This is a genomic window from Pseudomonas sp. CFBP 8772 (genome assembly GCF_014841665.1).
Taxonomy (GTDB): domain Bacteria; phylum Pseudomonadota; class Gammaproteobacteria; order Pseudomonadales; family Pseudomonadaceae; genus Aquipseudomonas; species Aquipseudomonas graminis_B.
In genome coordinates, this window is the sequence record NZ_JACYUI010000020.1 from 1 (window position 1) to 51,699 (window position 51,699).

41 protein-coding genes and 1 pseudogene are annotated in these 51,699 nt (G+C 62.0%); 22 read left to right on the forward strand and 20 right to left on the reverse strand.

Annotated features, from left to right (window positions below; translation table 11 throughout):
* The first annotated feature begins 444 nt into the window (after positions 1 to 444).
* The 3 genes from IFT99_RS25010 to IFT99_RS25020 all read left to right on the forward strand — a co-directional run bounded on the left by IFT99_RS25010 (position 445) and on the right by IFT99_RS25020 (position 1,618).
* The gene (locus tag IFT99_RS25010; protein ID WP_192135890.1) at positions 445 to 903 is read left to right on the forward strand and encodes a hypothetical protein; all 459 of its coding nucleotides are present in this window, start codon (positions 445 to 447) and stop codon (positions 901 to 903) included.
* A gap of 6 nt (positions 904 to 909) precedes the next feature.
* The gene (locus IFT99_RS25015) at positions 910 to 1,266 is read left to right on the forward strand and encodes a hypothetical protein (protein WP_192135892.1); all 357 of its coding nucleotides are present in this window, start codon (positions 910 to 912) and stop codon (positions 1,264 to 1,266) included.
* 103 nt (positions 1,267 to 1,369) lie between these two features.
* Positions 1,370 to 1,618, forward strand: coding sequence for a hypothetical protein (locus IFT99_RS25020; protein WP_192135894.1), 249 nt, complete (start codon positions 1,370 to 1,372; stop codon positions 1,616 to 1,618).
* Positions 1,619 to 1,716: 98 nt separating this feature from the next.
* Here the strand turns inward: IFT99_RS25020 and IFT99_RS25025 are convergent, their stop codons facing one another.
* On the reverse strand, positions 1,717 to 4,119 hold the full coding sequence (locus IFT99_RS25025; RefSeq protein ID WP_192135896.1) for a glucose/quinate/shikimate family membrane-bound PQQ-dependent dehydrogenase: 2,403 nt from the start codon (positions 4,117 to 4,119) through the stop codon (positions 1,717 to 1,719).
* A gap of 513 nt (positions 4,120 to 4,632) precedes the next feature.
* On the opposite strand from IFT99_RS25025, the gene IFT99_RS25030 reads away from it, so the two are divergent.
* From IFT99_RS25030 to IFT99_RS25040, 3 genes are all read left to right on the forward strand, one after another.
* Complete coding sequence (locus IFT99_RS25030; protein WP_065987122.1) at positions 4,633 to 4,998, forward strand: hypothetical protein; 366 nt, start codon at positions 4,633 to 4,635, stop codon at positions 4,996 to 4,998.
* Between the two features lie 15 nt (positions 4,999 to 5,013).
* The gene (locus IFT99_RS25035; protein ID WP_065987123.1) at positions 5,014 to 5,769 is read left to right on the forward strand and encodes a bestrophin-like domain; all 756 of its coding nucleotides are present in this window, start codon (positions 5,014 to 5,016) and stop codon (positions 5,767 to 5,769) included.
* 170 nt (positions 5,770 to 5,939) lie between these two features.
* Positions 5,940 to 6,671, forward strand: coding sequence for a GNAT family N-acetyltransferase (locus IFT99_RS25040; RefSeq protein ID WP_192135898.1), 732 nt, complete (start codon positions 5,940 to 5,942; stop codon positions 6,669 to 6,671).
* Between the two features lie 22 nt (positions 6,672 to 6,693).
* On the opposite strand, the gene IFT99_RS25045 is transcribed toward IFT99_RS25040, so the two are convergent.
* Genes IFT99_RS25045 through IFT99_RS25055 form a run of 3 tightly spaced genes read right to left on the reverse strand, consistent with a single transcriptional unit; the run spans position 6,694 to position 9,079 of the window.
* Positions 6,694 to 7,293 carry a methyltransferase domain-containing protein gene (locus tag IFT99_RS25045; RefSeq protein WP_192135900.1) on the reverse strand — a complete coding sequence of 200 codons (600 nt, stop codon included), beginning with the start codon at positions 7,291 to 7,293 and terminating at the stop codon, positions 6,694 to 6,696.
* Complete coding sequence (locus IFT99_RS25050) at positions 7,290 to 8,051, reverse strand: PIG-L deacetylase family protein (protein WP_065987128.1); 762 nt, start codon at positions 8,049 to 8,051, stop codon at positions 7,290 to 7,292. Before IFT99_RS25050 ends, IFT99_RS25045 begins: the two co-directional genes overlap by 4 nt.
* Positions 8,048 to 9,079 (reverse strand): acyl-CoA dehydrogenase family protein, encoded by a 1,032-nt coding sequence (locus IFT99_RS25055; protein ID WP_192135903.1) that lies wholly within the window; start codon positions 9,077 to 9,079, stop codon positions 8,048 to 8,050. The genes IFT99_RS25050 and IFT99_RS25055 overlap by 4 nt, the downstream gene beginning before the upstream one ends.
* Positions 9,080 to 9,514: 435 nt before the next feature.
* Between IFT99_RS25055 and IFT99_RS25060 the strand changes: the two genes are divergently transcribed.
* On the forward strand, positions 9,515 to 10,123 hold the full coding sequence (locus tag IFT99_RS25060; RefSeq protein WP_192135905.1) for an SCO family protein: 609 nt from the start codon (positions 9,515 to 9,517) through the stop codon (positions 10,121 to 10,123).
* A complete protein-coding gene (locus IFT99_RS25065; RefSeq protein ID WP_192135907.1) occupies positions 10,123 to 10,614 on the forward strand; it encodes a copper chaperone PCu(A)C in 492 nt (163 codons plus the stop codon). Before IFT99_RS25060 ends, IFT99_RS25065 begins: the two co-directional genes overlap by 1 nt.
* 817 nt (positions 10,615 to 11,431) lie before the next feature.
* On the opposite strand, the gene IFT99_RS25070 is transcribed toward IFT99_RS25065, so the two are convergent.
* From IFT99_RS25070 to IFT99_RS25085, 4 genes are all read right to left on the reverse strand, one after another.
* Positions 11,432 to 12,721, reverse strand: a complete 1,290-nt coding sequence (locus tag IFT99_RS25070; RefSeq protein ID WP_197986123.1) for an Nramp family divalent metal transporter — start codon at positions 12,719 to 12,721, stop codon at positions 11,432 to 11,434.
* Positions 12,722 to 12,893: 172 nt separating this feature from the next.
* On the reverse strand, positions 12,894 to 13,559 hold the full coding sequence (locus IFT99_RS25075) for a glycosyltransferase (RefSeq protein WP_192135910.1): 666 nt from the start codon (positions 13,557 to 13,559) through the stop codon (positions 12,894 to 12,896).
* A 209-nt stretch (positions 13,560 to 13,768) separates the two neighbouring features.
* Positions 13,769 to 14,332 carry a type 1 glutamine amidotransferase domain-containing protein gene (locus tag IFT99_RS25080; protein ID WP_065987214.1) on the reverse strand — a complete coding sequence of 188 codons (564 nt, stop codon included), beginning with the start codon at positions 14,330 to 14,332 and terminating at the stop codon, positions 13,769 to 13,771.
* Positions 14,333 to 14,551: 219 nt separating this feature from the next.
* Positions 14,552 to 14,899, reverse strand: coding sequence for a hypothetical protein (locus IFT99_RS25085; RefSeq protein WP_065987139.1), 348 nt, complete (start codon positions 14,897 to 14,899; stop codon positions 14,552 to 14,554).
* Between the two features lie 300 nt (positions 14,900 to 15,199).
* Between IFT99_RS25085 and IFT99_RS25090 the strand changes: the two genes are divergently transcribed.
* From IFT99_RS25090 to IFT99_RS25105, 4 genes are all read left to right on the forward strand, one after another.
* A complete protein-coding gene (locus IFT99_RS25090) occupies positions 15,200 to 16,285 on the forward strand; it encodes a glycoside hydrolase family 3 N-terminal domain-containing protein (RefSeq protein WP_065987141.1) in 1,086 nt (361 codons plus the stop codon).
* 116 nt (positions 16,286 to 16,401) lie between these two features.
* Positions 16,402 to 17,166 (forward strand): trans-aconitate 2-methyltransferase, encoded by a 765-nt coding sequence (gene tam / locus IFT99_RS25095; RefSeq protein ID WP_192135912.1) that lies wholly within the window; start codon positions 16,402 to 16,404, stop codon positions 17,164 to 17,166.
* A gap of 71 nt (positions 17,167 to 17,237) precedes the next feature.
* The gene (locus IFT99_RS25100; RefSeq protein ID WP_192135914.1) at positions 17,238 to 17,741 is read left to right on the forward strand and encodes a cupin domain-containing protein; all 504 of its coding nucleotides are present in this window, start codon (positions 17,238 to 17,240) and stop codon (positions 17,739 to 17,741) included.
* A gap of 146 nt (positions 17,742 to 17,887) precedes the next feature.
* A complete protein-coding gene (locus IFT99_RS25105; RefSeq protein WP_065987149.1) occupies positions 17,888 to 18,673 on the forward strand; it encodes a sulfite exporter TauE/SafE family protein in 786 nt (261 codons plus the stop codon).
* Between the two features lie 187 nt (positions 18,674 to 18,860).
* Here the strand turns inward: IFT99_RS25105 and IFT99_RS25110 are convergent, their stop codons facing one another.
* Both IFT99_RS25110 and IFT99_RS25115 read right to left on the reverse strand, forming a co-directional pair.
* The gene (locus IFT99_RS25110) at positions 18,861 to 19,292 is read right to left on the reverse strand and encodes a potassium channel family protein (protein ID WP_192135916.1); all 432 of its coding nucleotides are present in this window, start codon (positions 19,290 to 19,292) and stop codon (positions 18,861 to 18,863) included.
* 14 nt (positions 19,293 to 19,306) lie between these two features.
* A complete protein-coding gene (locus IFT99_RS25115) occupies positions 19,307 to 20,056 on the reverse strand; it encodes a helix-turn-helix domain-containing protein (protein WP_192135918.1) in 750 nt (249 codons plus the stop codon).
* A 209-nt stretch (positions 20,057 to 20,265) separates the two neighbouring features.
* Between IFT99_RS25115 and IFT99_RS25120 the strand changes: the two genes are divergently transcribed.
* The 4 genes and pseudogenes from IFT99_RS25120 (at position 20,266) to adhP (ending at position 27,334) form a co-directional block, all read left to right on the forward strand.
* Positions 20,266 to 21,468, forward strand: a complete 1,203-nt coding sequence (locus IFT99_RS25120) for an acetate/propionate family kinase (protein ID WP_192135920.1) — start codon at positions 20,266 to 20,268, stop codon at positions 21,466 to 21,468.
* A gap of 59 nt (positions 21,469 to 21,527) precedes the next feature.
* Positions 21,528 to 24,029, forward strand: a complete 2,502-nt coding sequence (locus IFT99_RS25125; protein ID WP_192135923.1) for a phosphoketolase family protein — start codon at positions 21,528 to 21,530, stop codon at positions 24,027 to 24,029.
* Positions 24,030 to 24,065: 36 nt separating this feature from the next.
* Positions 24,066 to 26,248, forward strand: a pseudogene (locus IFT99_RS25130) (ornithine decarboxylase).
* A 54-nt stretch (positions 26,249 to 26,302) separates the two neighbouring features.
* Positions 26,303 to 27,334, forward strand: a complete 1,032-nt coding sequence (gene adhP, locus IFT99_RS25135) for an alcohol dehydrogenase AdhP (RefSeq protein WP_192135925.1) — start codon at positions 26,303 to 26,305, stop codon at positions 27,332 to 27,334.
* Between the two features lie 225 nt (positions 27,335 to 27,559).
* On the opposite strand, the gene IFT99_RS25140 is transcribed toward adhP, so the two are convergent.
* The 8 genes from IFT99_RS25140 to glgA all read right to left on the reverse strand — a co-directional run bounded on the left by IFT99_RS25140 (position 27,560) and on the right by glgA (position 40,286).
* Positions 27,560 to 27,865, reverse strand: a complete 306-nt coding sequence (locus IFT99_RS25140) for a DUF6482 family protein (protein ID WP_065987158.1) — start codon at positions 27,863 to 27,865, stop codon at positions 27,560 to 27,562.
* A 254-nt stretch (positions 27,866 to 28,119) separates the two neighbouring features.
* Positions 28,120 to 28,449: a hypothetical protein gene (locus IFT99_RS25145; RefSeq protein WP_192135927.1), complete on the reverse strand. Its 330-nt coding sequence runs from the start codon at positions 28,447 to 28,449 to the stop codon at positions 28,120 to 28,122.
* A gap of 685 nt (positions 28,450 to 29,134) precedes the next feature.
* On the reverse strand, positions 29,135 to 31,321 hold the full coding sequence (glgX, locus tag IFT99_RS25150; protein ID WP_192135929.1) for a glycogen debranching protein GlgX: 2,187 nt from the start codon (positions 31,319 to 31,321) through the stop codon (positions 29,135 to 29,137).
* A 200-nt stretch (positions 31,322 to 31,521) separates the two neighbouring features.
* The gene (locus IFT99_RS25155; protein WP_192135931.1) at positions 31,522 to 31,974 is read right to left on the reverse strand and encodes a DUF2934 domain-containing protein; all 453 of its coding nucleotides are present in this window, start codon (positions 31,972 to 31,974) and stop codon (positions 31,522 to 31,524) included.
* A gap of 16 nt (positions 31,975 to 31,990) precedes the next feature.
* Positions 31,991 to 34,777 carry a malto-oligosyltrehalose synthase gene (locus tag IFT99_RS25160; RefSeq protein WP_192135933.1) on the reverse strand — a complete coding sequence of 929 codons (2,787 nt, stop codon included), beginning with the start codon at positions 34,775 to 34,777 and terminating at the stop codon, positions 31,991 to 31,993.
* Entirely contained in the window at positions 34,774 to 36,858 is a 2,085-nt protein-coding gene (malQ, locus tag IFT99_RS25165) for a 4-alpha-glucanotransferase (RefSeq protein WP_192135935.1), read from the reverse strand. Before malQ ends, IFT99_RS25160 begins: the two co-directional genes overlap by 4 nt.
* Complete coding sequence (treZ, locus tag IFT99_RS25170) at positions 36,848 to 38,674, reverse strand: malto-oligosyltrehalose trehalohydrolase (protein WP_192135937.1); 1,827 nt, start codon at positions 38,672 to 38,674, stop codon at positions 36,848 to 36,850. Before treZ ends, malQ begins: the two co-directional genes overlap by 11 nt.
* A gap of 25 nt (positions 38,675 to 38,699) precedes the next feature.
* Positions 38,700 to 40,286, reverse strand: coding sequence for a glycogen synthase GlgA (glgA, locus tag IFT99_RS25175; RefSeq protein WP_065987170.1), 1,587 nt, complete (start codon positions 40,284 to 40,286; stop codon positions 38,700 to 38,702).
* A gap of 604 nt (positions 40,287 to 40,890) precedes the next feature.
* On the opposite strand from glgA, the gene IFT99_RS25180 reads away from it, so the two are divergent.
* Both IFT99_RS25180 and IFT99_RS25185 read left to right on the forward strand, forming a co-directional pair.
* Positions 40,891 to 41,382, forward strand: coding sequence for a GNAT family N-acetyltransferase (locus tag IFT99_RS25180; protein WP_192135939.1), 492 nt, complete (start codon positions 40,891 to 40,893; stop codon positions 41,380 to 41,382).
* Positions 41,383 to 41,819: 437 nt separating this feature from the next.
* Positions 41,820 to 43,376 (forward strand): TerC family protein, encoded by a 1,557-nt coding sequence (locus IFT99_RS25185; RefSeq protein ID WP_192135941.1) that lies wholly within the window; start codon positions 41,820 to 41,822, stop codon positions 43,374 to 43,376.
* Positions 43,377 to 43,467: 91 nt separating this feature from the next.
* Here the strand turns inward: IFT99_RS25185 and IFT99_RS25190 are convergent, their stop codons facing one another.
* Together IFT99_RS25190 and IFT99_RS25195 are read right to left on the reverse strand one after the other, a co-directional pair.
* Positions 43,468 to 45,213, reverse strand: a complete 1,746-nt coding sequence (locus tag IFT99_RS25190) for a phosphoethanolamine transferase CptA (RefSeq protein WP_192135943.1) — start codon at positions 45,211 to 45,213, stop codon at positions 43,468 to 43,470.
* A gap of 331 nt (positions 45,214 to 45,544) precedes the next feature.
* A complete protein-coding gene (locus IFT99_RS25195) occupies positions 45,545 to 45,718 on the reverse strand; it encodes a DUF6026 family protein (RefSeq protein ID WP_141695114.1) in 174 nt (57 codons plus the stop codon).
* Between the two features lie 321 nt (positions 45,719 to 46,039).
* Between IFT99_RS25195 and gnd the strand changes: the two genes are divergently transcribed.
* The 4 genes from gnd to IFT99_RS25215 all read left to right on the forward strand — a co-directional run bounded on the left by gnd (position 46,040) and on the right by IFT99_RS25215 (position 51,258).
* Positions 46,040 to 47,017: a phosphogluconate dehydrogenase (NAD(+)-dependent, decarboxylating) gene (gene gnd / locus IFT99_RS25200; protein WP_065987181.1), complete on the forward strand. Its 978-nt coding sequence runs from the start codon at positions 46,040 to 46,042 to the stop codon at positions 47,015 to 47,017.
* The gene (zwf, locus tag IFT99_RS25205; RefSeq protein WP_192135945.1) at positions 47,017 to 48,540 is read left to right on the forward strand and encodes a glucose-6-phosphate dehydrogenase; all 1,524 of its coding nucleotides are present in this window, start codon (positions 47,017 to 47,019) and stop codon (positions 48,538 to 48,540) included. The genes gnd and zwf overlap by 1 nt, the downstream gene beginning before the upstream one ends.
* Positions 48,537 to 49,355, forward strand: coding sequence for an HAD family hydrolase (locus tag IFT99_RS25210; RefSeq protein ID WP_192135946.1), 819 nt, complete (start codon positions 48,537 to 48,539; stop codon positions 49,353 to 49,355). Before zwf ends, IFT99_RS25210 begins: the two co-directional genes overlap by 4 nt.
* Before the next feature lie 97 nt (positions 49,356 to 49,452).
* A complete protein-coding gene (locus tag IFT99_RS25215) occupies positions 49,453 to 51,258 on the forward strand; it encodes a glycoside hydrolase family 15 protein (RefSeq protein WP_192135948.1) in 1,806 nt (601 codons plus the stop codon).
* Positions 51,259 to 51,699 lie beyond the last annotated feature (441 nt).

Consider the following 51,699-nt stretch of genomic DNA (forward strand, 5'->3'; position numbering starts at 1 on the left):
GCCACCGACCGTTTACGAACGGACGGTGGCCTTGAAACAACCTATCGAGGTGTCCGGAATTAGTTGACCACTACAGACTGCACTGCTGTTCGTGGGACCGGCTCTAGCCGGGAAGGGGCCAGTGTGAACGCCCTCATTTCTGTAGCGTGAAGCACGACGCTTTGCCGGCTGAAGCCGGTCCTACGGGCCGAGCGCATTGCTTTTTGTGGGACTGGCTTTAGCCGGGAATAGGCCGGCATGAACACCTTCATTTTGTAGCGTGACGCACGACGCTTTCCCGGCTGAAGCCGGTCCTACGGGCCAAGCGCGTTGCTTTTAGTGGGACCGGCTTTAGCCGGGAAGGGGCCGGTTCAAACGCCGCCAGTTTTGCCGAGTGCCGTAGACGTACTCCGCCGGGCAGCGGTATCTTCGCGCGCTTTATTTTCTGTCGTTCAAGGATGATCAATGTTGCTCCTCCGTCCCTATTCCCGCTTGTCATCGCTGCGCCCGGTTGCCCCATGGCTCCGATTGACCGCGATCGCAGGCATCGCCTGTGCCCTGATGGCCTGTCAGTCCCGTCAGGTGGCGTCTCCTGCCATCGCCTCCGCTCCAGCCGTCCCGAGCCCGGAAGAAATCAAAAAGCAGCAATTCAAGACCTTCGTCAGCCGTTTCCAGTCCATTCTCGGAAACAGAGCGCTTGAGGCCAACAGCGAAGGCCTGACGGGTGAGGTCCGCTTGCGCATCAAGATCAATCGCAACAATGAGGTATTCAGCTGTGAAACCCAGGCCACAGGCATTGCCACGGCAAATGCACCGGTGGCCGATCTTTCAAAAAAGGTGTGCTGGAGCGCGGTGTTCCCGATCGTACCCGGGGACCGGTTCAACAAGGACGGCAACGTGGAAGTCGTCGCCCCCTTAATCTAAGTGCCAATGAGCGATATCCAGCGCTTGTCCATGGAGCCCCGTTATCAGCAATACGCGCAGGGGCGGTATTTCGCCGAGCGGACACTGATGAAATCACCGCCCGGCAGCATCGGCGTGGTCACCTTCGAGTATCTAGCGAACAAGCAGGGCAAGGTCAAGGAATGCGTCGTCAACCTCGAACGCCACCGCGAACGCCCGGAGGCCTTCACCTACGACAACGTCTTGCAAAGCCGACTCACCGAGCAGTGCAAACATCTCGACATCGCGCAGATGCCCGGTTTCTCCGTGGATGAAACCGGCGTGTCCAGAGGCGCGCTAGCGTTCGAATACAGCCCCTGGATGGCCGGGCCACGGGCGCGATAAAAAAGTGATTGATCCTGACGCTGGACGCCGTGGGTCGTAACCGACTGAACTGTGCCGGCCTCCTGCGGCCTCAGACTTACACCCGCTAAACGAGGCCAAGGCCATGAACAACGACGAATTCAATCAATATGACGCAGAGCGCTTCCACGGTCAGGTCGCCGCGCAGCTGGGCATCAGCGTGGAAGAGCTGAAAACCTGGATGATCAACGACATCGAGCGGGTCACCGAAGGCGGCGAGGAGGTGGGGCACATGGTGGTGTTCCGTGAGTCCACACCCGATGAGGTGCTCGACAAGCTCAAGAACCCGCAGAGTCGCTTTACGGCGATGACGGGTGTTATCGAGACTGAGTGAGCGGTCGGCGTCCGACCTTCACTGGCGGTTGCTGTACTGAAACCGCACACAACAAAAAGCCCGATCACTCGGGCTTTTTGTTGTCGCTCAGCCGCTGATTACTTCGACGGCAGTGCGTAGGCGATCAGTGAGTCGCCCATTTTGGTACCGAACGAGCCATGCCCGCCGGCCATGATCACAATGTACTGCTTGCCATTGCTCTCGTAGGTCATCGGTGTGGCTTGACCGCCAGCCGGCAACCGCGCTTCCCAGAGCAGATCGCCGTTGGTGACGTTGAAGGCACGCAGGTAGTTGTCCTGGGTGCCGGCGATGAACATCAGGTTGCCGGCCGTGGAGATGGGACCACCGAGCATCGGCACACCGATTTTCAGCGGTGGCAGTTGAATGCCTTTCAGGCTGTCGCGGATGGTGCCGATACGCTTGCGCCACACCACGTCGTGGGTCTTCATGTCGACACCCGCCACATAACCCCAGGCCGGCTCTTTACATGGCAGGCCCAGTGGCGACAGGAAGGCGTTGATTTCGACGCCATAAGGCACGCCGTACTGAGGCTGAATGCCCATTTCGGTACCGCTGCCGGTGGCACCTTCTTTAGGCCACAGCGGGTTGTTCGGGCCACGGGGAATCAGCTTGGACACGAACGGCAGCGCCATCGGGTTCATCAGCGCGACCTGACGGTCGGCGTTCACCGAGATGCCACCCCATTCGAAAACGCCCAGGTTGCCCGGGAACACCAGCGTGCCTTGCTCGGACGGCGGCGTGTATTGGCCGTTGTACGACAGCTGCTTGAAGATCACGCGGCAGACCAGTTGGTCGAACATGGTCGCGCCCCACATCTCCTTGTCGGACAGGGTTTGAATCGACGTCAGGTTCAGGTTCGAGCGCGGCTGGGTCGGGCTGACCCGATCGCCTGGCGCCGCTTCACCCGCAGGCACCGGCATTTCATGGACCGGCACGATTGGCTTGCCGTCGCGACGGTCGAGCACGAACAGGTTGCCGGCCTTGGTCGGCACGTACACCGCAGGGACAGCTTCGCCGCTGCCGGTTTTCACGTCAGCCAGGGTTGGCTGAGCCGGTACGTCCATGTCCCACAAGTCGTGGTGGGTGGTCTGAAAGCTCCACACCAGTTTGCCGGTGGAGCCGTTCATGGCGACGATCGAGCTGGCATAACGCTCCATCACCGGGGTGCGGTTGCCGCCCCAGATGTCGGGCGTCGGATTGCCGGTTGGCACGTAGACCAAGTCGGTTTTCGCGTCGTACGCCAGCGGTGCCCAGGCGTTCGGCGAGTTGTTGACCAGGGTCTTGCCGTCACCCGGAATCGCGTTCGGGTCTTCGGCACCGGTGTCGAAGATCCACTTCAGCGCGCCGGTGTTGACGTCGTAGCCACGGATCGCGCCGGAAGGCTCGTGCACCGACAGGTTATCGGTCACCGAACCGCCGATGATCACGGTGGTGCCGGTCACCACGGGCGGGGAGGTGGGTTCGAGGCCGCCCGGATACGGGTAGGGCTGCAAGTGCAGCAGATCGAGCTCGCCGTTTTTGGCGAAGTCGGCACACGGTGCGCCGGTGTCAGCGTTGATGGCGAACAGACGACCGTCGTTGACCGGCAGGAATACCTTGCGCGGGCAACTGGTGGCGACCGGCTGCGTGCCTTCCAGGCTTTTCGCAAACTGCGTGGTGTCAGCCTGATCGAAGTAGGCGACGCCACGGCAGGTCAAGTGCTGGAAGGACGGGTCGGATTTGAGCTTGGGATCGAATCTCCACTTCTCTTTGCCGGTCGCCGGGTCCAGCGCCACCAGAATCTGGTGGGTGGTGCAGATGTACATGTTGTCGCCGACTTTGATCGGCGTCAGCTCGTTGGTGGTCTCGCCGGAGTCACTCGCGGTTTTCGATTCGCCGCTGTTGAAGGTCCACGCCACCTGCAGGTCTTTGACGTTGCCTTCGTTGATCTGGGTCAGCGGGGAATAGCGCGTGCCCGACTGGGTGCGCCCATAAGCAGGCCAGTCGCCATTGGCGATGCCCTCGACAGGCTCATGCTGCGCGGGTTGCGCGGTGGCCATGCTGCCGTTGATTTCCTGCGGGTCGTTGAAGATGGCATACACCATCACCACGATGGCCAGCGCCAATGTCGCGGATAAAAAGGTTTTGCCGGGCTTGATGCGCTCCGGAATATCCCGGGTCACCGCCGGAATGAGCAGCCACAGACCCAACACCCCGAGGATGTCGAATCGCGGCACCAGCGCCCAGAAGTCCGTGCCTGCTTCCCACAGACCCCAGACCACGGTGATCAGCATCAGCGCGCCATACAGCCAGAGCGATGCCGCGGAACGTCGCCACAACAGGACGGCGAACACCAGCAGCGCGACGCCCAGGAACAGATAATAAAAAGAGCCGCCCAATGTGAGCAGCCAGATACCGCCTACCAGCAGAAACAAGGCAAAGATGCCTGCAATGATGGAAGTGAAACGCCTCAGCCCTGAAGCTTTTGATAAGTCATTCATCGATGTTCCCCCTTGGGATGTAGTGCATGGACTGTGCGCCTCATAGGGGGTTCAACTCCCCGATCAGCCGGTTGGATGAATTTTTTCGGCATCACTGACCACACGCTCTTTCCAAGCATAGGCCGTGTTCACGAACTGATCCCGGGGGAAAAGCATTCAGAGGGCAATCGGCCCGGCCTTACGCGAGTTCGGGGCCTGAAGAGGGGCTGAAAGGACCGGCGAGATGGCGCTACAGGGGCGGCAAGGTAATGCCCGCTGTGGTGCATCCCATCGCTCTAAGTTGCGGGGGGTGTGGGCGCAGACTAGAGTCGTCAACAGGCCATTCAACTTACGGCAGGCGCATGAGACGGAGTCCATCGATTCCCTCTGGTCTGCGCTCTCATAACGCGCTGGAAGTGTAAGTTTTCTATGCACAATCGGTTAAGCAGGACGCGAGCCACGACGCTGCTGATCACAGCGGCGGTTTTTGTGTGTGTATCCGGGTGCACGACCCAGGCCACGACCGGTGCGTCATTGGTCGATTACACCTCAGTCAGCGCATCTTCACCGCCACACAAACTCACCGGCCTTTGGGCCGGTCCCCACGCCGGCGGCACTTTTTACGTGGAAATTTTCGAGGACGGCGACCTGCGCACCTGCCTGAGCGCTCCGCCTTATTACCGGGCGATGGACGGAAAATATGCCGACGAGGCGTTGTATCTGGAAGACGGCACCCGTATTGAATTTCAGCCGGCGGGTGCGCAGCGCATCACTATTTATTCGCCCCCAGGAAGGCCGGTGACCACGCTGGAACGCGGTGCGCCAAGTCTCTCCGCCAGCGAGTGCCAGGGAGGCGCCGATGACGTCCAGCGCAAACTTTCCCACTGGGCTGCGCAGTAGCGGCGGGGTGCGTTAATGCAGTCGGTGTGGATCGCAGCCGCTACCTTCGCCTGCCTGCTGGCGGCATCGTTGCTGATGATGCACTGGTATCCCAGGCTTTCGAGCCGTCATCGAGACGAGGACACCAACACGGTCATCCGCCTGGTGGCCAACATCTTCGTGGTGATGACCTCGCTCGTGTTCGGGCTGATGATCAATTCAGCCAAAAACACCTATGAATCCATCGACGCGAGCTTCCATGCCTACGCCACTGATCTGATCATCTTCGACCGAACGCTGCGCACTTACGGCGAGTCCGCGCAACAGACACGCGGGCTGCTGGTGACGTACCTTGAGCGGGCCATTGCCAATCCGTATCGCGGTGATGAAGCGCTGCAGCATCGCAAAAGCCAGGCCGCGCAGTACCTGGACGACATCGGCAAATCCCTCGCCGGGGTGCGCCCGGCGGATCGCTTCCATGAAACCTTGATGCTGGACATTCGCCAGCAGTACCACGGCCTGATCGAACAGCGCTGGCGAATCGTCGAGCAGTCCGAAGGGGCGATACCCGGCCCGCTGATCGGCATGCTGATCGCGTGGATGACGCTGATTTTCGCCACTTTCGGCTACCGGGCGCCGCGCAACCCGATGGTCATTGGCATGTTCACCGTATCAGCACTGCTGATTGCCGCGTCGGTCTACCTGGTCCTGGACATGGACATTCCCTTTCACGGCCCCATCCAGATCTCTGATGAGCCGCTTCGCCGGGCCTTGGCGGAGATGCAGTTGTAAGCGTGCGCTTTAACCGCTTTTGGGTCGTGGTCGCGCTCTGGTTGCGGGCCTTTACAACGAAGCGTCGGAGGGCAGAAAAGGAGGGATTTGCGGGGTGGGCCGGGTATGATGCAGCGCTCTGCACGTCACCACTCAGCACGCTACCGTCCCAGCCCGTATTCAGGATCACAATGCCCAGCCCCACGTTTACCGTCATGCGCCTCGACGCCACGCCCCCGGAATCGATCAAAAGCCAGATCATGCAAATGGTGATCGACTACGTCACCGACCTCAGCATGGTCGCCATCGCCCCGAGCAATCCGTTGTACCCGCTGTACCAATACGGCGTCGGCCATGAAGTGCATCAGTACGTGCAGGCGATGGATGGCTCGCGGGGGATTGCGGTGGAATTGATCGTGGCGCTGGACGCCGAGGATCCGTCGATCGTCATCGGCTTTTTGCTCTATTTGCCGGTTCAACAGGACCCGCAGGCGTGCGCCGTGGCGTACATGGCGGTGCAAACGGTACGCCGTCGTCAGGGCGTGGCGCGGGCCATGCTGACAAAGATGACCGAACGCTATCCCCATGCGGAGCTGGCGTGCTTCGTCTCCAAAGTTGCGGTGTTCGAGGCGCTGGGTTTTCAGGTGTTGGGTGCGCGCGGGCCGCAGGTGGTGATGAACACCCGTGCGCGGCAGACCGAGGGCTTGTTGGCCGTGCTGGACATTGCGCCGATCTACAACTCGCTGGAAGTGCGGCAGATCCACAGCTATCTGTTGAAGCAGCACGGCAAGCGCGCCATGACCGATGCGGAGAAACAGCGCGATCGCCACATCGATCAGTTGACCCGCCAGGCCCGGCTATTCGTCAACGGACTGTTGGGCGAGTCAGGCGCGCAAGCCTTCATCGGCCCGCGGCTCGTCTAATCCAGCGATCAGCGATCAGCGATCAGCGAACGGCCTCGTTGAGGTCGATCCCGCCTGAGTCCTTGCTCCACATTTCCAGCAGGAAATCCCGCTCGGCGTGATGCAGCGTGCGTTCCATGGCCAGGTGCCGCGCCAGGACCTGGTGCACCTCGCGGCCCTCCATCGGGCAGCCTTCGATGGGGTGCAGCCAGTGGCATGCCAGCACCGCACCCTCCGGCGTCAGGCTTTCGCGAATGCGCTCGATGATCTCGCCGAAGGCATCCGGCGTCAGGTAATAGGCCCATTCGCTGATCACCACCAGATCGAATTCTCCCGCCGGCCAGTCCTGGGGCAAACAGCCTTCCAGCACCTGAACATGGGCATGTTCGCTCAAGCGGTCTCGGGCCAGAGTGACGGCCCGGGGGCTGAGGTCCATGCACAGCAGCGCGTCGCAGCGTTCGGCCAGGCGCAGGCTCAGTTCGCCATTGGCGCAGCCCGGCTCGAAGATGCGCCCATAGCGCTGGCGCGGCAGAGCGGCGAGGGTCAGGTCGCGTTTGCGGTGTTCGTACCAGCGCGTACGGAAGGCCCAAGGGTCGTCGCTGTTGGCGAACAACGTCTCAAAATACTCACCTGTCATGCTCACAGAAACACCAGTTCGAAGGGTTGCAGCAGACGCTCAAGCGTCTGAGGGGTCAACACCGGAGGAGCGCCGGTGCTCGGGTCGTTTTCCAGCTGGCTCAAATGCGCCCCGATGGCCTCGCGCTTGCGCCGCAGTTGCTCCTCGCTGAGCCAGAATTTACGGGCCTGTTCCCAAGGGATGCGCGGGTCGTTCGGTTCAGCCCAATGCCAGGCCCACACCGGCATCTCCACCAGCGTCGCGCCACTGTTGGCCACCGCCTGGGCCGCGCAATGGCCGACGGCTTCGTGGTCGCAGTGGCCGTCGTGGCGCCAGGTGGTCAACAACACATCCGAGGGACGCAGGTCTTCGCTGAGCAGGGCAATCAACGACTCGGCATGCCCGGCAACTTGACCATCGCCCATGCCGAGCCGTTGCCAGGACAGCCTCGACACGTCGAGGCCCAGGTGCGCGACGGCCTGTTCGCTTTCCCGGCGCCGCTCGGTTCGCAGGCGCTGTACCGGCCACAGCGGAGAGTGCGGATGACTGCCTTCGCCGTCGGTGACAGCCACCAGTTGCACATCGTGCTGCCGTTGGGCCATCGCCGCGAGCACGCCGCCGCAGGTCAGTACTTCGTCGTCGGGATGCGGCGCGAGCACGATCAGGCGCGCGCCAGGTGGAATCAGTTCTTCCAGGGTGATCGGGCGCACACTGCGCAACGCCACGCTGTTCTGCCAGGCGCTCAACGGGGTGCCGGTGACGCCGAAAGGCTGCGCTTCGTTCATAGTGACCAATCCTCGGTTTCGCCCGTAGCGATTCGCTGGCCCAGATGCGCCAGGTCGCGCTCAGCATGGCTTTGTCGGATAAACACCTGCAGGTCGGCAGCCAGCCGCGCAAAGTGCGGATCACGGCAGAAAGGCGTTGCGCCCAGCGCCCGCCCGACGTGCCGGCAAACCTGTTCGACCGCCAGCTCGACCTGGGCCCGCAGGCGCTGCACCGGCAGGCTCGCGTCGTGCTGCGGATGTGCGTCGATCCATGAGGCGCATTCGCGCAAGGCCGCCGCCGCGCCGCACAGCGCCGCATCAACGCTGCCCAGGTGAGCGTCAGCATGGGGTTCCGGCCGTCCGTCGTGTCGGTGCGCGCGCAAGGTCTTCGCCAGCGCTACCGCCGCGCCATACCAGGCCGCGGCGATACCGGCGCCGCCTTGCCAGAATCCTGGCCGGGAAAGGTAGTCGCCACTGTTGCCCACGCAAATGCCGACAGCGCCGTCGAAGTGCACGTCGCCGCTGGCGGTGCCCGCCATGCCTACGGCCTGCCAGGTGTCGCTGTTGAAGCGCACGCCGGACTGTTTCAAATCAACGGCTACCAGCTGCGGCGTTTCATCGCTGGCCCATGCGGTGAGCAGGGCGTAATCCAGCTGTTGTGCGCCAGAGCACCAGGCCTTGCGGCCGTGGAGGCGCACCTTGTCGCCATGGCGTTGGCTGACGCCTACCCTGGCGTCGGGCGGTTCAGCGGCCCATACGCCCCAGATGCCGGGTGCATCGAAAGGCGCTGAATCAAGTTCATTCAGAATGGCGAGGGCGTCGGTGTGGCCTTCGTAGAGTTTGAGCAGCGCCAGATCGACGCCCGCCACCTTCGCCAATTGGCGCCAGCGTTCGAGGGTGCGACCGCTGCCGGGCAACGGCAAGTGATCGAGCCCGCTGTCGAGGCAGCGTTGCATGGCGTGACGCAGGGGTGCGTCCGGCACGTGGGGGTTGTCACGGTGGGCGAAATCCGCCAGCAGTGATTCAAGTCCTTGTGCATCGTCCCGCATGACTGTCTCCGTCCCGTTGACGCCGACGCGAGTTGCGCGGGCTGTTTGCCTGGCCCGTTGCGCGGCCTGCTGATGAAATTCGGCAGCGCAGGCGGGGAGGGGTTCAAACATTTCTTCGGCCAGCCGGGCCACGCGCGTTCGGCCGGGCGGCTTCGCCAGCGCGCTGATCCCTGTTTTGTGAACGGGTGCGCGGTTTTGTCGCAGCGAGCGTTTCTCAACCCATGGGCGTCAAGGCATGCAGCGCCGTCGAGGGGTGTCGGTAAAATCCGCTTGTAACGCATTCGGCCCGGTTTTGCGCGACACTGTCGGGCACCTGTTTTTTTCGCTTCGTCCCTCGCCGCTGCAGTGCGGCTGCCAATAACGCCTGCGGTGCCGCGAGGTGGACGAAAAAAGGGTTGGCGTTGGCGCCAGCCGCTGCTTTCGAGAGTTCGCCAGATGAATGAGTTTCTGACCCGCCGTCAGGTGGTCACCGGCATGGGCCTGTTGGGGCTGGGCCTGCTGGCCGGCTGTGACGGTTCGACCACTGCGCTGGATTTCAAGTACGGCAAAGATCTGAGCAACAAGATCATGGGCCGCACGTTCAAGCTGACCGACACCGACGGTGAGGTCAAAACCCTGTCGAGTTATCGCGGGCTGATGCCGATGGTATTTTTCGGTTTCACCCAATGCCCGGCGGTGTGCCCGACCGCGCTGGCCCGTGCTGCGCAGATCAGAAAGACGATGGGCGAGGACGGCAAGACGCTGCAGGTGATCTTCATCACCGTCGACCCCGAGCGCGACACGCCGCAGGTCCTCGACGCCTACGTCAAACAGTTCGATCCGACGTTCGTCGCCCTGCGCGGCACCCTGGAAGAAACCGCCCACGTCGCCAAAGAATTCGGCGTGTTCTACGAAAAGGTCCCGGCGGGCAACACCTACACCATGTCCCACACCGCCACCAGCTTCGTTTTCGACTCCCGGGGCAACCTGCGCCTGGGGCTGTCACCCTCGCTTTCCGCCAAGCAATGCGCGGAAGACCTGCTCACTGTCATGGAAGTCTGCTGATGAATACTGTGTTTGCTGCTGTCTCGCGCTCGTTGGTTTCGCGCACGTTGGTGGTCGCCCTGTTGGCCGGGGGCAGTCTGAGTGCGGTTGCCCAGACGCGGGTGGAGGATCCGTGGGTGCGTGCGACGGTGGCCGGGCAGCCTTCGTCAGGCGCGTTCATGCGCATCACCGCGGACACCGACAGCACGCTGCTCAGCGTCACCTCGCCAGTGGCCAAAGACGTGCAGATCCACGAGATGAGCATGACCAACGATGTCATGCGCATGGGCCCGGTCGACGCCGTGCCGCTGCCGGCAGGCAAGACCGTGGCGCTGGACCCGGATGGCTACCACGTGATGCTCATGGGCCTGAACGGCCAGATCAAAGAGGGCGATCAGGTCCCGCTGACCCTGACCGTGAAAAACGCCAAAGGCGAGACAGAAGTGCTGAACGTAAGCGCCCCGGCCCGCGCCGCGATGGACATGAGCCATGATCACGGCATGACCCATTAAGTGGGATCGCGTATCCGGTAGGACCGGCTTCACCCGGGAAATCGCCAGCAGCCACACCGATGGGGTTCAGGTCGGGGGCACACCGGAGAAGTGGTGTCGTTCAAACCGACGTCTTCCCGGCTAAAGCCAGTCCCACAAGGGCCCCACGTACCCACGTAGGACCGGCTTCAGCCGGGAAAGCGCCAGCAGCCACACCGCAAAACTGATGGTGTTCAAACCGACGTCTTCCCGGCTAAAGCCAGTCCCACAAAGGCACCGCGTACCCACGTAGGCCGGCTTCAGCCGGGAAAGCGCCGGCAGCCACACCGCAGAAGTGATGGTGTTCAACCCGACGTCTTCCCGGCTAAAGCCAGTCCCACAAAGGCACCACGTACCCACGTAGGACCGGCTTCAGCCGGAAATCGCCAGCAGCCACACCGCAAAACTGATGGTGTTCAAACCGACGTCTTCCCGGCTAAAACCAGTCCCACAAAGGCACCGCGTATTCACTGTGGGACCTGCTAAAACCAGTCCCACAAAGGCCCCACGTACCCACGTAGGACCGGCTTCAGCCGGGAAAGCGCCGGCAGCCACACCGCAAAACTGTTGGTGTTCAAACCGACGTCTTCCCGGCTAAAGCCAGTCCCACAAATGCACCGCGTATTCACTGTGGGACCTGCTAAAACCAGTCCCACAAAGGCCCCACGTACCCACGTAGGACCGGCTTCAGCCGGGAAAGCGCCGGCAGCCACACCGCAAAACTGTTGGTGTTCAAACCGACGTCTTCCCGGCTAAACCCGATCACACAAATTAAATGCGCTGTCTTGGCGGACAGGAATCAATCCCCGAACGCCCCCACCAGCAACACCCCGTTCAGCACGATGATCAACAGCACGATGCCCCAGGCCAGGGTGGTCAGGATCGGCCCGGTCACGAAATCGCCCATCAGCTTGCGGTCGGACACGAAGCGCACCAGTGGCACGATGGCGAAGGGCAGTTGCATCGACAGGATGACCTGACTCAGCACCAGCAATTTGGCGGTGCCCTGGGCGCCGTAAATACTCGTCACCACAATCACCGGAATGATCGCCAGCCCCCGCGTCAGCAGGCGACGGATCCAGCCGGGCAGGCGCAGGCGCAGAAAACCCTCCATGACGATTTGCCCGGCCAGGCTCGCCGTGACGGTGGAATTGATCCCCGACGCCAGCAACGCCACACCGAACAGCATCGACGCCATGCCCACCCCCAGCATCGGCGAAAGCAAATGATAGGCCTGCTCGATTTCCACCACGTCCGTTTTGCCGGCCTTGTGAAACACCGTCGCCGCGGTGATCAGAATCGCCGCATTGACGAACAGCGCCAGCGTCAGCGCGATGGTGCTGTCGGTCACCGCCCATCGCAGGCCGATGCGTCGGCCCTCATCCGTGCGCGGGTAGGCGCGGGTCTGCACGATGGAGGAGTGCAGGTACAGGTTGTGCGGCATCACCGTGGCGCCAATGATGCCGATCGCCAGGTACAGCGCCTCGGGATTGGTCACCACCTCGGCCTTGGGAATGAAGCCGGCAAACAGCTCCGCCAGATCAGGCTGGGCCAGCACCATCTGGATCGCGAAGCAGCCGAAGATGACCAGCAGCAGCGCGATCACGAACGCTTCAAGCGCGCGGAAGCCGCGGCCCATCAGCAGAAAAATCAGAAACACGTCGACGGCCGAGATCACCGCGCCCCAGATCAGTGGAATGCCGAACAGCAGGTTCAGCGCGATGGCAGTGCCGATCACTTCGGCCAGATCGCAGGCGATGATCGCGATCTCGCAGGCAATCCACAGCCCGATGCACACCGGTCGGCTGCACCGTTCGCGGCAGGCCCGCGCCAGGTCCCATCCGGTGACGATGCCCAGCCGTGCCGACAGCGCTTGCAGGACGATGGCCATCAGGTTCGACAGCAGAATGACCGACAGCAGCAGGTAACCAAATTTGGAACCGCCGGCGATGTCGGTGGCCCAGTTGCCCGGGTCCATGTAGCCCACGGCGACCATATAGCCGGGGCCGGTGAATGCGAGGAGCCGCTTGAACCAGTTGCCGGTCTTGGGCACCGCGACACTGGCGCTGGGCATGCCCCCGCCGAGCATGTCGTCGCCGGGGCGGGCAGGGTGATCGATGGGCGGCATGGAAAGTCCCGGCGTTGAATATTGAATGATCAGAGGGGTCGGAAAGGCGCGGAACGCTGGCCCTGCCGCCCGGTGTCAGCGCGTGGTTACCGTCTGCCCGCAGGCCCGCCGTGTTGCTGCCCGACGGAGGGACTCAGCTGGACAGCGACGTCGCTGCCAGTGAGTTTAGATAATCCCCAAAGCCTTCTTTGCACCGGTAGTCTTTTCGTGCGCTGGTGGTGACGCTGTTCGCGGAAATCCACGCGATCGACGCGCCGATGCGTTGCAGATCGGCGACCAGGTGCACGTCTTCGTGGGCGGCCAGCGCCTTGAAGCCGCCGGCGCGCTGATAGGCACTCGCGCTGACGCCCAGGTTCGCGCCGTGGATGTGCCGATGGTCATCCACTGGCCGGTACAGCGAATCATAGCGCTGGCGCACATGCTCGGGATGCCCGGACCAGTCGTCGACCTCGACGATGCCGCACACCGCGTCCACCTCCAGGCTGACCTGATGCGCCAGCCAGGCGTAGGGCACGACGCTGTCGGCATCGGTGAACGCCAGCCAGCGGGCGCCGCGTTCGAGCATCAGCCGCGCGCCTTCTGCGCGGGTCATGCCGACATTGCGGTAGGTGCAGACGTGGGTGGTGATACCGTGTGCGGCCGCGACGCAGGCCGAGGCATCGGAGCAGTCATCCAGCATGATGAGGATTTCGACGGGCTCGCCGTAGAGGTCTTCGTGGACAGAAGCAGCGATCAGGGACTTGATGCAGTCGTCCAGGAAGTCTTCTTCGTTGTGTGCGGGGACAATGATTCCAATCATCGAAGTGTCTCGTCGCGGCACCTGCGCTGATCGCGGCGTCCTTCGATGTCGACCGAAGTGATGGAAATTTGGTTTCAAGTATTTTCGTTTAGCAGGACCAGCGCCTCGCTTATCACGGGTTAGGGCATGTCCCAGATGCAGCGACGCCGCTGATCAGCGGCGTCGATGGCTCTACGTGCGGCGAGACTTTACAGCCTGCCCATCTGGCTTCAGCCCGCCAGCAGCGCCTTGGCGATGGCCTCGTTGAACGCCGGCAGATCGTCAGGTGTGCGGGAAGTGATCAGGGTCCAGCCATTGGCCGGGCATTCCTTGACCTCGGCATCGACCCAGTTGGCCGCGCCAGCATTGACCAAGTCAGTGCGCACGCTTGGGTAGGAGGTCAGGGTTTTGCCTTCGATCACGCCGGCATCGATCAGCAGCCAAGGGCCGTGGCAAATCGACGCGACGGTCTTGCCGGCGTCGGCGAACGCTTTGACCAGCTTCTGGGCATCGCTGTCCTGGCGCAGGGTGTCGGCGTTGACCGTGCCGCCAGGAATGACCAGCGCATCGAAGTCAGCAGCAGACAAGCCGGCCAGCTTGGCGTCGGAGGTGACGACGGCGTCCTTGTCGGTGTCGTTCAGGAACAGTTGCGCAGTGCCGCCTTCAATCGAGGCGTGGGTGACCGCAGCACCTTGACCCTTCAACGCTTCCAGCGGCTTTAGCAGCTCGTCGCGCTCGATACCGGTGTTGGACGTGATGATCAAAACCTTCTTGCCGTTCAGTTGATTGCTCATGCTTTCGCTTTCCTCTGAAATATAAGTGCTGAAGTTGAAAACGGCGCTTGCCATTGGCAAGCGGTGTCACGTTCAGAGGAAGGCGCAAAAGCAAAAGTTCAGCCCGATTGCACTGAAGGGTACCGGGGCGGTTATCAGTGTTTCAGGCCGCGCACCCGGATCTCGGGTGCGGCGAGCAGTGCCGTGCGACGAAACGGCGCACCACGATCCCCTCCATCATCACAGGCAATCGCGGACTGCGGTTTCCAGGGCATTGCGGCCGAAAGCCGACGACAACGGCGCGCGCTGATACAGGAAGACCCGGGTGTTGGGATTGCCTTTGTAGACCTCGAGGATTTCATCGGAGGCGATCTTGCCGGAGATCAGCAGTTTGTAGTGACCCTTGCTCTCGGTCATGGTCGTGCCGGGCTTGATCTGCTGCCACTTGGGGTAGATGCACTTGGCGTAGTCAGACGGCGTCTTGGCGGTGTCGAAATTGAACGACGGGTTGTTCGGCGTTGAACTGCAACCCGCCAGCACCGCGGCCAGGGTGCAACCCAGTAACGAGTACGGAAATAAACGGCGCATCAATTCATCCTGAATAAGAAAACGGAACCCATTCGGCAGGGTCGATGGGCGCCTATGTTGACCAGCAACCGTGCAAATGAAAAGCGCACGCCCTGAAATTTTTTACCCCCTGCTCAAGCCTCCGTTGCCCAGACGCCGTCGAGCCAGCGGGTCATTCATTCTGATGAGTGGCTTCACTCAGCCGTGCGCTGCTTTTTGCTCGTTATGTTTGCATGTTGCTCGTTCTATGAATAGAGTGAGCGGAAACGAGCATTAAGAAAACGTGAGCTCGTTCGTTAGTGCCTGATCGACGGAGAGCACATGTCACACGATGAACTGCAACGGGCTGCACGGTCAGTCTTGATGCCGGCGATCGCCGGACTCGCGCTGGATGAACCCGTGCGCCGGCATCTGCACGCCGGCGGCGTGTCGGTGCTGCTGGGGGAGACCCGCGACGAATACCTGGCGCGCAGCATGAGCTTCGAGCGTCGCCGGGAAGAAACCGACGGGCAATTTTCCGCGATCGCCAGGGAGGCGGCGGTGTGTGCGGCGGCGCCGGTGCTGATCGCCGTCGATCAGGAACTGGGCGGCATCCAGCGCCTGCACGGTCTGGTGCCCGGTATGCCGGCTTCCGCCGAACTGACCCACATGAGTACAAGAGACATCGAGTCGCGCTGCTATGAAATGGCCAGCTCGGCCCGGGTCATGGGCGTCAATCTGTTCCTGGCGCCGATTGTTGACGTGGTCACCGGGGCGAATCCCTGGCTGCACCAGCGCCACCTCGGCGCCGACCCTGCTGAAGTGGCGCGCATTGCCTGCGCCTTCATCCGCGGTGTGCAACGCGCGGGCGTGATTGCCACGGCCAAGCATTTTCCCGGTCACTACCAGGTCGAGCAGGACCCGGCGGTGGAGCGGGCTTTCGTCCCTGATGACGCCGCTGCCCTCAGCGACGGGCTGGACGTGTTCCGGCAGGTGATTGCGGCAGGCGTCGGCGCGATCATGCCCGGGCCGGCCGTGTTCCCGGCGCTGGACCCGCACCGGTCGGCCAGCACCTCGGCGGCGGTGATCGGCCTGCTGCGCGATGCACTGGGGTTCGGAGGACTGATCGTGTCCGATGACCTCGACGCCGTTTCTATCCTGCGTGGCAACAGCATCGCCGACACCGCCGTAGCGGCGCTGAACGCCGGCGCGCACCTGTTGCTCCTGTCGGCGGAAGCGGGGCTTGACGACATCGCGCGTGCCATCGTCGATGCAGTAATCAACGGGGGGCTGGATGCGCAAACCCTGCTTGCAGCCGCGCACACAGTTCGCGCCCAAGCCCACGCCTCCCGAGCCCAGGTGGATTCAGGCCTGTACGTCTCCTACCCGGTCTCAGGCGGTCATCTCACCCGACGCGTCATGATCTGAACAGCCGCTGCTCGCTGCCAACCACTTGCAGCTTATCGCTTGTCCCTCACCCCGTTTGTGCTCCCGGCCCGGGCGTTCTACTCTCGGCCACTCCGTACACTCAGAAGGAAAGCCCGATGAGCTGGTCCGCCACGCAGTACTCCCTGTTCGAGCAGCAACGCACCCGACCGGTACGCGACCTCGTCGCCGCCATTCCCCTGACCTCGACGCGCACCGCCGTCGACCTCGGCTGCGGTCCCGGCAACTCAACCGAAGTGCTGGCCGAGCGCTTTCCGGAGGCCACGGTGACCGGGCTCGACAGTTCCGACGACATGCTCCGCGACGCCCGTCAGCGGCTGCCGGACATCGCATTCGAGCGGGCGGACATCGGCAACTGGAATCCGGCGCACACCTACGACGTAATCCTCGCCAACGCCTCGCTGCAATGGGTGCCTGACCACGCGTCGCTGTATCCACGGCTGGTTAGCCTGCTCAATCCAGGCGGTGTGCTGGCGGTGCAGACGCCGGACAACCTTGAGGAGCCGGCCCATCGTCTGGCGCGGGAGATCGCCGCGAGTGCGCAGTGGGCCGACAGGATCGGCGACGTCAAGCACCCCGATCGACACCCCGCCGCCTATTACTTCGAGCTGCTGAGGGCGCATTGCGCCGAGGTCGATGTCTGGCGCACCACGTATCACCATCCCCTCGCCGGTGGGCATGGGGCGGTGGTCGAGTGGTTCAAAGGCTCGGCGCTGCGGCCCTATCTGCAAAAGCTGGACGAAGCGGGTCAGCAGGCGTTTCTCGATGCGTACCTGCAGGCGATCAGTCAGGCCTACCCGGCGCAGGACGACGGCACGGTGCTGTTGCCGTTCCCGCGCCTGTTCATCGTGGCGACACGGTGAAGCGTGCGGCTCGCGTTAAGCCCCTGTGTTGCCAGCCGTGATCGATACCCCCGTTTACTGATGGAGTGAGCATGAGCAACGACCCCGCCGAACTGGCCGCGCGCCTGATTCGCAATTTCAACGAAGTGCCGCTGCAGCACGAGCGCCGCGACCCGCTGTACGAGAGCCACGCCGCTCGCCTGGGCACCGACACCGCCGCGCAAAAGCTGGGTGCGTCGGTGGACATTGTCGCGCCGGGCAAGCGCTCGTGCCCTTATCACTTTCACTACGCCCAGGAAGAGATGTTCGTCATTCTGGACGGGCAGGGCACCTTGCGCGTTGCGGGTGAAATGCTGCCGATCCGCAGCGGCGATGTGATCTTCATCCCGCCCGGTCCGGAGTACCCCCATCAGATCATCAACACCTCCGATGCGCCGCTGAAGTATTTGTCCATCAGCACCCGGGAGACGCCCGAAGTGTGCGAATACCCGGACTCCGGCAAGTATCAGGCGATGGTCACCCTCAATGGGGCACGCGCGTTTGTGGCCGTCCAGCGACCTGATGCCACGCTGGATTACTGGGAAGGCGAGCCTTGATTCACGGCTCGGAAATTCGCCCATGATTCATTCGGTTATAACCATAGAACGTCTCGATCTAGGCTCGATATAAGAAAAGCAGCGGTGCTTAGAGCAAAAATCGCTATTCTGCCCGCCGGCTTTCAAATGTGCAGTCAGGCAGAGCAATGGATTTTGGCAACGCAGGTTTCGTCGTCGCAGGGCTGGTGGTCGGTTTTATCGTCGGCATGACGGGGGTGGGCGGTGGATCGCTGATGACCCCGATCCTGCTGTGGTTCGGCATCAACCCCGCCACGGCGGTGGGCACCGACCTGCTGTACGCCGCCATCACCAAAAGCGGTGGCGTGCTGGTTCACAAAAAGAACGACAACATCGACTGGGGCATTACCGGCTGGCTGACCCTGGGCAGCGTGCCGGCCGCCGGGCTGACGCTGTGGTTTTTGAGCAGCCTGCACACGGCGCCGGACGCGATGAATTCGGTGATCAAACAGGCGCTGGGCGTGGTGCTGCTATTGACCGCCCTGGCGATCTTTTTCAAGAAGCGTCTGCTGGCATTCGCCCAACGCCACGCGGGTGATCGCTACCGCCTCAGCACCCGAAACCTGAACGGGCTGACGGTGCTGACCGGCGTCATCCTTGGCACCATGGTCGCGCTCACGTCCATTGGCGCTGGCGCGCTCGGCACGGTGGCGCTGTTTCTGCTTTATCCCTTCCTCGAGACCCGTCGCCTGGTCGGCACCGAAATCGCCCACGCCGTCCCCCTGACCCTCATCGCCGGCATCGGTCACGCCAGCATGGGCAACATGAACTGGTCAATGCTGGGTTACCTACTGATGGGCTCGCTGCCGGGCATCTACATCGGCAGCCACCTGACCGGTCGCATCCCCGACGCCGTCCTGCGTCCGTGTCTGGCGCTGATGCTGTTGGCGATCGGCTACAAGTTGGCGTTCTGAACGCTGGGTAGATGGACCTGCTGCGCTGCCACGTGTGGACGCGACCGGGTTGGCGCTCGACCTTGCTCGCGAAGGATTGGGAACATCCGCCAGCTCTTCAACGGCCGGGATGCCGTCCTCGTGAGCACGCTCACTGCCGCAGGGTATGTGTTCGCTGCACGCCAGGCCGGCGCCCCCACGCCTGAGCTCACTCCTTCTCCGCCCCCCAATAACGCTGCATCTCGATGAACAGAAACGACGCGGTCCATGTAATCAGCACCAGCCCCGTCAACGCCTCCAGCCCCGTCAGGTATTTCAGGTGTCCGTTGGGCGTGATGTCGCCAAAGCCGATGGTGGTGTAGGTGGTGAACGAGAAGTAGACCGAGTCCATGAAGCTGCCGTCGAAGTTTCCGGTCAGACTTCCCAATGAATCAGACCGGTTCATCAGGTAGTAGCCCAAGGCAAAGATCCACACCTCCACCGCGTGAGCGATCAGCGCGCCCAGCACGCCGATGACCACCCGGAAACGGTGCTGCAGTCCTAGCCTCGGCATGAGCTGGTTGAGGCGAATCAGGCATTCGTAATGCACCATCACCGCTGTGGTGATGATCACGATGTTGATGAGCGTGACCGCAAACATGGCGCTCTCCCCAATCAAAGCGTCATGGGGCCTTCGCCGCCGGTGATGAGGGTGCGCAGCCGTTCGAGGTCGAGGATTTCCACCGCGCGCCCCGAGACACTGACGATTCCCTGACTGCGCAGCGAGCCGATGGCGCGGCAGATCGTCTCCAGGCGCATGCCCAGATAACCGCCGATGTCCTCCCGGCTCATGCGCAACACAAAGGCAGTGCCGGAGTAGCCCCGGTTCGCCATGCGGCAGGAAACATCGAGCAAAAAGGCGGCCATGCGTTCCTCGGCATTGAGCTGACCCAGTATCAGCAGCATCTCGTGGTCCCGCACGATCTCCAGGCTGAGCGCCCGGTTGAGGTTGCGCTGCAGCGAAGGCAACTCGCGCGCCAGCCGCTCCAGCTGACTGAAGTGGATGGGACAGACTTCGCTGTCCTCCAGTGCCATGGCGTCGCATTCATGACGATCATTGCTGATCGCATCGCAGCCCAGCAGCTCTCCGCACATGGGGAACCCGATCAGCCGCTCACGCCCATCCCGGGACGTAATGGTCGTTTTGAAATAGCCCGAGCGCACCGCATAGAGTGAGCGCAGGGGATCGCCGGCGCGGTACAGCACCGCGCCTTTTTTGATCTTCAGCCGTTGCGGGATGATGGTGGACAAGCGATCGGTGTCATGCACGCTCATCCCAAGGGACAGGCAGAGCTCGCCGACGTTGAAGAACGCGCACTCTGCGTTGAGGAACGAGCCGGGAACGGCAGCCAGATGGGCGGTCATGTGCATCTCCTTGAGTGACCCAGCATAGGCCCCTGCGCTGCACAGTGACAGCGGCCATTGTGGAGGGGGCTGAGCGGGGAGGGCTGACTGCGACCTTCTTGATCCAGATCAATACCGGGCCACTTCAGGCGCGCACACTGGCCGTCGGTTGATTCACTTCAGCCACCGCCCAACCCATCGCGATCATGGGAGGCTCATGAGGCTGCCCCATGACTGATCATTCGCGCCCGTCACTGCTGGTGCTGAACGTAGGTTCTTCCAGCGTCAAGTTTTCCCTTTACGACGCCACCGATGCCCCTGCGCAAGACCCCTGCCTGGGTCACGGCAGTTTCGAGGTACACCGGGACACCGAGCGCCTGATCTTCCGCCACGCCGACGGAACCCGGCAAAACGCGCAATGGCCACGCACCGACGGCCCGGCGGATAGCGGCACGTTGCGGAACATGATGGGCTGGATAGAGCAACACACCGAAGGGCACCTCTGTGCGGCGGCCCATCGGGTGGTTCACGGCGGCGATCGCACGCTCACGGGCGCCCGGGTGGATCCGGCCCTCTTGGGCGAGCTGCAGGCGCTCATTCCCATGGCGCCCCTGCATCAGCCGCGGTGCCTGGCGCCGATTCACTATCTGGCGCGCGAGCACGGCGGCCTGGCGCAATATGCCTGCTTCGACACGGCCTTCCACCACACCCTCGATCCGCTGGAGACCTCATTCGGGCTGCCCCGCGCCATGACCGAACAGGGCCTGCGTCGCTACGGTTTTCACGGGCTGTCCTACGAATACATTGCCGGTGTCCTTCCCGAATACGATGAGCGCGCAGCGAAGGGCCGCACGATTGTGGCGCACCTGGGCAACGGGGCCAGCCTGTGCGCCCTGCATAACCGGGTCAGTCGGGCCACGACGATGGGCTTCAGCACGCTGGACGGTTTGTTGATGGGCACGCGTCCCGGTCGGCTCGACCCCGGCGTGTTGCTGTACCTGATGCGCGAGCGCGGCATGGACGCCGAAGCCCTCGAAGACCTGCTCTATCACCAGTGCGGTTTATTGGGCGTTTCCGGTGGTATCGCCAGTGACATACGCGAACTGGCTGACAGCACCGCACCAGCGGCAGCACAAGCAATCGCGTTATTCGTGCGCAGCGTCGTGCGAGAGATCGGCGCCATGACGGCGGTCCTTGGCGGCCTCGATGCGCTGATCCTGACCGGCGGCATCGGCGAAAACTCGGCGCCGGTTCGCAACGCGATTCTTGACGGCTGCGCATGGCTTGGCCTGCAGCACTCGTCCTCACCCAACACGCCACAAGGCGCCTGCCTGTCGCTGCCCGACAGCAAGGTTTGCGCCTGGACCCTCCCGACCGACGAAAACGCTGTTATCGCCCGCCACGCCCTCAAGCTGTTGCACAGCGGCGCCTGAATCGACCAGTGCGCATTTGCGCGCCACACCTTTTGCGTATCGCCCCCAGTGGAGTCGCCATGTACAGCTTCAACCCGTCACTCTCCAGCGTCGATGAAACCCACGTCAGCCGCGGGTCCTGGATGGAGCCCGACACCTCGTCAGGCCCCCTGGCCCCCGAGTTGCTCACGCGCCTGCACCACTACTGGAACGCCGCGAATTACCTGTGCGTCGGCCAGATCTATCTCAAGGCCAACCCGCTGCTGCGTGAACCGCTGCTGGCCGAGCACATCAAGCCCAGGCTGCTGGGGCACTGGGGGACCTCGGTCGGGCAAAACTTTATCTACGTGCACCTGAACCGGCTGATCAGTGAGCGACGCACTGAAACCCTCTTTATTTCCGGTCCCGGCCATGGCGGTCCGACCATGAACGCCTGCGCCTGGCTCGAAGGCACCTACAGCGAAGTGCACCCCGACATCACCGCAGATGAAGCCGGCATGTTGCGTTTCTTTCGCAGTTTCTCCACTCCCGGCGGCATTCCCAGCCACTGCGGCCCGCATACGCCTAACTCCCTCCACGAGGGTGGCGAGCTGGGCTATTCGCTGATGCATGCCTTTGGCGCGGTGTTCGACAACCCTTCATTGCTGGTGGCCTGTGTGATTGGCGACGGTGAGGCTGAAACCTGTCCGCTGGAAGGCAGCTGGAAAAGCGTGCACTTCCTCGACCCCCGCCGTGATGGTGCGGTGCTGCCGATTCTGCATCTCAACGGCTACAAGATTTCCGGGCCGACGGTCGAGGCACGGCTTGCCGATGACGATCTGCTCGAGCTTTACCGAGGCCGGGGTTATCAGCCGATTATCGTCGCGGGCGATGACCTGCCGGGCATGCACCAGCGCTTCGCCGCCGCGCTCAATCGCTGTGACGACATCATCTGTGAGATCCAGGCCGCGGCCAGAGAGGGCGGCGGAACCGTACGCGCGCGATGGCCCATGATTATTCTGCGCAGCCCCAAAGGCTGGACCGGCCCCAAGGTCGTCGACGGGCTGCCGGTCGAGGGCACGTTCCGCGCCCATCAGGTTCCCCTCGCCAACGTCGCCGGCAACCCCGAGCACCTCCAGCAACTGGAAGACTGGATGCGCAGCTACGAACCCCAGACGCTGTTCGATGAACAGGGGCGTCTGGCGCCAGGACTTCAAGCCCTGACACCGCCACCGGCGCTGCGCATGGGTGCGATCCCTTACGTGAACGGTGGCCGCATGCTGGTGGCGCTGGACCTGCCGAACTTTGCCGAATACGGGCTTGAGGTGCCTGGCCCGGGGCAGGTCATCGCCGAAGCGCCGCGCAAGCTGGGCGAGTACCTGCGCGACGTGATGCGCAACAACCCGCGCAACTTCCGCGTATTCGGGCCGGACGAGACCAGCTCCAACCGGCTCAATGCGGTGTTCGAAGCGAGCAACCGGACGGCCGCCGGGCCGTGTCTGGACATTGACGACCATCTGGCCTCCGACGGGCGTGTGATGGAAGTGCTGAGCGAGCACCTGTGCGAGGGCTGGCTCGAAGGGTACCTGCTCACCGGGCGCCACGGCATGTGGTCAACCTACGAAGCGTTCGCCCAAGTGGTCGATTCCATGGTCACGCAACACGCCAAGTGGTTGCAGCAGAGCCGTGAGTTTGCCTGGCGCCGGCCGCTGGCCTCGCTCAACATCCTGATCAGCAGTCACGCCTGGCGCAACGACCACAATGGCTTCAGTCATCAGTCCACGGGGTTCGTTGACAACGTGCTGCAGCGTCGTTCGGATGTGGTTCGCGTGTACTACCCGCCGGACTCCAACTGCCTGGTCAATGTCTTCGACCACTGCCTGCGCAGTCGCAACTATGTGAACGTCGTGACCTGTGGCAAGCAGCCGGATTTCCAGTGGCTGGACTTCGATGCGGCGCTCAGGCACTGCTCCCAAGGCGCGTCGATCTGGTCCTTTGCCAGCAGCGATGACGGGGCGCCGGACGTGGTGCTCGGTTGTGCGGGGGATGTGCCTACCACCGAGGCAGTGGCGGCCGCCTGGTTGCTGCAAAAGCATGTGCCCGGCATCCGCGTGAGGCTTGTGAACGTGGTCGACCTCGGGATTTTGAGCGCCCCCGAGGATCGGCCCCATGGCATGGATCACGCCTCGTTCGAAGCGCTGTTCACCCGGGACGCACCGGTGATGTTCGCCTTTCATGGCTCGACCTGGGTCATTCACTCGATGGTCCACGGCCGCGCCAACGAAGCCCGTTTTCATGTGCGCGGCTTCAGCGACCGAGGCACCACCACCACGCCTTTTGACATGGTGGTGCTCAACCGCATGAGCCGTTATCACCTGGCGATCGACGCCTTGAGCCACGTCCCGCATCTGCGCGCCCACAGCCTTGACGCCGTGCACTTCTTCGAGAGCCAGTTGCGCAAACACGATGCCTGGATTCGGGAGCACTTCGAGGACATGCCGGAGATCAGGAACTGGCGCTGGACGGGTGATTTCAGTGACTCCGATGCACCGCCGCCACTGGCCAAGGGGCATGTCCGCGGGCAGACCTTCACGGACGCGTGACCATCAACCTTTTAACTGCAACGGAAGGCCGAGCACATGAACAGACTCAAAATCGTCGCCAGCCCCGAGGCACGCCGTTGCTTCAACACCTCCCGCAAGGTGGTGGAGTTTGGCGCGACCGACCTGACCGATGTCGCGGCGGTCGTTCTCACCGCCCTGGACTGGCGCGAGGGTCGGGTCGACGATGTCTGCCGGTCCGGGTTCGACATACCGGTGTTTTTTGCCGTGGCCAAAGACGACGAGCTGACCCGGGATGCCATTCTCGACGTAGAAAAGGTGCTGCTGCAAATCAGCGGCGTGTTCGACCTCGGCGTCGACAACGCCGGGTTCTACGGCCACAAGCTCGAGCGGGCGGCCACGCAGTACGAGGAGGCATTGCTGCCGCCGTTTTTCGGCGCGCTCAAACACTATGTCGAGCGGGGCAACACCACCTTCGCCTGTCCGGGTCATCAGGGCGGGCAGTTCTTTCGCAAACATCCGTCGGGCCGGCAGTTCTTCGATTTCTTCGGGGAGACGTTGTTTCGCGCGGATCGCTGCAACGCCGACATCGAAATGGGCGACCTGCTGATTCACGAGGGCGCGCCCCTTGAAGCGCAGAAACGCGCGGCGAAGGTCTACAACGCCGACAAAACCTACTTCGTTCTCAATGGCACCTCGACGTCCAACAAGGTGGTGACCCAGGCGTTGCTGACCCCTGGCGATGTGGTGCTGTTCGACCGCAATAACCACAAATCCATTCATCAGAGCGCGCTGTTTCAGGCCGGTGCGACGCCGCTGTACCTTGAAACGGCACGAACCCCTATGGCTTGATCGGCGGCATTGATTCGCACTGTTTTGAAGAAGGCTATTTGCGTGAGCAACTGAGCCTCGTCGCACCTGCCAAGGCCGATGAGGCGAGGCCGTTCCGCCTCGCAATCATTCAGCTGGGCACCTACGACGGCACGGTGTGCAATGCGCGGCAGATCGTCGATCGCATCGGCCACTTGTGCGATTACATCCTGTTCGATTCGGCGTGGCTGGGGTACGAGCAATTCATCCCGATGATGAAGGACTGCTCGCCCTTGTTGCTGGAGCTGGGCCCTGACGATCCGGGGATCTTCGTCACGCAGTCCATCCACAAGCAGCAGGCCGGGTTTTCCCAGGCCTCGCAGATCCACAAGAAGGACCGTCACATCAAAGGGCAGGCGCGCTACTGCAATCACCTGCGCCTGAACAATTCGTTTATGGCCCAGGCCTCGACCAGCCCTTTCTACCCGCTGTTTGTCTGTCTGGATGTCAACGCGCGCATGCACAGCGGACGCAGCGGCCATCGGTTGTGGGACGAGTGCGTGCGGGCCGGCATCGAGGCGCGCAAGCTGATGATGGACAATTGCACGCTGATCAAACCCTTTGTGCCGCCGACCATCGACGGTCGCTATTGGCAGGACTATCCGACGGACGAAATTGCCCGTGACCTGCGGTTTTTCCGTTTTCACCCGGACGAACGCTGGCACGCGTTCGAGGGGTATACGGAAAACCAGTACTTCATCGACCCGTGCAAACTGTTGTTCACCAACCCCGGGATTGATGCCGTGAGCGGGCAATACACTGACTTCGGCATCCATGCCGGCGTGCTGGCGACGTTCCTGCGCCAGTTCGAGATCGTCCCTGAAAAGAACGACCTCAACACCATTCTGTTTCTGCTGACCCCGGCCGAAGGCAAGGCAAAGATGGAGCATCTGGTGGCGCAAATCGGCCGCTTCGAGCGGTTCATCAAAGACGACGCACCCCTGGCCGACGTGCTGCCGGCGCTCTACAACGCCCATCAGGTCCGCTACCGCGACTACAGCATCCGCCAGCTGTGTCAGGAAATGCATTCCCTCTACGCCCGGCACGACGTGAAGCAGCTGCAGAAGGCAATGTTCCGCAAAGCGAGCATGCCCGTGGTGGCGATGGATCCCCGTGAAGCCAACCTGGCGTTCGTACGGGGCAAGGTCGAGCTGATTGCGCTGGAAGAGGCCCGCGGACGCGTGGCAGCGGAAGGCGCATTGCCGTATCCACCGGGGGTCTTGTGCGTGGTGCCCGGCGAGGTCTGGGACGGCGCGGTGCTGGCGTATTTTCTCGCCCTGCAAGACGCGATCAACCAGTTCCCGGGCTTCAATCCAGAGCTTCAGGGTGTGTACCTGCGCACCGAAGACGACGGCCGCATCCGTGCCTACGGGCATGTGCTCCAGCAGTGAGCGCCGCGATTCCCGTCCCCCGAACTCAACCGCTCCCAACCAGAGGAAGACGCCATGAAAGGCAAAATGAAAGCGGCAGTGGTCGAAGCATTCGGCAGCCCGCTGGTACTCCGAGAGTGGGACATCCCCACGCCAGGCCCCGGGCAGATTCTGATCAAGACCGAAGCGTGCGGGGTCTGTCACACCGACTTGCACGCGGCAAGGGGCGACTGGCCGGTCAAGCCGTCGTTGCCATTCATTCCCGGCCATGAAGGCATCGGCATCGTCGTCGCCTTGGGCGCGGGCGTGACCCGCGTGGGCGAGGGGGATCGCGTGGGTGTGCCGTGGCTGTATTCAGCCTGCGGCCACTGCGAGTATTGCCTGAGCGCATGGGAAACCGTGTGCGCCAGTGCCGAGTTCGGTGGTTACACCCGCAATGGCGGATTCGCCGAGTACATCCTCGCTGACCCTGAATACGTCGCACGCATTCCCGCCGGGCTCGCGCCCCACGAAGCCGCGCCGATCATCTGCGCCGGGGTGACGACTTACAAGGGCATCAAGGAGGCCGATGTCAGACCGGGTCAGTGGATCGTGATTTCAGGGATTGGCGGTCTAGGGCACTTGGCCGTGCAGTACGCCAAAGCCATGGGCCTGCGCGTGTGTGCGGTGGACGTCGACGACGGCAAACTGGCCCATGCCACTCAGTTGGGCGCGGACGCGGCGGTGAATGTCCGCCACGGCGATCCGGTGCAAGCCGTCAGGGACGTCACCGATGGCGGGGCCCATGGCGTGCTGATCACCGCGCCTTCGCTGGCGGCCTTCAAGCAAGGGGTAGGCATGACGCGCAAATGTGGCACGTGTGTGCTGGTAGGACTGCCACCGGGCGAGTTTCCACTGTCGCTGTTTGAGGTGGTCGCCAACTGCATCACCGTGCGCGGCTCGTTCGTCGGCACTCGGCAGGACATGGCTGAAGCACTGGCGTTCGCCGCCGAAGGCAAGGTCAAGGCCGACATCGACCTGAGGCCGTTGGCCGAGATCAATCAGGTGTTCAGGGAGCTTGAAGACGGCGAAGTGAAATCCAGGATCGTGATCGACTTTCGCGGGTGACCGACCCGGCCTCTTCCCGGCTAAAGCCGGTCCTACTGTGCATCGCATGCAGTCAGCGGGATTGGCGTTGACGCTGACTCGTAGGACCGGCTTTAGCCGGGAAGGCGTCAGACGTCACGCCGCAAAATTCAGGTTGCTTACACTGGCCTGTTCCCGGCTGAAGCCGGTCCTACTCATGCACCGTATGCATCCAGCAAGAACCCGCAAGCATCACCCGCAGCTAGATCAATTACCCGAGTGAAAGGGAATCGGCTGGCGTGGCGCTTCGGGTGTGGTGTGGGGCTGGCCGACCATTTCGTCGTAGACCACCGGGTGGACGATAAACAGTTTCACTTCCTGGGTGGACGACAGGCATTTGCGCGCTTCGTCGATCGACGCCACGTGCAGCACCTTGCCATCGGGGCTGGTGACCGCATTGGACTTGCCGTCCATGAGCGCATGAATGACATAGGAGCCACCTTCGACCGAGACCAGATTGACCTCGGTGACTTCTCCGGCCTTGACGTGTTTGCTGAGCTTGTCCAGATCCATTACGGCACCTTAATGTCGCCCGCGGGCGTTGTCTGTTCCATGGATTGATGCGAAACCGTCGAAGCGGCCTGCCTGTATTGGAAGAGGATGGCGGTGCCAAGTTCAACGCAAAAACGGGGAGGGGGACGAGGAGGCGTTGCCGGGGATTTCCAGGAAGAGTGCCGGCACAGAAGAGAGGGCGCCGGCACCGGGAAACCTGCCGCCACCTGCCAACACCATCAGCAGGCAGCGGCCGGAATTCACGACATCAGCAATCAGCAGAGCTTGTCGATGACGCGCAGGCCAGGCGCTTTCTGCACGGCGCCCCATTCACTGCTCAGGGTTTCCAGCACCTGGCCAAGGAACTGCTTGTCTGCGGCGGCCTTCTTGCCGACATAGCCGTGGCCTTTGCGGTACATCTTCAGCCGTGCACGCATGTGCGGGTGCTGACTCTCGAATTGTTCTTCCTCGGTGCAGGCACCCAGGCCGTCCATGTGCACGTTGCCTTCCTCGCACACCCAGAGGATGTGGCTATCAAGGGAATCCTTGCGTGCGGCGAACAGTCGAGCCAATTGATCAATGGTAGGTTGGTTGTTCAGGTTCATGGTTGTTACCCCTTTTTGACCACTGGTTAATCTATCGAGTGAGTTCAAACGCAATGGCGAATCGTCCGTCGATTCGCAGTCCTTCCAGTCGCTGACAAGCAGGGTCCGTCGGTACACAGAGCCGGTGCCGGGCCACACGTGTGTGGGCATTGATGAGCGCAGAGGAGGAAGGTCGGACCCGGGGGAGAAACGGCGGACGCCTTGGGGACACGGGCGACTGAGTGGTCGACCACAAGTGTCATGAGGACGTGTCGCCGGCGCTCGGCCTGGTGGGTCGATCTTGCCGGTTCGGCTTCATCAATCTGCCTTGTGGGCAGCACACATCCAGAGGTTGTTCGACGGCTGTATCGAACGGGCCCGGAATACTTTTGCCAGCTCTCCCGATCGGGGAGACGCCTGCACTATGCAGTCGGCAAAAGGCCTCGTCAATGGTTTTGTAGTGATTATTTTGTAGCACTACAAAATTTGTAGTTTCAGAACACGAAGGTCGATTCGTGACTACAAAGTCAATGAATCCGGGGGGCACAGCGCAGGGGCAAAACGCAGAAGGCAATACGCAGAAGGCAAAACGCAAAACTGGGTGCCTGAAACGACACTTGCCCGCGACCGGGTCAGGCAGCCGTTGTTTCCGGCTGGCCGACCCTGTCGCGGGCAAGCGTGTCGCTATGAATCCAGACGCGAGTACTTACGCCTGTGGAGCCTTTTGCAGTTCAAACAGCAACAGCGAACGCGGTGTGACCGTGTACTCGCTGCCGAACTCGAACTGATCCTTGCCATCGATCTCCGGCTGATTGGTGTCAATCAGGCTGGTCCAGTTGAGGCCTTCCGGCACTTCCGGCAGCGTGAAGTTGACGCCGTCGTGGTGCGAGTTGACCAGCAGCAGCAGCGTGGCTTCAGAGCCGCGACGACGGATACCGGTTTCCTGCGCGCGGCCATCCATCAGCATGCCCAGGCAGCGACCATTTGGGTCTTCCCACTGCTCGATGCTCATCTCTTCGCCGCTTGGCGACAGCCAGGTCACGTCCTTGACGCCCAGTGCATCGTTGTAATCGCCTACCAGGAAGCGGCTACGACGCAGGATCGGGTACGACTGACGCAGCTTGATCAGACGCTTGACGAACGCCAGCAGGGCCTTGCCGTCTTCGTCCAGATCCCAGTTGACCCAGCCGATCTCGCTGTCCTGGCAATAGGCGTTGTTGTTGCCGTGCTGGGTGCGGGCGAACTCGTCACCGGCGACCACCATCGGCGTGCCCTGGGCCAGCAGCAGCGTCGAGAAGAAGTTACGCATCTGACGCAGGCGCAGCGCGTTGATTTCCGGATCGTCGGTCGGGCCTTCGACGCCACAGTTCCACGAACGGTTGTCGTTGCTGCCGTCCTGGTTGTTCTCGTCGTTGTCTTCGTTGTGCTTGTCGTTGTACGACACCAGGTCGTGCAGCGTGAAGCCGTCGTGGGCGGTGATGAAGTTCACCGACGCGTACGGCCGGCGGCCACGCTGGTTGAACAGGTTGCCCGACGCGGTCATGCGGTTGGCGAAGTCTGCCAGCTGGCCTTCGTCGCCTTTCCAGAACGCACGGATGTTGTCGCGGAATTTGTCGTTCCACTCCGCCCAGCCCGGCGCGAAGTTGCCGACCTGGTAGCCGCCTGGACCGCAGTCCCATGGCTCGGCGATCAGTTTCACCGAACGCAGCACCGGATCCTGGCGGCAGGCCACGAGGAAGCTGTGGCGTTCGCTGAAACCGTCGTGGTAGCGGCCGAGGATGGTGGCCAGGTCGAAACGGAAACCGTCGACGTGCATTTCGGTCGCCCAGTAACGCAGCGAGTCGGTGACCATCTGGAGAACGCACGGGTGGCTCAGGTCGAGGGTGTTGCCGGTGCCGGAATCGTTGATGTAGTAACGCTTGTCATCCGGCATCAGGCGGTAGTAGGAAGCGTTGTCGATACCGCGCATGGACAGGGTCGGGCCGCGCTCGTTGCCTTCAGCGGTGTGGTTGTAGACCACATCCAGAATCACTTCCAGGTTGGCATGGTGCATGTGCGCAACCATTTCCTTGAACTCGGAAATCTTGCCGTGGGCCAGGTAGCGCGGGTCCGGTGCGAAGAACGCCAGGGTGTTGTAACCCCAGTAGTTGGTCATGCCCTTTTCCAGCAAGTGCTGGTCGTTGACGAAGGCGTGGATCGGCAGCAATTCGATCGAAGTGACGCCCAGACCTTTGATGTGCTTGATCACGTCATCGACCATCAGGCCGGCGAACGTGCCTTTGACTTCATCGGGCACGGACGGGTGACGCATGGTGAAACCGCGGGTGTGGGTCTCGTAGAAAATAGTCTTGTCCCACGGCACGTCGACCCGCTGCTCGCGGCCCCAGGTGTAGGCAGGGTCGATGACCTTGCACTTGGGCACGAAGGGCGCGCTGTCACGCTCGTCGAAGCTCAGGTCGTCGTCCGGGTGACCGATGGTGTAACCGAACAGTGCCTCGGACCACTTCAGCTCGCCGACCAATTGCTTGGCGTACGGGTCGATCAGCAGTTTGTTGTGGTTGAAACGGTGGCCGTTCTTCGGATCGTACGGACCGTAGACGCGGTAACCGTAGACCTGACCCGGGTGGGCGTCGGGCAGGTAACCGTGATAAATCTCGTCGGTGTATTCCGGCAGCTCGATACGCTCAAGCTCCACTTCGCCGGCGGAGTCGAACAGGCACAGCTCGACCTTGGTGGCGTTGGCGGAAAAGATGGCGAAGTTGACGCCAAGGCCGTCCCAGCTGGCGCCGAGCGGGAAGGGCAGGCCTTCACGGATGCGCGAAGCCGTGACTTCGGGGCTGCCAGCGTTGCCGGATTCATTCTGTGTAGCGGCGTTCTTATCTTGCGTGCTCATGTGTATTCCTGACGTTCGAATGAGTTCCTGAAGGCGAACAAAGCCGTGGCCTCAGTCCATGACTGCGCCATCGATGCAACAGGGTGGGTGCAACAGGGTGGTGCGACTGAATCAAAACTACCGCAGGGACACGACCGTTTTGCGACGATCCCTGCGGCAGGGGTACTGGCTTTGCGACGATGACGCGTTACGCCTGGGAATCAGGGCGTAGGTGGCTTCGCTGCGGCGGGCTTCTTCGCAGAAGACTTGGCGGCAGGTTTGGCCGGTTTGGCGGAAGCATCAGAAGCGCTTGCTGGAGCTTTTGGCTTGGCAGCAGGCTTGGCCGGCGCTTTTGCCGCTGGCTTCGGTGCAGGCTTGGCGTCTGCCTTTGCATCAGCACTGGCCGGCTTGTCTGCAGGTTTGGATGCAGACTTCGCAGCAGGTTTGGCCGCAGCTTTAGCAGCGGGTTTGGCGGCGGCAGCCTTGGGCTCCGCTTTGCCGTCAAGCTTGGACTTCGCCGTCTTCGCAGCAGCCGGTTTTTTAGGCGACTTCGCCTCGGCGGCGGCCAACTTGCTAGCCATTTCCCAGTGGCGGGCGTCTTGCCCATGTGGCTTGCCTTCCGTTTCCCAGATCTGGTGGGCAAGCTCGCTGATTCTTTTATCGTCGGCACTCATCTCGACACTCCCGGTATCACAAGGTTTGTATAAGCAGGTTTACAGAAATTTCCTTGAGCGCTGCGCTGAGCAACAGTTCCTTGCTGGATGTGACTGTAGCCTGTGAAAAAAGTCCCTTCCAATTTGGATGTGAATCAGCGAACGGCAGGTTGATTCGTGTATCGCCCCAATTTGCTGCACTGATGAATGGAGTTTGCGCAGTGCCCAATAGTTCAGCCGGCAAGCGCGGAACCACAACAATAGCCCGCATCTCCTTCGTTACCCGGGCAAAAGCCACGACGTGATCGGCTTTTTCCCCGACCACTTCCAGCGGTTGATATTCGCCTTCACTGAACAGAGCGGGGTACTGGTTGCGCAGGCTAAGCACCTGAGCAATCAACGCCTGCTTGATCCGGCCGTCGTGCCACTGGTTCAACAGCTCGGTGACCGGCACGGACGCCTGCAACGCTTGTTCGCGAGCGGGGTAATCCACCGGACGGCGGTTGTCCGGATCCACCAGGCTGAAGTCCCAGAACTCGGTGCCCTGATACAGATCAGGCACACCGGGCGCTGTCATTCGCAGCAAAGTTTGCGCCAGACTGTTGAGCGCGCCGGCGGTCGCGATGCGATTGGCCGTGGCACCGATGGATTGGCGCAGTGCCAGACCGTCGGCGCTGAGCAGCACGTGCTCCAGAAACTCGCGGCAAGCGGTCTCGTAGGCCTCGTTGGGCGCGCTCCAGCTGCTGTGCAGTTTGGCTTCACGCAGGGCCTTTTCCTGCCACTGAGTCAGGCGCTTTGCGTAGGCTTCGAAGGCCGACTCGCCTTCGAGATCCAGCGGCCAGCTGCCGATGATCGCTTGATACAGCATCAGCTCGTCACCGGGGCTGATGTGGGTGTCGCCGGTCTTGAGCGGTGCCGACAGCTGCTGCCAGCGTTCGACCTGTTCGGCGTACCAGGGCGCCAGTTCACTAAGCACGGCCAGACGGGTGCGAGTGTCTTCGCCGCGCTTGTGGTCGTGGGTCGCGGTGGTCAGCAGGTTGTTCGGAAAGCTCTTGTGACGCTCGATCGAGACCTGATGAAACGCCTCCACCGGCGCACTGAAATGTTGCGGGTGGAAGCCCACGTCGTTGCGCGACAGCAACACGGCGGAGCGGTAGAACGAGGTGTCTTCCACCGACTTGGCGGCCACTGGCGAGGTCAGCTGCTGGAAACGGTTGCCGGCCTTGCGGCGCATTTCGCGCAACGGGCCCGTCGGGTAGTCACGCAGCTTCTCGCCACCCAGCCACAACTTGAGCGAGTCCAGCACCGGCCAGTCGCCTTCGCTGAGCATCTCGCGCGCGCCATCCATGGCCTGCTGGAAGAAACGCTCGTCTTCGGCAGAACGGCCGCAAGCGGTGAGGTAAGTGCGGTAGACCGGGAAGTTACTGACCAGCGCCAGCAGCGCGCGGCGGATGGCGCCAAGGGTCATGTCGCGGGTCATCACGTCACTGCGCGAAACCTGCAGCAACGCCTGGGCCAGGTTCTCGAAATCGCCGGCCAGTGTGCCGTGAAGGACCAGGTCGCGAGCTTCCAGGACTTCCTTGTTGAAGTCGGCCGTGCGTCCGCTGAGGCGGCTCCACAGCTCCCCCAATACGGCTTCACCCTTGGGATCATGCTGCAGCAGCGACACCTGGTTCATGAATTCATAACCGGTGGTGCCATCGGTATTCCAGTCGGTGCGCAGTTGTTCGTCGGAACCGAGGATCTTCTCGACGAAGATCGGCAGACGGTCCAGCTCGGTGCCTGCCGGGCGCCGTTTCATCAGGCTGTCGACGCGACGGCGCAGCTTGCGGCAGTAGCCGCGCGGGTCGGCCAGGCCATCGATGTGGTCGATGCGCAGACCGTCTACAAGGCCCTCGGCGATGAGTTCGAAAATCTTGCCGTGGGTCGCCTCGAATACCTGCGAGCGCTCGACCTTCAGGCCGCCCAGCTCGTTGATGTCGAAGAAACGCCGCCAGTTGATGTCATCGCCTGCGGTGCGCCAGCTGGCCAGACGATAGTCCTGCTGCTCAAGCAAACGGTGCAGGCGATCGAAGCCCTCCGGCGTGCTGGAATCGAACTGCGCCAGGCCTTCTTCAACGGCCTTGACCAACTCGGGCTTGGCCTTGACCGCCTCGGCCAGTTCCGCCTTGGCCTGGCGCGCACGCTCATAGGCCTGCGGATAGTGGTCGAGGTCGGCAAAGCGCTGGGCCAGTTCGTCCAGTTCGGGACGTTTCCCAGCCTTCAACAGCGGCGCATACGTAGCCGGGTTGATCGGGAAGAGATGCTGGTAGTGCTCGGAGTGGAAGCTGCCGTTTTCTGCATCAAACCGCAGCGGCACTTCGCCGTTCTGCAACACGGTGCCGTAGTCGGTGCTGAGGAACGGCAGCAGCAGTTGGCCCTTGAGCAGCGGGTCCGGGGAATTCCACTGGATGTCGAAGAACTTGGCATACGGGCTGCGTTGACCCCATTCCAGCAGGTCCAGCCACCACGGGTTGTCATTGCCACCGACCGCCATGTGGTTGGAGACGATGTCGAGAATCAGGCCCATGCCGTTCTCGCGCAGCGCCGCGACGAAGCGCAGCAACGCCGGCTCACCGCCCAGCTCGGGGTTGATCACCCGTGGATCGACCACGTCGTAGCCGTGCATGGAACCGGCGCGGGCTTTCAGCAACGGCGAGGCATAAATGTGGCTGATGCCCAGGCTGGCGAAGTACGGCACCAGCTTAGTGGCGTCGTCCAGCGTGAAGTCTTTGTGGAACTGCAAACGCTGGGTGGCGCGCAGGGATTTAAGAGGGGTACTCATTTTTGATCACGCTCCGCGGCTTGTTTACGTGCCGCTGCCAGAATTTCAAGGCGTCGCGCTGCATCGGCGTTGTCCAGCAGTGAACCGCTGTCGCCGTTGAGCCGACGTCGCCAATTGGGATGACTGTCGATAGTGCCGGGGAAGTTCGCCTGCTCCTCGATACCGAGGGCGTCCTCGATCGGGAGCAACACCAACGGAGCCGGGGTGTGGCCGAGGTAAGCGATGCTGTGGTCGATGATGTCGGCGGCGCTGATGTCGTCACCGCCGGTTGGCAGCGTGTAATTCTGCTTGAGTGCCTTGACCAGCCCCTGGCGTTCACGCTCGCGGCTGTCACGCATCTTCTGCTCGGCTTCGTCGTCGACAAACCCGAGGGTCTTGTTCCACTGGATGTCCAGCTCGCTCAGCCAACCGGTGAGGGTAGGGAGGTCATGGGTGCTGGTGGTCGCCAGTGCGTCTCTGGACCATTTGGTGATCGGCTTGAACGTCGCATCATCCTGTTCGAACAACAGCACGCGCATGCCGAGGATTTCACGCTCGGACAGTTTTTCGTGCAGGCCTTCGGGCACGGTGCCGAGGTCTTCGCCGAGAACGATCGCTTCGTGCCGCCAGGACTCCAGGCTCAACAAACGCAGCATGTCGTCCAGCGGGTAGTTCAGGTAAGCACCTTCACTGGCAGGCGATCCCATCGGCACGACCCACAGGCGCTGCAGACCCATCACGTGGTCAATGCGCAGGCCGCCGACGTGGGCGAAATTGGCGCGGAGCATTTCAATGAACGCCTGGAAGCCGTTGCGCTTAAGGCCCGTCGGCGAGAACGCCGAGATGCCCCAGCTCTGGCCCGAGCGATTGAGAATGTCCGGCGGGGCGCCGACGGTCAGCGCGGAAAGCAGCTCATCCTGACGGCTCCAGGCCTGACTGCCGGCACCGTCGGCACCCACCGCCAAGTCGCCGATCAAGCCGACGCTCATGCCGCTCGAACGCGCCGCGGTCTGCGCGCGCTCAAGGCCGCGAGCGATCAGCCACTGGGCGAACGCGTGGAAGCCGATCTCTTTCTCATGCCTGGCGGCGAAGGCGTCGAGGGCGGGGTTCTTCGGATCTTTGTACTGCTCCGGCCATTCATGCCAGTTGCCGCCGATGCCCAGTTCATCGCCGACATCACGCAAGGCCTCAAAGCGGCAGTGGTTTTCCAGCGCTTCACCGCCTGCGCGGCGGAAGCTGTTGAAGTCCTCATGGAAAGGGTGATCGCTGCCCGTGAAGCCGGCATACAGCTCGCGGAACAGTGTCCATTTGGCCTTTGCCGCGGCCGGCCAGTCGATCAGCTGAAGCCCTTCGAGGCGCTTGAATTCCTCGGCCAGGCCAGCCTTCTCGATCGCGACTTCAACCGCACGGTCTCCCAGAATGGTCCCGGGCGCTGCGTACAGCGCGTTGAGGAACAACCGGCTGGACGGCGAATAGGGGCTGTAGCGCTCGCTGTCGTTGGAAAACATCGCGTGAACCGGGCTGATGGCCACGGCCGAGGCGCCACGTGCGCCGGCATCGCGAACGAAAGCTTCCAGCCCCTGGGTGTCGCCGATACCGCCATCACCGTCGCGACGCAGGTAGTACAGCTGCGTGGTCAGGCCCCAGTCGCGGGCGATGGAGTCGTTGCGGGCCATGGTCAGGCTGTAGCAGGTCTTCGGCGCAACGGCGATGGTCAACTGCTGACCATCCACTTCCAGCTGGTGATAGCCGACGGCGGCCAACCCTGGCAGGGCGGCCTTGTCGGTCAGCTTCGCTTCGAGCAGCGAGCCGTCCTCCAGCGTCAGCTTGAACGCGGTGGCTGGCGCGAACCAGCTCGACAGGTCCAGATCCTTGCCATGGTCGACGGTCATCAACGGTGGCGGGGTGGCCGGCTGGCTTTCTTCGTTCAGGCGTTTGAGGCTGGCTTCGACGTCTTCTTCCGTCTCGGCGGGATACCCCAGACCGCCGAGGACCTTGCGCAGGACCTCGGGGCTCACGTGTTGCGGTTTGGCGTTGGCGTCCTTCCAGTCAACCGACAGGCCCGCCTGGGCCGCCAGTGTTTCCAGTTGCTCATTGCTCATCCTGTTCCTCCACAACATCACTCGATTTCAGGCTGACAATGGCCGTGTATGGATTGAGGGTGGCGGATGGGGAAAGTTCTGCGGACTTGGCGTGGGACTGATGAAGCACTCTGTAGCCGCTGTAATCATCGGTGTCGACCGCCTCGGTGCCGAGGTTCAGGTCGATGCGCAGCTCGCTGCCGTCGCCCAGCGTCCAGCGTGCGCTGACGGCTTTGTCGCCCAGCTCTTTCACGCCCAACGCGCTGGCGCCGTGCAGGCGAGGGAACAGTTCGGTCTTGCGAATGTGCAGCAACGTTTTGTAGAGCTCAAGCCAGTTGCGATGGTCCTGACCCTTGTCCGTTTCCAGCAGCAGCGCATCGAACGCCGGGCGCGAGGCTTCGAAGGTCTTCAGCGCGTTGGGATCGGGGATCTGTTCGCGCTTGGCCGGGTCTTTGAACGCGGCAAAATCCTTGAACTCGCCACGACGGCCTTCGCGCACCGCGTCTGCCAGCTCGTCATGGAAGTCCGTGAAGAACAGGAACGGTTCGCTCGCGCCCCATTCATCGCCCATGAACATCAGCGGCACCATCGGTGAAAGCAGCAACAGTGCGGTCGCCGCCTGCAATGCTTGCGGCGGGCTCAGCTGGACCAGGCGCTCGCCGAAGGCACGGTTGCCGATCTGGTCGTGGTTCTGCAAAAACAGCACGAAGGAAGTCGGCGGCAGGTGGCCGCTGGGTTCGCCCCGGGCGTGACCATGGCGGGTGGATTCGCCTTGATAGACAAAGCCTTCACCCAGCAGACGGGCAAGCTTCTGCGTAGGCTTCTCGGCGAAGTCGGTGTAGTACGCGTCCGTCTCGCCGGTCAGCAGGACGTGCAGCGTGTTGTGGCCGTCATCGTTCCACTGGGCGTCGTAGCCCTGATCCATGCGCCCGGCTTCGTTGAACTCGTTTTCCAGGGTCAGCCAGACGTGACGTTCGGACGGGATTGCATCGCGTACGTGTTTGGCCAGGTCTTGCAGGAAGGTCGGGTCTTCGATGGCGTGCACAGCGTCGAAGCGCAGGCCGTCGAACCGATAGTCCTGCAGCCACATCATGGTGTTGTGGATGAAGAAGTCGTGCACCTCACGGCGGCGGAAATCGATCGCGTCGCCCCACGGGGTCTTCTTGTCGCTGCGGAAGAAGTGCTTGGCATAGGCGCCGAGGTAATTGCCGTCCGGGCCGAAGTGGTTGTAGACCACGTCGAGAATGACAGCCAGGCCCAGACCGTGGGCGGTATCGATCAAGTGCTTGAGCTGGTCGGGCGTGCCGTAGGAGGACTGGGCAGCATAAGGCAGCACGCCGTCGTAGCCCCAGTTACGGTTCCCCGGGAACTGCGCGATAGGCATCAGCTCGATAGCGGTGATGCCGGTATCGACCAAGTGCTGGAGGTGCTTTTCAACGCCCTCATAGCCACCCAGTGCACCGACGTGCAGCTCGTAGATGACGGCCTCGTGCCAGGGCCGGCCTTGCCACTCGGTGTTTTCCCACTGATAGGCGGCCTGGTCGACAACGATGCTGTAACCATGCACGTCGCCGTCCTGCGCCCGGGAAGCCGGGTCAGGAACAGTGAGGTTGTTTTGTGCATCGAGGGTGACGTTGTAGCGATAGCGTGTGCCGGCAACACACTCGGTGTCGAGAACGAACCAGCCGTCCTGCTCTGGCTGAAGGGCCTGGGCAGGCCCATTTTCGAATTCGACGCTGACGTTTTTGGCATCCGGTGCCCAGAGGGCAAACCGGGTGTGTTGTTGATCCAGCATGACGGCGCCGTGGCGCCAGTTTTGATCCGTGCGCGAAGGCATCCGTAATTCCTTGATCATTGAGTTATCAGTAGTGCAGTACCGCGACCGCATTCTTTTTCAGCAGCTCCTGGTACAGATCAGCGTAGGGTTCTACCGCTTTGTGCCAATCGAACGGAGCGGCCATGGCGCGGCAGCGCATGGCGTTGAGCAACAGAGGGCTTTCGAAGACCTTGAAGGCGCGGGTGAGGGCGTCGGTGTAGCTTTCGACGGTGGATTCGTCGAACAGAAAGCCGGTGCAGCCGTCTTCAATGGTGTCCGCCAGGCCGCCCGTGCGACGTGCGACCGGCAGCGAGCCGAAGCGCTGTGCGTACATCTGGCTAAGGCCGCAAGGCTCGTAACGCGAGGGCATCAGCAGAAAGTCACTGCCGGCGAACATGCGACGTGCGTCGGTTTCGTTGAAGCCCACCCGGACGCTGACCTGACCCGGGAAACGGGCGGCGAGGTCGCGCATGGCGTCTTCTTCTTCAGGCTCGCCACGGCCGATGATCGCGATCTGGCCGCCGTTGTTGACGATGTGCTCGGCCACGCCAATGGTCAGGTCAAGACCCTTTTGGTAAACCAGACGGGAGACCACGGCGAACAGTGGGCCAGTGGACGGCTCCAGTTCGAACAGCTCGCGCACGTAGTCAGCGTTGATTTCCTTGCGGGTCCACTCATTCGGGGCGAAGCGGCAAATCAGGTGTTCGTCGGTGGCCGCGTCCCAGCTCTCGTCGATGCCGTTGGGGATGCCGCTGAGCTGACCGCGGTCGGCCTTGCTCTGCAGGAAACCTTCGAGCCCGCAGCCGAAATCTGCCGTCGTGATTTCCTTGGCGTAGGTCGCGCTCACGGTGGTGATGTGGCTGGAGTAGGCCATGCCCGCTTTGATGAACGACAGCTGGCCGTAAAATTCCATGCCCTCCGGGTTCAATGCCGAGTCCGGAATGCCCAACTCACGGCTGGAGGCAATGCTCACAAAGCCCTGATACGCCAGGTTGTGAATGGTGAAAATCGACGGCGTGGTCTGACCGCGCCATTTCATATACGCCGGCGCCAGGCCTGCTGGCCAGTCGTGGGCGTGAACCAGCTCGGGGCACCATTGGGTCTTGACCGCGCCGGCTGCAAAGTCGGCGGCCGCCAGGCCCAGGCGGGCAAAACGGATGTGGTTGTCGGACCAGTCGCGGCCGTCATTGTCACCGTAGGGCGTGCCTTCACGCTCGTACAACTCGGGACAGATCAGGACGTAGATGACCAGACCGTCTTTCATGTCCATCCGGCCGATCTTGCAGGGAGGCAGCGCGGCGTGGCCGGGCAGCTCGCTGATGATGTGGATCGGATTGCCGCTATTGATGACCTGTGGATAGCCGGGAATCAGCACGCGTACATCGTGCAGGTGGCGCATGGCGCGCGGCAGTGCGGCAGACACATCGCCCAAGCCGCCGGTTTTCACCAGGTCGGCCATCTCTGAAGTCACGAACAGGACTTTCTTGCGGGTAACCGAAGAAACCACTGGTTGAACAGGAGGCAGTTGCAGCACAGGTGCGCTCGTCGTTGCGAAGACCGGCAGATGGGTCAGCTCGCTGGCCGGCTGATTAAAACTCTCTCCCTTCTGGGTTTTGACAGCGGCACTAATCATCGTTTTCTCCAGTTCGATATGCAGTGTTGGTACAGCACTTAGTTGTAAGCGGCCATTTCCTATGGCCAGGCACACAAGACCTACGCAAGATCGATACCCATTTACCGACTGCAGATAAAGGAACAAGGTGAAAGCGTACTCTGCTTCGATTTTTCAACAGCATAGTTGCTCTATTCACATGACCCCGGCGCCTGTGTAGAAGTTTCGACAATTTTTCCGGGCCGTGTCTGGCATGCGGGGTTGCGATCCGGCGCATCCTGTCATTCGGGGAGTTCTGCCGATCTGCAAGCCCCGGAATGCGCCGTTGTGGAGCATGGGGTGTCGGCCCGTATAACGGGGTGCCGCCGGTCGGATTGTTGGACAATCATCGTGCCGATGGTCTACTCCCGCGCAGGGCCTGCGCCTTTGTGGGACGCGGGACGCACATTTCGATAGCGCTGCCTTTTCTCGGTGCGTGCCGGAACAAATCCTGACCGATCAGAGACATTTCCTACTTCTGTATAAGGATATTTTTGCGGCCAGGGCGTTAGAATCGGCGCCACGCGGCACGTCGGCACACTGAGTCGAGCGCCTGTTGAGGTTTCTCCAGCGGTAGAGGAAGTCAATGCAAGCCCCTGAGGTTCTGGTACTGCAAGCCAGCTATAGCAATTCGGTTCACGCTGAAGCCATCGGGTTTCTGCTCAATCAATACGCCGAGGACGCGATGGGCGGTGGGAAGTCGCTGTCCACGGACACTCGTCAGCAGTTGGCGATCGAACTGGCCAAGCGCCCCCATGCGTTCAGCGTGCTGGCGTTCATCGCCGGCGAGCCGGTTGGCCTGGTCAACTGCTTCGAAGGGTTCTCGACCTTCGCCTGCCGGCCCTTGGTCAACGTCCATGATGTGGTAGTGATCGCCTCGGCCAGAGGGCAGGGCATCAGTCAGAAGATGCTGGCGAAGGTCGAGGAAATCGCCCGCCAGCGCGGCTGCTGCAAAATCACCCTCGAAGTGCTGGAAGGCAACGAAGCCGCCAAAGGCGCCTACCGCAAGCTCGGTTTCGCCGACTACCAGCTGGACCCGCAGATGGGGCGAGCGTTGTTTTGGCAAAAAGCGCTGTAGCTGAGCGCTGTTAGTGGGACCGGCTTCAGCCGGGAAGAGGCCGGTATGAACAGCCTCAATTTTGCGGCGTGACGCCTGACGCTTTCCCGGATGAAGCCGGTCCTACCAAGGCGTTCACTCACGCTCCTGCAAACGCACGCAATAATGCATTCACTCACGCTCCCGCTAAACGCACGCAATAATGCGCAAATCCTTTGTAACAGTTCTGTCCTGTAAGGCGATTCCGAGAGCGCGATAGGATCGCCTCCCGTATTGCTTTCAGGACTCACATGTCGCTCTCTCTGGAACCTCCCAGTCGCCGGTCCCTTTCGAACAGGATTCCAGGCGTTCATTCCGCGTCATCACCCTTAAACAAGATTTCTATCTGGCTCGACCCACTTTGCCGTGTGTCGGGCGTTTTCGTGTCTGTCCCATTGATCGAGAAGGAGCGCTGACCCATGGAATGGATTGCTGATCCCACGGCGTGGCTTGGCCTGTTGACCCTTATCGTGCTTGAGCTGGTGCTCGGCATCGACAACCTGGTGTTCATCGCCATCCTCGCCGACAAGTTGCCGCCTGAGCAGCGCGACCGCGCGCGGGTGCTGGGCTTGTCTCTGGCGTTGATCATGCGTCTGGGCCTGCTCGCGAGCATTTCGTGGATGGTCACGCTGACCGAGCCGCTGTTCGAGATTTTCGAGAAGAGCTTTTCCGGTCGCGACCTGATCATGCTGTTTGGCGGCGTGTTCCTGCTGTTCAAGGCGACCATGGAATTGCACGAGCGGCTGGAAGGCCACGTCGCCCAGCGGGCCGGCAGTACGACCTACGCGCTGTTCTGGCCCATCGTCGCGCAGATCGTCGTGCTCGATGCGGTGTTCTCCCTGGACGCTGTGATCACCGCCGTGGGCATGGTCGATGAGCTGTCGATCATGATGATCGCCGTGGTGTTCTCGATCGCCATCATGATCATCGCCAGCAAGCCGCTGACCGCCTTCGTCAATGCGCACCCGACGGTGATCATGCTGTGCCTGGGCTTTCTGATGATGATCGGCTTCAGCCTGACCGCCGACGGCCTGGGGTTCCATATTCCCAAGGGCTATCTGTACGCGGCCATCGGTTTCTCGATCCTGATCGAGGTGTTCAACCAGATTGCCCGTGCCCGTCGCAAGCGCAGCGTCAAAGGCGACCTGCCGCGCCGCGAACGCACGGCCCACGCCGTGTTGCGCCTGCTGGGTGGCCGCAGGCCGAGTGCCGAGGAGGTCGGTGAGGAGATCGCCGACATGCTCGATGGCGACAGCGAAGAGGTGGTGTTCGATCGCCGCGAGCGGGTGATGATCAGCGGCGTGCTGCAGTTGGCTCAGCGGCCCATTCGCGGTGTGATGACGGTGCGCAACGACGTCGACGTGATCGATCTGGATGACACGCCGGAAGGCATTCGCCAGCGACTGGTCAACTCACCGTACTCACGGCTGCCGTTGATCCGCGGGGGCCGTATCGACGAGCCGCTGGGCTTTGTGCACAAGAAGGAAATGCTCAATGCCTGGCTGTCCGGTGCCGAGCCGAACATCGAACACCTGGCTCGACCGACGCTCAATCTGCTGGAGAGTTTCTCGATCCTCAACGCCCTGGAACAGATGCGCGCCCAGTCCACGCACATTGCGTTCGTGATCAACGAATTCGGCGATTTCGCCGGCATCCTGACCATGACCGATATCCTCGAATCCATCGCCGGCGAGCTGCCGGACGCCAGTGAAATCGAGGGCCCGGACTTGATCGAAGAGGGCGAGGGCGTGCTGGTCAACGCCGCCATGAACCTGAGCCACCTGCGCGAACGCATCGGCTTCAAGGCGCGGGCGACCGGGGACTACCAGACCCTGGCCGGACTGGTGGTGAGCCTGCTGGATCGCTTGCCGGTGACAGGTGATGAGCTGCAATGGGAAGGCTGGCACATCAAGGTCGTGCAAGTGCAGGAGCGGCGGGTGACCCGCGTACTGTTGCGCCAGACGCCGTCAACATAACCTCCGCTGACGCCTACTCATCCCGGCGGAAACAAAAAAGGCCTGCATTGCGCAGGCCTTTTCGTTTGGAGCGAACCTTACTTCGCCTCTATTACTTGTTCACCACCTGAGGCATGGCGCCGGGCTGGCTGGCGGCCTTCTCCATGTGGGCAAAGTCACTCAAGCCCTTCGGCGCATAGGGGTCGCCGATCAGTCGAGGGCGCGCCTTGAAGTCCAGGCTGACCAGGCTCTTGGTGGTATCGAGTTCATCAAAGCTCAGCCCTGCCAGTTGCGCCCAGGTGTGGATCAGGTTGGAACTGGTGTAAGGACGGTCGTGGATGCTCTCGAAATTCCAGTCATGGGTCTGCTTCCACTTCGGCGAGGCGTAGGCAATGAACGGCACGGTGTACATCGGGATCGTCGGCTTGTTCTCGTTGCGGCCCAGGGTATTGCGGCCTGGCGAGTCATAGACGTCTTCGCCGTGGTCCGAGAGGTACAGCAGGAAGCCGTTCGGGTCGGCCTTGCCGTATTCCTTGATCAGGCTGGAGACCACGAAATCGTTGTACAGCACGGCGTTGTCGTAGCTGTTGTAGAACTCCAGCTTGCTGTCATCGATGTCCGCCGGCACGCCCTCACGTCCGCTGAATTTCGCGAATTCTTCCGGGAAGCGGTACTGATAAGCCATGTGCGTGCCGAGCAGGTGAACCACAATCAGTTTGCGCGGCGCGGCATCGGTCAGTGCCTTGGCGAACGGCGCGAGCACGTCGCCGTCGTACTGGCGGGCGTTCTGGTTGCGGTTGTTGTTCAGATAGACCTGCTCGTCAGCCTGCTCGGAGAAGGTGGTCAGCATCGTGTTGCGCTTGGTCATCGTCTGCTGGTTGGTGATCCAGAAGGTCTTGTAGCCCGCCTGTTTCATCACGCTGACGATGGACGGCGTCTTCAGGTAAAGGTCCGGGTTTTCCTCGTCGGCGAAGGTCAATACCTGCTGCAGGGCCTCGATGGTGTAAGGCCGTGGGGTGATGACGTTGTTGAACACCTGCAACTGGTCCTTCATGGCGTCCAGGTTCGGCGTCGTCTGGCGCGGGTAGCCGTACAGATGCATGCGCCCGCGGTTGGTCGACTCGCCAATCACCAGCACCAGGGTGGTGGGCAGGTTCGCTTGGGCGTCCTTGAGGTTTTTCAGCGGTGCGATGTTGCTGCTGCTGGTCAGCATGTCCTGCATGCCATCCAGCTGCTGGGTGTAACGGTGATAGGCGACGATCATCTGCCATGGCACCGCCGGCTCGATGCGCGACTCGAAGGCTTCGAGGGCCGAGGCGGTGTCGTCGTGGCGGGCGAACTGCTTGGCCAGCGGGTAACCGATGATGCCGATCAACAGTGCGGCGGCCACGGCGTACGCGCGAGGACGCGGCATGTACACCGGGCGAAGGCGGGTCCACAGGAATATCGCGAACGCGGTGTGGGCGATGAACGCCAGCACGATCCACCACGCGAAGTACTGGGTCATGTATTCGCCGGCTTCAGAGATGTTCGATTCGAACATGATGAAGATGACGCTCTGGGAAAACTCCTGCTGGTAAATGAAGAAGTAACCCAGGCTCGCCATGGAGCAGGCCCACAGAACCACCCCGATGACGGCCGCCATGACCCGGGTCTTTTGCGGGAACATCAGCATGGGCGCGAGCCAGATGCCGCTGATCACGAACGCCTGACGGAAGCCGGCAAAGCCGGTGATACCGGTTAGCTGAATAAGCAGCTGAGTGATGCCCGAGAAGTACCAGAAAAACACGAACAGCCAGATGATGCCCGCCCAGTCGAACCCTTTCGGAGTCGCAGTGCTCCGTTTCATCGTTGTCATCAAGCGCTCCGCTATAGACCTTTTCAGGCGGCAGAACACCGCCTGAACTCATTCCAGTGCCAGCAATTGGCCAGCAACCAACCTGTTAAGGGTCGGGAGTATGTTTTCAGGCGGGTGAAAATTTTGTCACGCGGGGCGTTGCGAAAACGGTGAAACCGGCTATGGGCCTCAATCGCAGTCCAGGCGGGGAACGTAACAACGTGTGTCGGGTCCGACGGAGGGTCGAAAGGGGCGTCGAGCGCGCGGCATTGCGAGTACAGGCAGGGGAGTGCGAGGGATGCGCCGGCAAGCCTGCAGATCAGGCTTGCCTTGGGAGGAGGGGTGTCGCGGATCAGGCGTGCAGGGCGTTGCTGCTGCCGATGAGCTGGGCGTGCTGCAGCATCGAAGTCAGCTGGGCGACTTTCTTCTGCAATACGGCGCGTTCTTCCCTGAGCTGGCGCAGCTCGTCACGACGGATTGTGACGTAAAGGGTCTGTGGAGCGTTGGCTGTCATTACTGTGCCCATTGCACACCTCGCAAATGGCGGATTCAACTTCATAAGGTTCAAGCAAGGACGCCTGCTACCTGGCATGTCCTGCTCACTACCTCTATCGGCCGGGATTCTGATTTCTTTTGCGTAAAAAAGGAACTTTTTTATTTTTGATTGTCGCGAACGTTTCTTGATCGCGAAAACGTGCGTCATAGGGCAGTCTTGCAGACCTCTGTGCCCCTGCACATGAAACTTTTTTCACCGGGAAACCATAGTTTGCCTCCCCGGACTAACCCACTATGCGGCACTGGGCTATAAACTGAGGCACCTCTGAATTTGATTAAGGAGCACCTCTACATGCAACTCGGGATTGTTGGACTAGGCCGCATGGGCGGCAACATCGCACGTCGACTGATGCTCAATGGCCACACGACTGTGGTCTATGATCGCGATGAGAAGTCTCGCACCGTGCTCGCCAACGAAGGTTCAACGCCAGCCCATGACCTCGCGTCACTGGTTGCGGCGCTGGAAAAACCGCGGGCCGTCTGGGTGATGTTGCCTGCTGGCGCTCCAACCGAAGACACCATCAACGAGCTGGCCACTTTGCTCGATGCCGACGACGTGATCATCGACGGCGGCAACACCTTCTACAAGGACGACGTCCGTCGCTCCCTCGCCCTTAAAGACAAGAACCTGCACTACGTCGATGTCGGCACCTCGGGCGGCGTCTGGGGTCTGGAACGCGGCTACTGCATGATGATCGGCGGCGAAACCGACGTCGTCACGCGCCTTGACCCGATCTTCAAGACCCTGGCCCCGGGCATTGGCGACATCCCGCGCACCAGGGACCGTGCCAAGGACGCCGACCCGCGTGCCGAACACGGCTACATCCACGCCGGTCCGCCGGGCGCCGGGCACTTCGTCAAGATGATCCACAACGGCATCGAGTACGGCATGATGCAGGCCTTCGCCGAAGGCTTCGACATCCTCAAGACCAAGAATTCGGACAACCTCCCGGTTGAACAGCGCTTCGACCTGAACCTGGGCGACATCGCCGAAGTCTGGCGTCGCGGCAGCGTGGTGTCTTCCTGGCTGCTCGACCTGACCGCCGACGCACTGGCCACCGACCCTCAGCTCAACGCCTATTCCGGTTCCGTGGCCGACAGCGGTGAAGGCCGCTGGACCATCGAAGCGGCCATGGAGCAGGCGGTACCGGTTCCCGTGCTGTCCACTTCGCTGTTCGCCCGCTTCCGCTCCCGTCAACAAAGCACGTACGGCGACAAGATGCTGTCCGCCATGCGTTTTGGATTCGGTGGTCATAAGGAACCAAAATAATGGGTTTATCCCGCAGCAAGCAGAATGCGCCGGTCGCTCCGGCGACCACGCTGTTCCTCTTCGGCGCCCATGGTGACCTGGTCAAACGGCTGTTGATGCCGGCCCTCTATAACCTGTTTCGCGACGGGTTGGTGGGGGAGGACCTGCACATCGTCGGCGTTGACCACAACACCGTCAGCGATGCCGATTTCGCCAAGAAGCTCGAAGACTTCATACGTCAGGAGGCGGCCAGCAAGGTCGCCCAGGGCGGCGAAGAGCCTCTGGATCCGGCGCTGTGGGGCAGCCTGTCGAAGCGCATCACTTACATCACCGGCGATTTTCTCGACGATTCCACGTATTCGGACATCGACGCGAAGATCAAGAGCACGGGCACCCGCAACGCCGTGTTCTACTTGGCGACTGCGCCGCGTTTCTTCAGTGAGGTGACGCAGCGTCTGGGCTCTTCCGGGCTGATGGTCGAGGACGACGAGAGCTTTCGTCGCGTGGTGATCGAGAAGCCGTTCGGCCACGATCTGCCCAGTGCGGTGGCCCTGAACAACTGCTTGCTGAAGGTCATGAGCGAGAAGCAGATCTACCGGATCGACCACTATCTGGGCAAGGAAACGGTGCAGAACATTTTGGTCAGCCGTTTCTCCAACGGCCTGTTCGAGTCGTTCTGGAATAACCACTACATCGACCACGTGCAGATCACCGCAGCCGAAACCGTGGGCGTTGAAACCCGTGGCAGCTTCTACGAAACCACCGGTGCCCTGCGGGACATGGTGCCCAATCACCTGTTCCAGCTGCTGGCGATGGTAGCGATGGAGCCGCCGGCTGCATTCGGTGCCGATGCCGTGCGCGGCGAAAAGGCCAAGGTGGTCGGCGCGATCCGGCCCTGGTCGGAAATGGAAGCGCTGGCCAATTCGGTGCGCGGTCAGTACGCCGAGAGCAACATCGACGGCAAGCCCGTCACCGGTTACCGCCAGGAAGACCGTGTCGATCCCGAGAGCAACACCGAGACCTACGTCGCACTCAAGGTCATGATCGATAACTGGCGCTGGATGGGCGTGCCGTTCTACCTGCGCACTGGCAAGCGCATGAGCGTGCGCGACACCGAGATCGCCATCTGCTTCAAGCCTGCGCCGTATGCCCAGTTTCGCGACACCGATGTCGACAGCGTCGCGCCGAATTTCCTCAAGATCCAGATCCAGCCTGACGAAGGCATGTGGTTCGATCTGCAGGCGAAGAAGCCCGGCCCGACCCTCGACATGCAGACCATTGAATTGGGTTTCGCCTACAAGGACTTCTTCGAGATGCAGCCGTCGACCGGGTACGAAACCCTGATCTACGACTGCCTGACCGGTGACCAGACCCTGTTCCAGCGTGCCGACAACATTGAAAACGGTTGGCGTGCCGTGCAGCCGTTCATCGATGCCTGGGCCAAGGATCCGCAGGTGGACCTCTATCACGCGGGCGAGGACGGGCCCTCGGAGGCCGATGAGTTGCTGGCCCGTGACGGCCGCACATGGCAGCGCCTGGGATGAGTGACGCTTCGCAGTCCCTCATCCAGTTCATGTTGTCCGACATCGATGGCACGCTGCTGCACCCCGATCACAGCCTGAGCCAGGCCAACATCGATGCGGTGCGCAAGCTGCAGGAGGCCGGGATTCATTTCTCGGTCGCCAGCAGCCGGCCCCCTCGGGCCATGCGGCAGCAGATCGAAGCCCTGGGCATCACGCTGCCGACCGTGGCGTTCAACGGTGCCAACATCATCAATCCTGACGGCAGCCTGCTGAAGGCCCACCGCATCAATGCCGCCGCGGCGCGCACCAGCCTCGAGCTGTTCGCCAGCGAGGCGGTGGCGGTCTGGGTGTTCGCCGACGACCAGTGGCTGCTGCTCAATCCCGAAGGGGATTACGTCGACCACGAGCGCAACACGCTGGGCTACGACTTCGTCCACGTCGCCAGCTTCGACGACTACCTGGACCGCATCGACAAGATCGTCGCGGCGAGCAAGGACTTCGAGCTGCTCAAGCGCCTGGAGGTCAAGCTCAACCCGCTGATCGCCGAGTCCGCACTGGCGGCGCGTTCGCAGTCCTATTACCTCGACGTCACCGCACTGGACGCCAACAAGGGCACTGCCCTTGAGACGCTGGCCGATGCGTTGGGCGTCCCGCTGGCCCACACCGCCGCGATCGGCGATGCGGGCAACGACGTGGCGATGTTCCTGCGCGCCGGGTTGTCGATTGCCATGGGGCAGGCCGAAGTGGGCGTGAAGACCCAAGCCAACTACGTTACCGACAGCAATGCCGATGACGGCCTGGCCAGGGCCATCGAGCGATACATCCTGCCCCGTTGATTCGGGGCGGCGATTGCGCTGCTACTCATGGGTTCAGCTACTCAAGGGCACGGCGCACAACAACACTAACGTGCTCACCGAGAGGAATAACCGCCCGATGGCTGTGTTGATTGAAGACTACGCGCTGCTCGGCAACTGCCGGACCGCCGCGCTGGTGGCCCGCGACGGGTCACTGGACTGGCTGTGTTTCCCGCGCTTTGATGCGCCAGCCTGTTTCGCCGCGCTGCTGGGTGACAGCAACAACGGGCGCTGGAAGCTGGCCCCGGTTGACGGCCGCGCCCGGACGCGCCGCAGCTATCGCGACGGCACACTGATTCTCGAAACCCTCTTCACCACCGACACCGGACAGGCGTTGCTCATCGATTTCATGCCCATGGAGATCGACAGCAGCGTGGTGCGCATCGTCGTCGGCGTGGAGGGGCGCGTGGATTTCTCCATGGACCTGGCGATTCGCTTTGACTACGGCAGCACGGTGCCGTGGGTCGAGAAGCGCGAGCCGCACACGATGACCGCCGTTGCCGGCCCGGACATGCTGGTGCTGCGCACGCCTGCCGAACTGCACCCGATGGACCACCACACCGAGAGCCTGTTCAGCGTTGAAGCAGGCCAGCGGCTGGGTTTCGCGTTGTCCTGGCAGGTCTCCCACGAGCCGGTGCGTGGGGGCTTCGATATGGAGTCGGCGCTGCAGCAGACCGAAACGTTCTGGCGGGGTTTTTCTGACCGCTGCCCGGATGTCGGTCCCTGGACGGACCAGGTCAAACGTTCGCTGATCACCCTCAAAGCCATGACCTACGCGCCCACCGGCGGGATCGTCGCAGCGGTGACCACGTCGCTGCCCGAACAGTTGGGCGGCGAGCGCAACTGGGATTACCGCTTCTGCTGGCTGCGCGATGCGACCATGACCCTGCTGGCGTTCATGAACCTGGGCTATTTCGAAGAAGCGACTGCGTGGCGCAACTGGCTGCTGCGCTCCATCGCCGGCAACCCGGATCAAGTCCAGATCATGTACGGCCTGGCAGGCGAGCGACGTTTGCTGGAGTATGAATTGCCTTGGCTGGCCGGTTACGCGCAATCGCGTCCGGTGCGGGTGGGCAACGGCGCGGCCAGTCAGGTGCAGTTGGACGTCTACGGCGAAGTCGCCGACGCCATGACCCAAGCCCTTAAAAACGGATTGCCGGCGCTGCCGCGCGGCACGGAAATCCAGAAAGTGATCATGCCGTTTCTGGAAAAAGTCTGGCATCAACCGGACGCCGGCATTTGGGAAATCCGTTCGGCGCCGCGGCACTTCACCCATTCCAAAGTCATGGCCTGGGTGTCGTTCGACCGCAATGCCGGGGTGTTGGCCAAGAGCGATGACCCGGAAGAGCGCGAGCGGGGACAGCACTATCGGCAGGTTGCCGATCAGATTCACGCCGACGTCTGCGCCAACGGTTACGACGCCGCACTGGGCAGCTTCGTGCAGACCTACGGCGGCCAGGAAATGGACGCCAGTCTGCTGCAGATCGCGCTCACCGGCTTCCTCCCCGTCGACGACCCCCGCGTCACCGGCACCGTCACGCGGATAGAACAATCGCTGATGAAAGACGGCCTGCTATTGCGCTACGACAGCGAGCGCAGCACCGATGGCGTGTCGGGCAGCGAAGGGACGTTCCTGGTGTGCTCGTTCTGGCTCGCCGACGTCTACGTGCTCCAAGGCCGCGACGAAGAAGCCCAACTCCTCTTCGAACGCCTGTGCGGTCTGTGCAACGACGTCGGCCTCCTCGCCGAACAATACGACCCCCAGCAAAACCGCATGCTCGGCAACTTCCCCCAGGCTTTCAGCCACATCGGCATCATCAACACCGCCCTCAACCTGCACCGCGTCATCTGCCCCGTAAAAACCCGCGCGGCCACACCGTCATAGTGGGGTCGGCATCGCCGGGAAGACGATGCGTTACACCCATGGATTAAGGGCGCCTGCACGGGCCTCTTCCCGGCTAAAGCCGGTCCCACTAAAAGCACCGCATCCACCCTGTAGGACCGGCTTCAGCCGGGAAGCTTTTGCTGTTGATTTTGATCTTCATACGCAAAAAGCCCAGACACCGCAGAACGCGACTTGGGTGCAGGCTGAACGCAGGTTTCGCGGAGTGGGCCGAGCCGCATGGATGCGGCGAGAGCGCCGTCAGGACATGGATGTCCGTTCGGCGCGGGCCCACGGAGCGAGACCGGAGTGAGGGTACTCCGACGAAGGAGGAGCCCAACCAGGAGCACAAGCCCTTGGTTACTTGGGACTGTCAGATTTTTTGTGTGCGGGCCGGTTACGGCCTGCCGTTAGGCAGGCCGTGCTCTTACCAGGCCGGCCTGA

Bases quoted from the DNA above. Each gene is read 5' to 3' on its own strand.
- IFT99_RS25010 (WP_192135890.1), top strand. From the start codon at position 445: ATGTTGCTCCTCCGTCCCTATTCCCGCTTGTCATCGCTGCGCCCGGTT.
- IFT99_RS25015 (WP_192135892.1), top strand. From the start codon at position 910: ATGAGCGATATCCAGCGCTTGTCCATGGAGCCCCGTTATCAGCAATAC.
- IFT99_RS25020 (WP_192135894.1), top strand. From the start codon at position 1,370: ATGAACAACGACGAATTCAATCAATATGACGCAGAGCGCTTCCACGGT.
- IFT99_RS25025 (WP_192135896.1), bottom strand. From the start codon at position 4,119: ATGAATGACTTATCAAAAGCTTCAGGGCTGAGGCGTTTCACTTCCATC.
- IFT99_RS25035 (WP_065987123.1), top strand. From the start codon at position 5,014: ATGCAGTCGGTGTGGATCGCAGCCGCTACCTTCGCCTGCCTGCTGGCG.
- IFT99_RS25040 (WP_192135898.1), top strand. From the start codon at position 5,940: ATGCCCAGCCCCACGTTTACCGTCATGCGCCTCGACGCCACGCCCCCG.
- IFT99_RS25050 (WP_065987128.1), bottom strand. From the start codon at position 8,051: ATGAACGAAGCGCAGCCTTTCGGCGTCACCGGCACCCCGTTGAGCGCC.
- IFT99_RS25055 (WP_192135903.1), bottom strand. From the start codon at position 9,079: ATGCGGGACGATGCACAAGGACTTGAATCACTGCTGGCGGATTTCGCC.
- IFT99_RS25060 (WP_192135905.1), top strand. From the start codon at position 9,515: ATGAATGAGTTTCTGACCCGCCGTCAGGTGGTCACCGGCATGGGCCTG.
- IFT99_RS25065 (WP_192135907.1), top strand. From the start codon at position 10,123: ATGAATACTGTGTTTGCTGCTGTCTCGCGCTCGTTGGTTTCGCGCACG.
- IFT99_RS25070 (WP_197986123.1), bottom strand. From the start codon at position 12,721: ATGCTCGGCGGGGGCATGCCCAGCGCCAGTGTCGCGGTGCCCAAGACC.
- IFT99_RS25075 (WP_192135910.1), bottom strand. From the start codon at position 13,559: ATGATTGGAATCATTGTCCCCGCACACAACGAAGAAGACTTCCTGGAC.
- IFT99_RS25080 (WP_065987214.1), bottom strand. From the start codon at position 14,332: ATGAGCAATCAACTGAACGGCAAGAAGGTTTTGATCATCACGTCCAAC.
- IFT99_RS25085 (WP_065987139.1), bottom strand. From the start codon at position 14,899: ATGCGCCGTTTATTTCCGTACTCGTTACTGGGTTGCACCCTGGCCGCG.
- IFT99_RS25090 (WP_065987141.1), top strand. From the start codon at position 15,200: ATGTCACACGATGAACTGCAACGGGCTGCACGGTCAGTCTTGATGCCG.
- tam (WP_192135912.1), top strand. From the start codon at position 16,402: ATGAGCTGGTCCGCCACGCAGTACTCCCTGTTCGAGCAGCAACGCACC.
- IFT99_RS25100 (WP_192135914.1), top strand. From the start codon at position 17,238: ATGAGCAACGACCCCGCCGAACTGGCCGCGCGCCTGATTCGCAATTTC.
- IFT99_RS25105 (WP_065987149.1), top strand. From the start codon at position 17,888: ATGGATTTTGGCAACGCAGGTTTCGTCGTCGCAGGGCTGGTGGTCGGT.
- IFT99_RS25110 (WP_192135916.1), bottom strand. From the start codon at position 19,292: ATGTTTGCGGTCACGCTCATCAACATCGTGATCATCACCACAGCGGTG.
- IFT99_RS25115 (WP_192135918.1), bottom strand. From the start codon at position 20,056: ATGACCGCCCATCTGGCTGCCGTTCCCGGCTCGTTCCTCAACGCAGAG.
- IFT99_RS25120 (WP_192135920.1), top strand. From the start codon at position 20,266: ATGACTGATCATTCGCGCCCGTCACTGCTGGTGCTGAACGTAGGTTCT.
- IFT99_RS25125 (WP_192135923.1), top strand. From the start codon at position 21,528: ATGTACAGCTTCAACCCGTCACTCTCCAGCGTCGATGAAACCCACGTC.
- adhP (WP_192135925.1), top strand. From the start codon at position 26,303: ATGAAAGGCAAAATGAAAGCGGCAGTGGTCGAAGCATTCGGCAGCCCG.
- IFT99_RS25140 (WP_065987158.1), bottom strand. From the start codon at position 27,865: ATGGATCTGGACAAGCTCAGCAAACACGTCAAGGCCGGAGAAGTCACC.
- IFT99_RS25145 (WP_192135927.1), bottom strand. From the start codon at position 28,449: ATGAACCTGAACAACCAACCTACCATTGATCAATTGGCTCGACTGTTC.
- glgX (WP_192135929.1), bottom strand. From the start codon at position 31,321: ATGAGCACGCAAGATAAGAACGCCGCTACACAGAATGAATCCGGCAAC.
- IFT99_RS25155 (WP_192135931.1), bottom strand. From the start codon at position 31,974: ATGAGTGCCGACGATAAAAGAATCAGCGAGCTTGCCCACCAGATCTGG.
- IFT99_RS25160 (WP_192135933.1), bottom strand. From the start codon at position 34,777: ATGAGTACCCCTCTTAAATCCCTGCGCGCCACCCAGCGTTTGCAGTTC.
- malQ (WP_192135935.1), bottom strand. From the start codon at position 36,858: ATGAGCAATGAGCAACTGGAAACACTGGCGGCCCAGGCGGGCCTGTCG.
- treZ (WP_192135937.1), bottom strand. From the start codon at position 38,674: ATGCCTTCGCGCACGGATCAAAACTGGCGCCACGGCGCCGTCATGCTG.
- glgA (WP_065987170.1), bottom strand. From the start codon at position 40,286: ATGATTAGTGCCGCTGTCAAAACCCAGAAGGGAGAGAGTTTTAATCAG.
- IFT99_RS25180 (WP_192135939.1), top strand. From the start codon at position 40,891: ATGCAAGCCCCTGAGGTTCTGGTACTGCAAGCCAGCTATAGCAATTCG.
- IFT99_RS25185 (WP_192135941.1), top strand. From the start codon at position 41,820: ATGGAATGGATTGCTGATCCCACGGCGTGGCTTGGCCTGTTGACCCTT.
- IFT99_RS25190 (WP_192135943.1), bottom strand. From the start codon at position 45,213: ATGACAACGATGAAACGGAGCACTGCGACTCCGAAAGGGTTCGACTGG.
- IFT99_RS25195 (WP_141695114.1), bottom strand. From the start codon at position 45,718: ATGGGCACAGTAATGACAGCCAACGCTCCACAGACCCTTTACGTCACA.
- gnd (WP_065987181.1), top strand. From the start codon at position 46,040: ATGCAACTCGGGATTGTTGGACTAGGCCGCATGGGCGGCAACATCGCA.
- zwf (WP_192135945.1), top strand. From the start codon at position 47,017: ATGGGTTTATCCCGCAGCAAGCAGAATGCGCCGGTCGCTCCGGCGACC.
- IFT99_RS25210 (WP_192135946.1), top strand. From the start codon at position 48,537: ATGAGTGACGCTTCGCAGTCCCTCATCCAGTTCATGTTGTCCGACATC.
- IFT99_RS25215 (WP_192135948.1), top strand. From the start codon at position 49,453: ATGGCTGTGTTGATTGAAGACTACGCGCTGCTCGGCAACTGCCGGACC.